60 protein-coding genes and 2 tRNA genes (2 of these 62 only partly in view) are annotated in these 54,879 nt (G+C 55.7%); 24 read left to right on the forward strand and 38 right to left on the reverse strand.

Annotated elements, in window-relative coordinates; all coding sequences use genetic code 11:
- The 3 genes from sufS to QMN93_RS13710 form a co-directional block, all read left to right on the forward strand.
- On the forward strand, positions 1-44 hold the 3' end of the coding sequence (gene sufS / locus QMN93_RS13700; protein ID WP_143347178.1) for a cysteine desulfurase SufS. Its footprint begins 1,177 nt before the window's first position; 44 of the gene's 1,221 nt are visible here — the last part of the coding sequence; its start codon lies beyond the left edge, outside the window; it ends in the stop codon at positions 42-44.
- A 14-nt stretch (positions 45-58) separates the two neighbouring features.
- On the forward strand, positions 59-475 hold the full coding sequence (gene sufE, locus QMN93_RS13705) for a cysteine desulfuration protein SufE (RefSeq protein WP_028012869.1): 417 nt from the start codon (positions 59-61) through the stop codon (positions 473-475).
- Between the two features lie 97 nt (positions 476-572).
- Positions 573-1,586, forward strand: a complete 1,014-nt coding sequence (locus QMN93_RS13710) for a L,D-transpeptidase family protein (RefSeq protein WP_182383398.1) — start codon at positions 573-575, stop codon at positions 1,584-1,586.
- Between the two features lie 60 nt (positions 1,587-1,646).
- On the opposite strand, the gene lpp is transcribed toward QMN93_RS13710, so the two are convergent.
- The 4 genes from lpp to QMN93_RS13730 form a co-directional block, all read right to left on the reverse strand.
- On the reverse strand, positions 1,647-1,883 hold the full coding sequence (gene lpp / locus QMN93_RS13715) for a murein lipoprotein Lpp (protein ID WP_010430241.1): 237 nt from the start codon (positions 1,881-1,883) through the stop codon (positions 1,647-1,649).
- A 309-nt stretch (positions 1,884-2,192) separates the two neighbouring features.
- A complete protein-coding gene (pykF, locus tag QMN93_RS13720) occupies positions 2,193-3,614 on the reverse strand; it encodes a pyruvate kinase PykF (RefSeq protein ID WP_029739779.1) in 1,422 nt (473 codons plus the stop codon).
- 377 nt (positions 3,615-3,991) lie between these two features.
- A complete protein-coding gene (locus tag QMN93_RS13725) occupies positions 3,992-5,137 on the reverse strand; it encodes a PLP-dependent aspartate aminotransferase family protein (RefSeq protein ID WP_069302695.1) in 1,146 nt (381 codons plus the stop codon).
- An 11-nt stretch (positions 5,138-5,148) separates the two neighbouring features.
- Positions 5,149-6,519 (reverse strand): cystathionine beta-synthase, encoded by a 1,371-nt coding sequence (locus QMN93_RS13730; protein WP_032657782.1) that lies wholly within the window; start codon positions 6,517-6,519, stop codon positions 5,149-5,151.
- A gap of 400 nt (positions 6,520-6,919) precedes the next feature.
- Here QMN93_RS13730 and QMN93_RS13735 point away from each other — a divergent pair, with 400 nt between their 5' ends.
- The 4 genes from QMN93_RS13735 to fumD all read left to right on the forward strand — a co-directional run bounded on the left by QMN93_RS13735 (position 6,920) and on the right by fumD (position 9,759).
- Positions 6,920-7,942 (forward strand): methionine ABC transporter ATP-binding protein, encoded by a 1,023-nt coding sequence (locus tag QMN93_RS13735; protein WP_182383399.1) that lies wholly within the window; start codon positions 6,920-6,922, stop codon positions 7,940-7,942.
- On the forward strand, positions 7,935-8,603 hold the full coding sequence (locus QMN93_RS13740; protein ID WP_323619708.1) for a methionine ABC transporter permease: 669 nt from the start codon (positions 7,935-7,937) through the stop codon (positions 8,601-8,603). The genes QMN93_RS13735 and QMN93_RS13740 overlap by 8 nt, the downstream gene beginning before the upstream one ends.
- A gap of 23 nt (positions 8,604-8,626) precedes the next feature.
- Complete coding sequence (locus QMN93_RS13745; RefSeq protein ID WP_008500616.1) at positions 8,627-9,439, forward strand: MetQ/NlpA family ABC transporter substrate-binding protein; 813 nt, start codon at positions 8,627-8,629, stop codon at positions 9,437-9,439.
- A gap of 110 nt (positions 9,440-9,549) precedes the next feature.
- Entirely contained in the window at positions 9,550-9,759 is a 210-nt protein-coding gene (fumD, locus tag QMN93_RS13750) for a fumarate hydratase FumD (protein ID WP_008500615.1), read from the forward strand.
- On the opposite strand, the gene QMN93_RS13755 is transcribed toward fumD, so the two are convergent.
- From QMN93_RS13755 to QMN93_RS13770, 4 genes are read right to left on the reverse strand one after another with little or no spacing between them, the layout of a single operon-like run.
- A complete protein-coding gene (locus QMN93_RS13755; protein ID WP_032657777.1) occupies positions 9,740-10,426 on the reverse strand; it encodes an amino acid ABC transporter permease in 687 nt (228 codons plus the stop codon). The two genes, fumD and QMN93_RS13755, sit on opposite strands and share 20 nt — an antisense overlap.
- On the reverse strand, positions 10,410-11,186 hold the full coding sequence (locus tag QMN93_RS13760) for an amino acid ABC transporter permease (RefSeq protein WP_033145311.1): 777 nt from the start codon (positions 11,184-11,186) through the stop codon (positions 10,410-10,412). The genes QMN93_RS13755 and QMN93_RS13760 overlap by 17 nt, the downstream gene beginning before the upstream one ends.
- Positions 11,186-12,001 (reverse strand): amino acid ABC transporter ATP-binding protein, encoded by an 816-nt coding sequence (locus QMN93_RS13765; protein ID WP_069302696.1) that lies wholly within the window; start codon positions 11,999-12,001, stop codon positions 11,186-11,188. Before QMN93_RS13765 ends, QMN93_RS13760 begins: the two co-directional genes overlap by 1 nt.
- A gap of 2 nt (positions 12,002-12,003) precedes the next feature.
- Positions 12,004-12,834: an ABC transporter substrate-binding protein gene (locus QMN93_RS13770; RefSeq protein WP_120785284.1), complete on the reverse strand. Its 831-nt coding sequence runs from the start codon at positions 12,832-12,834 to the stop codon at positions 12,004-12,006.
- Positions 12,835-13,076: 242 nt separating this feature from the next.
- On the opposite strand from QMN93_RS13770, the gene QMN93_RS13775 reads away from it, so the two are divergent.
- On the forward strand, positions 13,077-13,247 hold the full coding sequence (locus QMN93_RS13775) for a hypothetical protein (protein WP_157843316.1): 171 nt from the start codon (positions 13,077-13,079) through the stop codon (positions 13,245-13,247).
- Positions 13,248-13,339: 92 nt separating this feature from the next.
- Here QMN93_RS13775 and QMN93_RS13780 read toward each other — a convergent pair whose 3' ends face one another.
- Positions 13,340-13,480 carry a hypothetical protein gene (locus QMN93_RS13780; RefSeq protein WP_003857665.1) on the reverse strand — a complete coding sequence of 47 codons (141 nt, stop codon included), beginning with the start codon at positions 13,478-13,480 and terminating at the stop codon, positions 13,340-13,342.
- A gap of 125 nt (positions 13,481-13,605) precedes the next feature.
- Here QMN93_RS13780 and QMN93_RS13785 point away from each other — a divergent pair, with 125 nt between their 5' ends.
- Entirely contained in the window at positions 13,606-14,388 is a 783-nt protein-coding gene (locus QMN93_RS13785; RefSeq protein WP_182383401.1) for an MBL fold metallo-hydrolase, read from the forward strand.
- A gap of 72 nt (positions 14,389-14,460) precedes the next feature.
- A complete protein-coding gene (locus tag QMN93_RS13790; protein WP_023335425.1) occupies positions 14,461-15,096 on the forward strand; it encodes a carbonic anhydrase in 636 nt (211 codons plus the stop codon).
- 28 nt (positions 15,097-15,124) lie between these two features.
- On the opposite strand, the gene QMN93_RS13795 is transcribed toward QMN93_RS13790, so the two are convergent.
- From QMN93_RS13795 to mdtK, 4 genes are all read right to left on the reverse strand, one after another.
- Positions 15,125-16,720 (reverse strand): FAD-NAD(P)-binding protein, encoded by a 1,596-nt coding sequence (locus QMN93_RS13795; protein ID WP_323619709.1) that lies wholly within the window; start codon positions 16,718-16,720, stop codon positions 15,125-15,127.
- 119 nt (positions 16,721-16,839) lie between these two features.
- Positions 16,840-16,916 (reverse strand) — tRNA-Val (locus QMN93_RS13800).
- Between the two features lie 4 nt (positions 16,917-16,920).
- Positions 16,921-16,997: transfer RNA gene (locus tag QMN93_RS13805), tRNA-Val, on the reverse strand.
- 153 nt (positions 16,998-17,150) lie between these two features.
- Positions 17,151-18,524, reverse strand: coding sequence for an MdtK family multidrug efflux MATE transporter (mdtK, locus tag QMN93_RS13810; protein WP_182383403.1), 1,374 nt, complete (start codon positions 18,522-18,524; stop codon positions 17,151-17,153).
- Between the two features lie 225 nt (positions 18,525-18,749).
- Between mdtK and QMN93_RS13815 the strand changes: the two genes are divergently transcribed.
- Positions 18,750-19,394 (forward strand): riboflavin synthase, encoded by a 645-nt coding sequence (locus tag QMN93_RS13815; RefSeq protein WP_023311347.1) that lies wholly within the window; start codon positions 18,750-18,752, stop codon positions 19,392-19,394.
- A 31-nt stretch (positions 19,395-19,425) separates the two neighbouring features.
- On the opposite strand, the gene cfa is transcribed toward QMN93_RS13815, so the two are convergent.
- Together cfa and punC are read right to left on the reverse strand one after the other, a co-directional pair.
- Positions 19,426-20,574 (reverse strand): cyclopropane fatty acyl phospholipid synthase, encoded by a 1,149-nt coding sequence (gene cfa, locus QMN93_RS13820; RefSeq protein ID WP_023335428.1) that lies wholly within the window; start codon positions 20,572-20,574, stop codon positions 19,426-19,428.
- Between the two features lie 298 nt (positions 20,575-20,872).
- A complete protein-coding gene (gene punC, locus QMN93_RS13825; RefSeq protein WP_033145317.1) occupies positions 20,873-22,072 on the reverse strand; it encodes a purine nucleoside transporter PunC in 1,200 nt (399 codons plus the stop codon).
- Between the two features lie 114 nt (positions 22,073-22,186).
- Here punC and punR point away from each other — a divergent pair, with 114 nt between their 5' ends.
- A complete protein-coding gene (gene punR / locus QMN93_RS13830; RefSeq protein WP_167818795.1) occupies positions 22,187-23,098 on the forward strand; it encodes a DNA-binding transcriptional activator PunR in 912 nt (303 codons plus the stop codon).
- A gap of 17 nt (positions 23,099-23,115) precedes the next feature.
- Here the strand turns inward: punR and purR are convergent, their stop codons facing one another.
- A complete protein-coding gene (gene purR, locus QMN93_RS13835; protein WP_023335431.1) occupies positions 23,116-24,141 on the reverse strand; it encodes an HTH-type transcriptional repressor PurR in 1,026 nt (341 codons plus the stop codon).
- 297 nt (positions 24,142-24,438) lie between these two features.
- Here purR and QMN93_RS13840 point away from each other — a divergent pair, with 297 nt between their 5' ends.
- Together QMN93_RS13840 and QMN93_RS13845 are read left to right on the forward strand one after the other, a co-directional pair.
- A complete protein-coding gene (locus tag QMN93_RS13840; RefSeq protein ID WP_014883553.1) occupies positions 24,439-24,528 on the forward strand; it encodes a YnhF family membrane protein in 90 nt (29 codons plus the stop codon).
- 163 nt (positions 24,529-24,691) lie between these two features.
- Positions 24,692-25,858, forward strand: a complete 1,167-nt coding sequence (locus QMN93_RS13845) for an MFS transporter (protein ID WP_109844376.1) — start codon at positions 24,692-24,694, stop codon at positions 25,856-25,858.
- 38 nt (positions 25,859-25,896) lie between these two features.
- On the opposite strand, the gene sodB is transcribed toward QMN93_RS13845, so the two are convergent.
- Together sodB and QMN93_RS13855 are read right to left on the reverse strand one after the other, a co-directional pair.
- Positions 25,897-26,478, reverse strand: a complete 582-nt coding sequence (gene sodB / locus QMN93_RS13850; RefSeq protein WP_193139094.1) for a superoxide dismutase [Fe] — start codon at positions 26,476-26,478, stop codon at positions 25,897-25,899.
- Positions 26,479-26,600: 122 nt separating this feature from the next.
- The gene (locus tag QMN93_RS13855; protein ID WP_023311354.1) at positions 26,601-27,374 is read right to left on the reverse strand and encodes a C40 family peptidase; all 774 of its coding nucleotides are present in this window, start codon (positions 27,372-27,374) and stop codon (positions 26,601-26,603) included.
- A 338-nt stretch (positions 27,375-27,712) separates the two neighbouring features.
- Between QMN93_RS13855 and grxD the strand changes: the two genes are divergently transcribed.
- A complete protein-coding gene (gene grxD, locus QMN93_RS13860) occupies positions 27,713-28,060 on the forward strand; it encodes a monothiol glutaredoxin 4 (RefSeq protein ID WP_003832760.1) in 348 nt (115 codons plus the stop codon).
- Positions 28,061-28,104: 44 nt separating this feature from the next.
- Here the strand turns inward: grxD and rnt are convergent, their stop codons facing one another.
- From rnt to eptA, 5 genes are all read right to left on the reverse strand, one after another.
- Positions 28,105-28,755, reverse strand: a complete 651-nt coding sequence (rnt, locus tag QMN93_RS13865) for a ribonuclease T (RefSeq protein WP_023311355.1) — start codon at positions 28,753-28,755, stop codon at positions 28,105-28,107.
- Between the two features lie 95 nt (positions 28,756-28,850).
- A complete protein-coding gene (gene gloA, locus QMN93_RS13870; protein WP_013096923.1) occupies positions 28,851-29,258 on the reverse strand; it encodes a lactoylglutathione lyase in 408 nt (135 codons plus the stop codon).
- Positions 29,259-29,358: 100 nt separating this feature from the next.
- Complete coding sequence (locus tag QMN93_RS13875; RefSeq protein WP_064672349.1) at positions 29,359-30,456, reverse strand: alkene reductase; 1,098 nt, start codon at positions 30,454-30,456, stop codon at positions 29,359-29,361.
- Positions 30,457-30,509: 53 nt separating this feature from the next.
- Complete coding sequence (locus tag QMN93_RS13880; protein WP_029739798.1) at positions 30,510-31,109, reverse strand: TetR/AcrR family transcriptional regulator; 600 nt, start codon at positions 31,107-31,109, stop codon at positions 30,510-30,512.
- Between the two features lie 41 nt (positions 31,110-31,150).
- Complete coding sequence (gene eptA / locus QMN93_RS13885) at positions 31,151-32,776, reverse strand: phosphoethanolamine transferase EptA (RefSeq protein WP_064672350.1); 1,626 nt, start codon at positions 32,774-32,776, stop codon at positions 31,151-31,153.
- A 148-nt stretch (positions 32,777-32,924) separates the two neighbouring features.
- On the opposite strand from eptA, the gene QMN93_RS13890 reads away from it, so the two are divergent.
- The 3 genes from QMN93_RS13890 to sodC all read left to right on the forward strand — a co-directional run bounded on the left by QMN93_RS13890 (position 32,925) and on the right by sodC (position 34,709).
- Complete coding sequence (locus QMN93_RS13890) at positions 32,925-33,164, forward strand: DUF1289 domain-containing protein (RefSeq protein WP_008500587.1); 240 nt, start codon at positions 32,925-32,927, stop codon at positions 33,162-33,164.
- A 48-nt stretch (positions 33,165-33,212) separates the two neighbouring features.
- The gene (locus tag QMN93_RS13895) at positions 33,213-34,109 is read left to right on the forward strand and encodes an aldo/keto reductase family oxidoreductase (RefSeq protein WP_032638255.1); all 897 of its coding nucleotides are present in this window, start codon (positions 33,213-33,215) and stop codon (positions 34,107-34,109) included.
- 81 nt (positions 34,110-34,190) lie between these two features.
- Positions 34,191-34,709, forward strand: coding sequence for a superoxide dismutase [Cu-Zn] SodC (gene sodC / locus QMN93_RS13900; protein ID WP_047061660.1), 519 nt, complete (start codon positions 34,191-34,193; stop codon positions 34,707-34,709).
- Here sodC and QMN93_RS13905 read toward each other — a convergent pair.
- Genes QMN93_RS13905 through QMN93_RS13915 form a run of 3 tightly spaced genes read right to left on the reverse strand, consistent with a single transcriptional unit; the run spans position 34,688 to position 37,820 of the window.
- Complete coding sequence (locus tag QMN93_RS13905; RefSeq protein ID WP_064672352.1) at positions 34,688-36,721, reverse strand: FUSC family protein; 2,034 nt, start codon at positions 36,719-36,721, stop codon at positions 34,688-34,690. The two genes, sodC and QMN93_RS13905, sit on opposite strands and share 22 nt — an antisense overlap.
- Positions 36,721-37,581, reverse strand: a complete 861-nt coding sequence (locus tag QMN93_RS13910; RefSeq protein WP_064672353.1) for an HlyD family secretion protein — start codon at positions 37,579-37,581, stop codon at positions 36,721-36,723. The genes QMN93_RS13905 and QMN93_RS13910 overlap by 1 nt, the downstream gene beginning before the upstream one ends.
- A gap of 2 nt (positions 37,582-37,583) precedes the next feature.
- Positions 37,584-37,820, reverse strand: a complete 237-nt coding sequence (locus tag QMN93_RS13915) for a DUF1656 domain-containing protein (RefSeq protein ID WP_032657739.1) — start codon at positions 37,818-37,820, stop codon at positions 37,584-37,586.
- A gap of 186 nt (positions 37,821-38,006) precedes the next feature.
- Between QMN93_RS13915 and slyA the strand changes: the two genes are divergently transcribed.
- Positions 38,007-38,447 (forward strand): transcriptional regulator SlyA, encoded by a 441-nt coding sequence (gene slyA, locus QMN93_RS13920; RefSeq protein WP_033145325.1) that lies wholly within the window; start codon positions 38,007-38,009, stop codon positions 38,445-38,447.
- A gap of 35 nt (positions 38,448-38,482) precedes the next feature.
- Here slyA and QMN93_RS13925 read toward each other — a convergent pair whose 3' ends face one another.
- The gene (locus tag QMN93_RS13925; protein WP_193139096.1) at positions 38,483-39,844 is read right to left on the reverse strand and encodes a GGDEF domain-containing protein; all 1,362 of its coding nucleotides are present in this window, start codon (positions 39,842-39,844) and stop codon (positions 38,483-38,485) included.
- 199 nt (positions 39,845-40,043) lie between these two features.
- On the reverse strand, positions 40,044-40,511 hold the full coding sequence (gene slyB / locus QMN93_RS13930; protein WP_023311367.1) for an outer membrane lipoprotein SlyB: 468 nt from the start codon (positions 40,509-40,511) through the stop codon (positions 40,044-40,046).
- Between the two features lie 254 nt (positions 40,512-40,765).
- Between slyB and anmK the strand changes: the two genes are divergently transcribed.
- From anmK to pdxY, 5 genes are all read left to right on the forward strand, one after another.
- Complete coding sequence (anmK, locus tag QMN93_RS13935; protein ID WP_069302706.1) at positions 40,766-41,890, forward strand: anhydro-N-acetylmuramic acid kinase; 1,125 nt, start codon at positions 40,766-40,768, stop codon at positions 41,888-41,890.
- Between the two features lie 93 nt (positions 41,891-41,983).
- Entirely contained in the window at positions 41,984-42,307 is a 324-nt protein-coding gene (mliC, locus tag QMN93_RS13940) for a C-type lysozyme inhibitor (protein WP_058840748.1), read from the forward strand.
- 57 nt (positions 42,308-42,364) lie between these two features.
- Positions 42,365-43,021: a pyridoxamine 5'-phosphate oxidase gene (pdxH, locus tag QMN93_RS13945; RefSeq protein ID WP_024909355.1), complete on the forward strand. Its 657-nt coding sequence runs from the start codon at positions 42,365-42,367 to the stop codon at positions 43,019-43,021.
- 125 nt (positions 43,022-43,146) lie between these two features.
- On the forward strand, positions 43,147-44,421 hold the full coding sequence (tyrS, locus tag QMN93_RS13950; RefSeq protein ID WP_069302707.1) for a tyrosine--tRNA ligase: 1,275 nt from the start codon (positions 43,147-43,149) through the stop codon (positions 44,419-44,421).
- Between the two features lie 66 nt (positions 44,422-44,487).
- Positions 44,488-45,348, forward strand: coding sequence for a pyridoxal kinase PdxY (gene pdxY, locus QMN93_RS13955; RefSeq protein ID WP_033146525.1), 861 nt, complete (start codon positions 44,488-44,490; stop codon positions 45,346-45,348).
- Between the two features lie 60 nt (positions 45,349-45,408).
- Here pdxY and gstA read toward each other — a convergent pair whose 3' ends face one another.
- From gstA to QMN93_RS14005, 10 genes are all read right to left on the reverse strand, one after another.
- The gene (gene gstA, locus QMN93_RS13960; protein ID WP_069302708.1) at positions 45,409-46,014 is read right to left on the reverse strand and encodes a glutathione transferase GstA; all 606 of its coding nucleotides are present in this window, start codon (positions 46,012-46,014) and stop codon (positions 45,409-45,411) included.
- A 105-nt stretch (positions 46,015-46,119) separates the two neighbouring features.
- A complete protein-coding gene (gene dtpA / locus QMN93_RS13965; protein ID WP_033145330.1) occupies positions 46,120-47,628 on the reverse strand; it encodes a dipeptide/tripeptide permease DtpA in 1,509 nt (502 codons plus the stop codon).
- A gap of 591 nt (positions 47,629-48,219) precedes the next feature.
- Complete coding sequence (nth, locus tag QMN93_RS13970; RefSeq protein ID WP_008500570.1) at positions 48,220-48,855, reverse strand: endonuclease III; 636 nt, start codon at positions 48,853-48,855, stop codon at positions 48,220-48,222.
- A complete protein-coding gene (locus QMN93_RS13975) occupies positions 48,852-49,538 on the reverse strand; it encodes an electron transport complex subunit E (RefSeq protein ID WP_193139098.1) in 687 nt (228 codons plus the stop codon). The genes nth and QMN93_RS13975 overlap by 4 nt, the downstream gene beginning before the upstream one ends.
- 2 nt (positions 49,539-49,540) lie before the next feature.
- A complete protein-coding gene (rsxG, locus tag QMN93_RS13980) occupies positions 49,541-50,161 on the reverse strand; it encodes an electron transport complex subunit RsxG (protein ID WP_048977465.1) in 621 nt (206 codons plus the stop codon).
- A 10-nt stretch (positions 50,162-50,171) separates the two neighbouring features.
- Positions 50,172-51,224 (reverse strand): electron transport complex subunit RsxD, encoded by a 1,053-nt coding sequence (gene rsxD, locus QMN93_RS13985; RefSeq protein ID WP_069302709.1) that lies wholly within the window; start codon positions 51,222-51,224, stop codon positions 50,172-50,174.
- Complete coding sequence (gene rsxC, locus QMN93_RS13990; protein WP_193139100.1) at positions 51,225-53,267, reverse strand: electron transport complex subunit RsxC; 2,043 nt, start codon at positions 53,265-53,267, stop codon at positions 51,225-51,227.
- Positions 53,260-53,838, reverse strand: a complete 579-nt coding sequence (gene rsxB, locus QMN93_RS13995; protein ID WP_182383412.1) for an electron transport complex subunit RsxB — start codon at positions 53,836-53,838, stop codon at positions 53,260-53,262. Before rsxB ends, rsxC begins: the two co-directional genes overlap by 8 nt.
- Positions 53,838-54,419, reverse strand: coding sequence for an electron transport complex subunit RsxA (gene rsxA, locus QMN93_RS14000; protein WP_014883581.1), 582 nt, complete (start codon positions 54,417-54,419; stop codon positions 53,838-53,840). Before rsxA ends, rsxB begins: the two co-directional genes overlap by 1 nt.
- Before the next feature lie 76 nt (positions 54,420-54,495).
- A protein-coding gene (locus tag QMN93_RS14005) for a DUF2569 domain-containing protein (protein ID WP_048977467.1) crosses the window boundary here: on the reverse strand, positions 54,496-54,879 show its 3' portion. Its footprint extends 57 nt past the window's final position; the window shows 384 of its 441 coding nt (coding positions 58-441); its start codon lies off the right edge, out of view; its stop codon occupies positions 54,496-54,498.

The following is a 54,879-nucleotide window of genomic DNA, read 5'->3' on the forward strand; positions in this document are numbered from 1 at the left end:
GGCTGGTGGCGGGGCTTAAGCGCATTCACCAATTGCTGGGCTAACGGAGAGGCGAAAGATGGCAGAACTGCCGGACAGAGACAAATTGCTGCGCAACTTTGGGCGTTGCGCAAACTGGGAAGAGAAGTACCTTTATATCATCGAGCTGGGGCAGCGTCTGCCGCCGCTCGGTGAAGAGGCGCATAACCCGGAAAATATTATTCAGGGCTGTCAGAGCCAGGTGTGGATTGTGATGGAACAGTCTGACGACGGCACGATAGCACTGCACGGCGACAGCGATGCGGCCATTGTAAAAGGGCTTATTGCGGTGGTCTTTATTCTTTATCACCGGATGTCGGCGCAGGATATTGTCGCGTTCGATGTCCGTCCGTGGTTTGAAAAAATGGCCCTGACCCAACACCTCACCCCGTCTCGTTCCCAGGGACTGGAAGCGATGATTCGCGCGATTCGCGCCAAAGCTGCAATCCTTAGCTAGACTTACAGAACAGCATTCATTCTGTTTCGCGAGGTGGTTCCCGCCTCGCTGGTTTTTCAGCTTTCTGGCGTCCTGCCAGTGAATAAGGAATCTCAGCATGAAGCGCGCGTCTCTCATAACTCTATTACTCCTCAGTTCGCTCGGCGCACTTAATTCGGCCCGCGCGATGGACTATCCGTTGCCGCCCGCAGGCAGTCGCCTGATTGGGCAAAATCAAACCTACACGATACAGGAAGGGGATAATAAGCTGCAGACCATCGCCCGCCGGTTTAATACCGCGGCGCAGGTGATTCTGGAAACGAACAATACCATTGCGCCGGTCAACCCTGCGCCGGGAACCGTCATTACCATCCCGTCGCAGATGCTGCTGCCGGACACGCCGCGCGAGGGGATTGTGGTGAACCTCGCTGAGCTGCGGCTCTACTACTTCCCGCCGGGAGAAAACATCGTTCAGGTCTTCCCGCTGGGCATCGGACAGCTGGGGCTGGAAACACCGGTCACGACCACGCGCGTAAGTCAGAAAATCCCGAATCCCACCTGGACGCCCACGCCGGGCATCAGAGCACGCTCTCTTGAGCAGGGAATTAAATTACCGCCGGTGGTACCTGCCGGGCCAAATAACCCGCTGGGACGCTTCGCACTGCGTTTAGGCGTGGGCAACGGGGAATATCTCATCCACGGCACCAGCGCGCCGGACAGCGTTGGCCTGCGCGTCAGCTCCGGCTGTATGCGGATGAACGCCCCGGACATTAAAGCCCTGTTTGAACAGGTGCGGGTTGGCACGCGGGTACAGATTATCAATGAACCCGTGAAGTTCTCCGTGGAGCCGGATGGCAAACGCTATATTGAAGTCCATCGCCCGCTGGCGCAGGCTGAGGGAGAAAACCCGCAGGTCTCGCCCCTTACCCACTCCGCCGACTTTGCGACCTTTGTTTCTCAGGCGGGAAGCGATAAGACTCTGATCGAGAAAGCCCTGTCACGCCGCGCCGGGATCCCGGTTATCGTGTCGTCAGGGAGCGGCCCGTCGGTCAGCAATAGCGTATTGTCGGTACAGAACAGTCGGGTGTCCGCTGCGGTAGCGGAAGATGAAGGGGAGAAGGTGACGCAGTAGCCGTTTGACGCAGGCAAAAAAAATGGCGCACAATGTGCGCCATTTTATTAACAGGTACTATTACTTACGGTATTTAGTAGCCTGGTTGTCCAGACGCTGGTTAGCGCGAGCTGCGTCGTCTTTAGCAGCCTGAACGTCGGAACGGATTGCGTTCACGTCGTTGCTCAGCTGGTCAACTTTAGCGTTCAGAGTCTGAACGTCAGAAGACAGCTGATCGATTTTAGCGTTGCTGGAGCAACCAGCCAGCAGAGTAGAACCCAGGATTACCGCGCCCAGTACCAGTTTAGTACGATTCATTATTAATACCCTCTAGATTGAGTTAATCTCCATGTAGCGTTACAAGTATTACACAAAGTTTTTTGGGTTGAGAATATTTTTTTGATGGGAATACACCTATTTTTGATCGTTCGCTCAAAGAAGCATCGAATCGGCCCTTTTTGAGCAAAAATCTATGTAAAAAAAGGCATTTATCATCGGATTCATCTTAGATAATTCGCAATTAAATAGAAAAACCCGATTTGCAATTTGAATGACTTTAGCTAATGCCAGGAATAAAAAAAGCGCCCGGAGGGCGCTTTTTATCAAAATTAATTCGTTCGGGAATTATTACAGCACGTGAACAGATGCGGTATTGGTGGTTCCGCTTGGTACCAGCGCGCCAGAAACCATGACCACAACGTCACCTTTCTGTGCCAGACCACGATCAACCAGCTCCAGAGCGACTTCTTTACCCAGACGGTAGAAATCATCCGTAGACGCGATCTCTTTCACCAGGTGAGGGATCACGCCTTTGCTCAGCACCAGCTGACGAGCCGTGGTTTCGTTGGTGGTCAGCGCCAGGATAGTCGCATCCGGGAAGTATTTACGCACCGCGCGAGCTGATTTACCGCCCTGGGTGGCAACCACGATCAGCGGCGCTTCCAGCTTCTCAGCCGTTTCTACTGCACCGCGGCATACCGCTTCGGTGATGCGCAGCTTGCGGCTGTCGTTGTTGTAGTCCAGACGGCTTTTCATTACGCGGTCGGTACGTTCGCAGATGGTGGCCATGATGGACACCGCTTCCAGCGGATATTTACCTTTTGCGGATTCGCCAGACAGCATAACGGCATCAGTACCGTCGAGGATGGCGTTAGCCACGTCGCCTGCTTCTGCGCGGGTTGGGCGTGGGTTTTTGATCATGGAGTCCAGCATCTGCGTTGCGGTGATAACCACTTTGCGCGCGCGAACGCATTTCTCGATCATCATCTTCTGCGCGAAGATCACTTCTTCAACCGGGATTTCTACGCCCAGGTCGCCACGTGCAACCATGATGCCGTCAGACGCTTCGAGGATTTCGTCGAAGTTGTTCAGGCCTTCCTGGTTTTCAATTTTGGAGATGATCTGGATCTTCTCGCCGCCGTGCGCTTTCAGGTGCTCACGAATTTCAACTACGTCAGAACGCTTACGGATGAAGGAGGCCGCAACAAAGTCAACGCCTTGTTCGCAACCGAAGATCAGGTCCTGTTTGTCTTTTTCAGCCAGTGCTGGCAGTGCGATAGAGACGCCCGGCAGGTTAACGCCTTTGTTTTCGCCCAGGTCGCCGTTGTTCAGCACCTTACAGATAACCTTGTTGCCTTCGATCGCGGTGACTTCCATACCGATCAGACCATCGTCTACCAGCACGGTGTTACCGACGGACAGGTCGTTGGTGAAGCCTTCGTAGGTCACTGCAACGATTTCGCTGTTGCCAACAACGGATTTGTCAGTGGTGAAGGTGAAGGTCTGGCCCGCTTTCAGAGAGACGTCGTTACCGCCTTCCAGTTTGATGGTGCGGATTTCTGGACCTTTGGTATCCAGCAGGATCGCAGCTTTTTTACCGGTCTTGCTCATTACGTTGCGCAAGTTCTGGATACGCTGACCGTGTTCTGCGTAATCACCGTGGGAGAAGTTCAGACGCATCACGTTCATGCCGGCGTCCAGCATTTTGGTCAGCATCTCTTCAGATTCGGTTTTCGGGCCGATAGTACAAACAATTTTCGTCTTTTTCATGACAGTCTTAGTCTTTAAGTTGGGAAGGATATGGAAATCTCGCTCCGGGGGCGCACCGCCGCGGAGTCAAACCTGTGTTGCAAAAGAGTATATGACACGCACTAAGGATAGGAGACATCAAATGAGCGTGCAGAAGAAAGTGTGCCTGAGTGACAGCCCAACGAAGGAGAGGAGAAGTTGTACGTTGTTTTTTGTATTCCAAGCGCTGAAACCATTCACCAGGGATTAGGCGCGCATTATACGCTGATTTTAAGATAAAAGGAAAATGGAAACGGTGTTTCAGAAATAATCTGTGCAGTTTCACATAATATTGTTATCAAGGCGTTAAGCCATGATGACAACTTATGGCGGCAGGTGATTGACCTGCCGCGTTTTGCTTATTTTTGCAGCGCCTGGCTGAGATCGGCAATCAGGTCTTTCGGATCTTCAATCCCGACTGACAGACGGATCAGCTGCGGCACAATGCCGTTTGCCAGGCGTTGCTCCAGCGGAATCGAGGCGTGGGTCATGCTGTAAGGCTGGCTCACCAGACTTTCCACACCGCCGAGGCTTTCCGCGAGGGTGAACAGCTTCAGGTGGCGAATCACCTCGGTGGCGCGTTGCGCATCGCCTTTTACCACCACGGAAATCATCCCGCCGGGCAGGGCCATCTGCGTACGGGCAAGTTGATATTGCGGATGCGATTCCAGGCCGGGATAGAACACCTTTTCGACCAGAGGGTGCTGATCCAGCCATTGCGCAATCGCCAGCGCGTTGGTGCTGTGCTTTTCTACCCTCAAAGCAAGCGTGCGAATACCGCGCAGCGTCAGGAAGCTGCTGAACGGATCCAGTACGCCGCCTACCGCGTTTTGCAGATAGCCCAGCTTATCCGCCAGTTCCCTGTTGTCCCCGACAATCGCCAGCCCGGCCACCACGTCAGAGTGGCCGTTCAGGTATTTGGTGGCGGAGTGCACCACGATATCGAAACCCGACTCCAGCGGACGGTGGATCACCGGTGACGCGAAGGTGTTATCCGCCACGCTGATGACGTTATGACGGCGGGCGATCGCCGCAATGGCCGCCAGATCCGCCAGCTTCAGCAGCGGGTTGGTTGGCGTTTCGACCCACACCATGCGGGTATCCGGGCGAATGGCGGCCTCGAGACCAGCTAAGTCGTCCGGTTTAACCCAGCTGACCTGCAGGCCGGTGCTGCGCTTGCGCACGTTTTCAATCAGGCGATACGTCCCGCCGTAAACGTCATCAATGGCGACAATATGGCTGTCTTTATCCAGCAGTTCGAGCACCGTGGAGATGGCCGCCAGACCGGAGGCGAAGGCGTAGCCGCGCGTGCCGCCTTCCAGTTCGGCGATGGCGGTTTCCAGCGCATGGCGGGTAGGGTTGCCGCTGCGGGAATACTCATAGCCGGTATGCTCGCCGGGTGACGGTTGCGCAAACGTTGAGGTGGCGTATATCGGCGGCATGACGGCGCCGTGCTGGTCGTTGAACTCGCCGCTGTGTACACTGAGGGTGGCCAGATTTTTCATCATCGATTCCTTTATTGCTGAAGACGGTTGCGCCAGGCGGTCAGAACGTCGCTGCGCGTAATCAGACCGAGAAAACGGTCGTTGTCATTAATCACGGCCACCAGACCGCGGTCGAAGATGGCGTTCAGGGCGCTTTCCGGGGCGTGTTTATCAAGAAACTCCACCTGACGCGTCATGGCTGCCGTCACCGGAAGCGCGAAGCGGTCGCCGTCGCCGCCGATGTGCCGCAGGAGATCCCACTCGTCGATAATGCCCACCACCTTGCCGTTCTCCAGCACCGGCAGCTGGGAGATGTCATACAGGCGCATGCGTGCCAGTACGGTGGAAAGCGTGTCGTCCGGGGCGGCGGTAACGGTGGCGCCTTCATCGTGGCGCAGGGCGATATAGTCGGAGAGATCGCCGGCCTGAGGGCGCGTGATGAGCCCTTGCTGACGCATCCAGTCATCGTTGAACATCTTCGAGAGATACTTATTGCCGCTGTCGCAGGCGAAGGTCACCACGCGCTTCGGCGCGGTCTGCGCCTGGCAATACTTCAGCGCGGCCGCCAGCAGCGTGCCGCTGGAGGAGCCCGCCAGAATGCCTTCCGTTTTCAGCAGGTCGCGCGCGGTGGTGAAGGCCTCGCGGTCGGTGATGCGCCAGGCGCGATTCACCCCTTCAATGTGGGCCAGCGGCGGAATAAAGTCTTCGCCAATCCCCTCAACCAGCCAGGAGCCCGCGTCGTGATAGCGTCCGGTTTCCACCTGGTCGGCGAGAACCGATCCGGCCGGATCTGCCAGGACAAACTCCGTGTGCGGAGAGTGCTCGGCGAACCACGCCTGCAGGCCGCCCAGCGTACCGCCTGAGCCGACGCCCACCACGATGGCGTCGATCCGCCCGTCAAGCTGCTCGTACAGTTCCGGTGCCGTGGTGGTGCGGTGCGCCAGCGGGTTGGCCTCATTATTGAACTGGTCGATGTAAAACGCGCCGGGCAGCTCGTTGGCCAGGCGCTGGGCGTAATCCTGGTAATAGGCGGGGTGGCCCTTGTTAACGTCGGAGCGGGTCAGCACCACCTGGGCACCCAGCGCGCGCAGGTGGAAAATCTTCTCGCGGCTCATTTTGTCCGGCACCACCAGGATCAGCGAGTAGCCTTTCTGGGCGGCAATCAGGGCCAGGCCGAGACCGGTATTCCCCGCCGTCGCCTCAATAATCGTGCCGCCCGGCTGCAGCTGGCCGGTACGCTCCGCTTCGTTAATCATCGACAGCGCAACGCGATCCTTAATAGAGCCGCCCGGATTCTGGTTTTCCAGCTTCAGGAACAGCGAGCAGGGTCCGGTATCAAGCTTGTGCAGCTGGATAAGCGGGGTACGGCCAATCAGTTCGGTGACGGAATGGTAAATCGTCATGATGTTTTCCTTTCTGGATGTCATGACGGGATGATAGAGCGGCGAAATTTTCGCAATAAAGAACCATTCACTGCTCTTTAGAACAGAAAAGAATATAAATGCCATTTTTGGATGTCAGGACAGCAAGACGTAAAGTTGTCTGGATGTGAGGATGGCTATATCGGCATGAAATGCTGAAAAAATGACCGTTTCTAGCGGGCATCTACCAGCAGATATGCATCCGGTAGATAATCATTGCTGAAATTGATCTAAATGCTTCCCACACTGTAAATCCGCTGTTTATTTCCGAAAGTTATAACAAATTCTTTTTTGTTCATTTGAAAGCTGATAACGCCTGTTTACTATCGTTTGGACATCCATACTGCTAAACAGCCATGCGCGAAACGGATAAAGAATAAGAATGATCGTACTCAGGAATATTTCGAAGGTTTTTGACAACGGAAAGGTCGCGCTGACTGCCGTTGATGACGTCAATTTGACGATAGAGCAGGGACAGATTTACGGAATTATCGGCTACAGCGGAGCCGGGAAAAGCACGCTGATTCGTCTGCTGAACGGTCTGGAAAAACCCAGCGCCGGAAGCGTGACCATTAACGGGCAGAATATCTCTGCGGCAAAGGGTGAAGCGCTGCGCCAGGCGCGCCTGAAAATCAGCATGGTGTTCCAGCACTTCAACCTGCTGTGGTCGCGCACGGTGAGCGAGAATATCGCTTTCTCGATGCAAATCGCCGGTGTACCAAAAGCCAACATCAAGGCGCGCGTCGCCGAGCTGGTGGAGCTGGTCGGCCTGAAGGGGCGCGAGAATGCGTACCCGTCCCAGCTGAGCGGCGGGCAAAAGCAGCGCGTGGGTATTGCGCGCGCTTTGGCTAACAGCCCTGACGTGCTGCTCTGCGATGAAGCCACCTCCGCGCTCGACCCGCAGACCACCGATCAGATCCTCGATCTGCTGCTGGATATTAACCGCCGCTTCAGGCTGACCATCGTGCTGATCACCCACGAGATGCACGTGGTGCGCAAAATCTGCGACCGCGTGGCGGTGATGGAGAACGGTAAAGTGGTGGAAGAGGGCGACGTGCTGAGCGTCTTTACCCATCCGCAGCAGCCGATTACGCAGCAGTTTGTCCGCCAGGTGAGCCAGTACGCTGAGGAGGAAACCTTCAATACCGAACTGGCAAACGATCTGGAAGGCACGGTCATCAGGCTGACCTTTACCGGGCACAGCACCCATAAGCCGATCGTGGGTGAACTGACCCTGCGCTACGGCCTGCCGTTTAATATCCTGCACGGGAAAATGACGCAAACCGCCCACGGTGTGTTTGGTCAGCTCTGGGTGCATGTCGTGGCATCCGATGAACAACTGAACAATATCCTCGCCGACCTGCAGCACAGCGATATTGAAGGCGAGGTGATTAAACATGGCTGAGAATCTCTTTCCGCATCTCAAGTGGGATCAGCTCTGGGCGGCGACGCTGGAGACGCTGTACATGACCGCGCTGTCCGGCGTGGCGACGTTTGTGCTGGGCATCGTGCTGGGGCTGGCGCTGTTTTTAACCGCGCGCGGCGGGCTGTTCCACAACCGCACGGTCTACAGCGTGATTTCGATTGTGGTGAACGTGTTCCGCTCTATTCCGTTCATCATTTTGATTGTCCTGCTGATCCCGTTCACCAAGAGCGTCGCCGGCACCATTCTCGGCGCCAACGCGGCGCTGCCGGCGCTGATTGTGGGCGCCGCACCGTTCTACGCACGCCTGGTGGAGATCGCCCTGCGTGAAGTGGATAAAGGCGTCATCGAAGCAACGCGCTCGATGGGCGCACGACTGAGCACGTTAGTGTTTCGGGTTTTACTGCCGGAATCATCACCCGCACTGGTATCGGGTATTACGGTGACGCTGATTGCGCTGGTGAGCTACAGCGCAATGGCGGGGGTGATTGGCGCCGGCGGTTTGGGAAATCTGGCTTATCTGGAAGGATTCCAGCGCAACCATGGTGACGTCACGCTGGTGGCAACGGTGACCATTCTGATCATCGTTTTCATTATCCAGTTCTGCGGCGATGTCATTACTTCACTGTTAGATAAACGCTAATAAATACACACAGGAACCACATCATGAAAAAAACACTGACACTGATCGCCGCCGCAACCCTGAGCGCCCTGAGCTTCGCCTCCTGGGCCGACACCCTGACCGTGGGCGCATCCAACACGCCGCATGCCGAAATTCTGGAGCAGGCTAAGCCGATTCTGGCGAAGCAGGGTATCGACCTGGAGATTAAACCGTTCCAGGACTACATTCTGCCGAACACCGCGCTGGCGGGTCATGACATCGACGCGAACTATTTCCAGCACATTCCTTACCTGAACAGCGTGCTTAAGGATCATGCGGGCGACAAAGACTACGATTTCGTCAGTGCGGGCGCGATCCACATTGAGCCAATCGGCATCTACTCCAAAAAATACAAGTCGTTGAAAGACCTGCCGGAAGGTGGCAAGATCATCATGCGTGACGCGGTTTCTGAAGAGGGGCGTATTCTCTCCATCTTCGAGAAAGAGGGCGTGATCAAGCTGAAGCCGGGCATCGATAAAGTGACCGCGCGCATCAGCGACATCGTTGAGAACCCGAAAAAGCTGAAGTTCACCCCGAACGTGGAAGCCTCTCTGCTGCCGCAGATGTACAACAACAACGAAGGCGATGCGGTGGTGATTAACGCCAACTACGCGATTGACGCCGGTCTGGATCCGGTTCACGACCCGATTGCGGTAGAGAGCGGTGAAAACAACCCGTACGCCAACATCATTACCGTGCATCGCGGTGACGAGAAGAAGAAAGATATCGTTGCCCTGGTGAACGTCCTGCACTCGAAAGAGATTCAGGACTGGATCCGCACCAAGTACAAAGGCGCGGTCATCCCAGTAAACAACTAATTTACTGATTTTACAGATGAAGCCCGGCGAGTCTCTCGCCGGGCTTCTTTTTTGTATCCGGCAGGAGAATCATTTAAGCTCAACGTTTAACAGGCAATGGAGTGATGACGATGGGTAACGTGACCAAAGATGAAGCGCTGTATCAGGAGATGTGCCGGGTGGTCGGGAAGGTGGTGCTTGAGATGCGTGATTTAGGGCAGGAGCCAAAGCATATTGTCATTGCCGGAGTCCTGCGTACCGCGCTGGCGAACCAGCGCGTTAAGCGCAGTGAATTGACAACCGAAGCGATGGAAACGGTGGTTAAAGCGCTGGCCGGGTAATGCGCCAGCGCTTCGCAAGCTGTTCGAGCGAGCAGCAGAGCAAGTAGTAGACCACGCCCGTAAAGATAAAAATGGCCGCCGGGTAGATTTGCACCCGGTTGTTGACCTGTCCCGCCACCGTGGTCAGTTCCGGTACGTTCACGATAAACGCCAGCGACGTATCCTTCAGCAGGCTGATAAAAATCCCCACCAGCGACGGCAGAATATTCCTCAGCGCCTGCGGCAGCAGCACGCGCAGGAGGGTTTGCTGCGTGCTGAATCCCTGAGACAGTGCGGCCTCGTATTGTCCTGACGGTAGCGCGTTAAGCCCGGCCAGCACCGAGTGCATCACCGTTGCCGCGGTAAACCAGGCCAGAGCCAGCGTGACGGTCAGCGCTCCCGGCAGATCGCCCCCGGTCATAAGCGGCAGGAGATACCACATCCAGAAAATCACGAAGATGAGCGGGATGCCGCGAATCAGCTCTGCCCACAGAAAGAGGGCCTTTCGCACGAGCCCGGTAAAGCGCCAGGCCAGACACGCGAGCACTATCCCACCGGGCAGGGCGATGACGGCGGCCCCGGCCGCCATCATCAACGACAGCAATACGCCCCCCGGTTCACCCGTCGCCGCGCGTCCCCACAGCAGATAGTCGAGGTTATCGGTGATGACGTTAAGTCCGGCAATCATGTTTTTCACTCCCTGTGGTGGCGACGCCTGGGCGTTTACGTTTCGCGTCAGGCCCGATGCGAACCAGCACCATCCCCATGACCAGGCCGGTCAGCAGATAGAGCGCGGTACCGAGGGTAAACGCCTCCAGCGCGTGCGCGTTATAGCTCTCGATCTGCCTGACCTGATAGGTCAGCTCGGCAAAGCCAATCCCGCTCGCGAGCGAGGAGAGCTTCATCAGATTTAGGTACTGGCCCACGACCGGCTGCCAGGCGTTGGCCAGGCCCTGCGGCAGAAGGATGTAACGAAACAGACGCCACGCGGAGAATCCCTGCGCGAGCGCTGCCTCCCGCTGTCCGGCAGGTACGGAACGTAAGCCCGACTCCACCTCTTCGATTAAAAACGCCGAGGTAAAGACGCCCAACCCCCAGGCAGAACATAAAAATTCGGGCGTAAACCACCAGACGTCGCCGGGCAGAATTGACCAGCTGTGATCCGCGTTCACCGCGTCGCGGAACGCCTGCGGTAGCCCGTTCCAGGCGGCAAAATACCAGAACAGCAGCTGCACCAGCAGCGGCGTATTGCGAAACAGCGACACCCAGCTGCTGACGACCGCGTTCCCGGGGCGTCCGCCGGAAAGGCGCAGGAGCATAAAGAGCAGTGCGAGCAGGCTGGCCAGCAGCATCCCGGCAAGCGTGACCCACAGGGTGGTGAGGAATCCGGAGAGTATCCACTGCAGAGGCTGTCCGGTCAGTACCCCTTGCCAGTCGAGCGCGGGCATTACAGATGCTCCTGATGCAGCGGGTTGAGCACCTTTTGCAGGAACCGCTGCGCGCGCGGATGCGACGGCTGGCTGAAAAACTGTGCCGGCGGCGCGGTTTCCAGAATTTGCCCGCCGTCGATAAAGACAATCCGGTCGGCAATTTCCCGGGCAAACTGCATCTCGTGTGTCACCACGATCATCGTGATCCCGCTGTGGGCGAGGGCTTTCATCACGTACAGCACTTCACCAATCATCTCCGGATCCAGCGCGGAGGTGGGTTCATCGAACAGAATGATTTGCGGTGATGAGGCCAGGGCGCGGGCAATCGCGACGCGCTGCTGCTGTCCACCGGAAAGCTCTGCCGGGAAATGGTGGGCTTTTTCCAGCATCCCGACCTTCTCCAGCAGGGCCAGCGCGCGCTCCCGTGCGGGCTGCGGCTTCCAGCCGTGAACGTGCTCCAGCGCCAGGGTGATGTTCTGGCTGGCGGTGAGGTGGGCGTAAAGATTGAACTGCTGGAACACAAACCCCACGCGGCTGCGCAGCTGGCGCAGCCCGGTACCGGAGAGCTTTGCGGTAGGCTTGTTGTCGACCAGAATCTCTCCGCCGCTTAGGGTTTCAAGCTGGTTGATAAGACGAATCAGGGTGGATTTACCGGAACCCGAAGGGCCGAGGATGGCGACCACTTCACCGGGCGTGATGGTGAGGTTAATGTCGTTTAAAACCTGATGGTCACCGTAGCGTTTGTCCACATGACGAAACTCGACGCTGGCCTGTTCCAGATGTGAAAAATCCGCGGCACCGGCCGCGGAGTGTGAAAATAAACCTGAGAGCATAATTATCTGGCTTCTATTTTAAAGGCGCGAGGCTGTGGGGAAGGCGTGTTTGGGCCAAACCAGACATCGTAGATTTTTGCTGCCTGACCGTTCTTCTCGAGATTAATCAGCTCGTCGTTAACGGCCTTCAGCAGCGCCGTTTCACCTTTCTTCACCCCAACGCCAATCTCTTCTTTGCTGAGCAGATCGGGCAGGATTTTAAAGTTCGCTTTATCCGGCGCCTGCGCCAGCAGACCGGCCAGAATGGTGCTGTCCTGGGTGATGGCCTGTACGTTACCGTTGCGCAGCGCCGTCAGCGCCAGCGGAATATCGTCATACGAGAGCACGCGTGACTGCGGGAAACGCTGGTGCAGCGCCTGCTCGCCCGTCGTTCCTTTGACCGCGCCAATACGCGCCCGGCTGTAGTCATCAAGCTTGTCCGGTGATTTAGCCGGCACCAGGAACTGCTGGCCGGTGACAAAGTAAGGCGTTGAGAAATCAATCACCTGCGCGCGTTCCGGGGTGATGGTGATATCCGCCACGATCAGATCGGCTTTTCCGGACTGCAGCAGCGGAATACGGTTAGCCGGATTGGTGGCAACCAGTTCAAGCTTCACGCCGAGCGATTTTGCCAGCGCTTTGGCGAAGTCCACGTCATAACCCACGATCTCGTGCGTTTTGGCATCAATAGAGCCAAACGGCGGGTTGGCGTCAAACGTGGCCACTTTCACCACCCCTGCGGCCTTAATATCCGCCAGCTGATCGGCCTGTGCCTGCGCTGAAAGTAGGCTCCCCGCCGCCAGTAATCCCAGAACCAGTGTCCGTTTGGTAAACCCTTTCATGTTTGCTGCCATAGTCATTCGCCATCCCGTTGTTTTTGTTTTACCCCGCTACGCTCCCATAAGCGAAAGCTATCGCCAAATAAGAAATCGTTCTTTGCTATGAGCAAAAAAGCATTAGTGAACAACGTGTTAATGGAGAGTGAAAAGAACGGGATGCTATTTGCAGATCCTGCACATCAACAGTGGATTTTGGTATTTCCCCCGCGCGGCATTTGAGTGCTTAACTGAGATCAGACACGGCGAGAGAGGGTAAGATGATGAAAAAATGGATCAGCACGTTACGGCGGTTTTTTGCGACCCGACCAGTGAATGCGGAGAACAGCGCGCAACGTGTTCTTGAGTCAATCCTGCCTGTCGCCAGCCTGTATGGCGTCGACGTTGCCAACATTGACCCGGAGTGGTTCCATGATAAAACGTCACGCTGAACTGCGCCGCACGCGCGAAACGTACTGGAACGAGGTGTGCGTGACGTTTAACGAGTGAAATAAAAAAGCACCGGTTTCCCGGTGCTTTTTTATTAGATCTTGCAGGCGTCGCCGCAGTCGTCGTCGGCGACAATCGCCTGCGCTTTTTTGTCTGCATCATCCAGACGTTCGGCATTACGCTCTTCGGCTTCATCCAGACCGTTAAAGACTAAGTTATCGAGATCAATTTCCATGTGGCACCTGCTCTGTTCAGTTTTTGATACTGGCACAGTATAGGGCAAAAAAAGCCAGCAATGTACCTCGCAGCACATAAGGATAATCCCTGCCATACTCAGTGCTTTATCGCTGAGGAGAGCACATGATTACACTCTGTAAAACCTGCGGAACCGCCTACGATGCCCGCCCGGACAGATGCCCGATTTGCGAGGATGAGCGTCAGTACGTGCCCGCCACGGGCCAGGCGTGGACCGATTTCGACACCGTCACCACCACGCATACCAACAAATGGCAGCAGCTGGAGCCGCGGCTGTTTGGGATCAAAACGGTCCCCGCGTTTGCGATCAACCAGCGGGCGCTGCTCCTGCAAACGGCCCACGGCAATATCCTCTGGGACTGCATCGCCAACCTCGACCCCGCAACCAAAACGCTCATTACCGCCCTCGGCGGCATCAGCGCGATTGCTATTTCACATCCGCACTATTACACCACGATGCAGGAGTGGGCTGCGGCGTTTGATGCGCCGGTTTACCTGCACGCCAGCGACAGAGAGTGGGTCATGCGCGACAGCCCGGCCATTCATTTCTGGGAGGGGGATGCGCTGGAGATTTTCCCGTCGGTCACCTTGCTGCGTCTGGGCGGGCATTTTGCCGGTGGAACGGTGCTGCACTGGCAGGAGGGGGATGGGGTGTTGCTGGTGGGCGATATTCTGCAGGTCACGCCGGGTAAAGACGCCGTCTCGTTTATGTGGAGCTATCCGAATTATCTTCCGCTGCCGGCCCGCACCGTGGCGTCGGTGGTGAGTCATCTCGAAGGGAAAACCTTTGAACGTCTTTACGGCGCGTTCGAAGGGCAGAACATCGAGGCCAGTGCGGACGAGATTGTGCAGCGGTCGGGCCAGAAATATATTGCTTGTCTGAAGTAAACCACGATGGGTAAACTTTACGAGTGTGATCTCGATCATGCCTAAACTAAAACAGATAAAAGAGACATTGCTATGCAACATATCATTGAAGGTTTTCTCAGCTTTCAAAAAGAGATTTTCCCGCAACGTAAAGAACTCTTCCGCAGTTTAGCGTCCAGCCAGAATCCCAAAGCGCTGTTCATCTCATGCTCCGACAGCCGTCTGGTTCCGGAACTGGTCACCCAGCAAGAGCCAGGACAACTCTTTGTCATTCGTAATGCTGGCAACATCGTGCCGCCGTTCGGGCCGGAGCCTGGCGGCGTGTCCGCCACTATCGAATACGCCGTGGTGGCGCTGGGCGTCACGGATATCGTGATTTGCGGTCACTCCAACTGTGGCGCGATGAAGGCGATTGCCGATAACGCGAACCTGGAACCGATGCCTGCTGTGTCACACTGGCTGCGCTATTCTGACGCGGCGAAAGCCGTGGTAGAGAAGAAAACCTGGGACAAGCCGATCGATAAAGTCAATGCGATGGTGCAGGAGAACGTGTTTGCGCAGCTGAGCAACATTAAGACCCACCCGTCCGTCGCGGTGGGCCTGCGTAATAACTCCATCCGACTGCACGGCTGGGTGTACGACATTGAAAGCGGCAAAATTCTTGCCCTGGATAAAGAGACGAAAACCTTCGTTTCGCTGTCTGAAAACCCGGAAGTCTTCTTCGAGTAATCCGCGACAGCAGGGCATGGACGCCCTGTCAGTTCTCAATATACGGTAATCTGCGCCGCGATCCGGTCGCGGGTTTTTCCGCCGCCTTCGCCATTGCTTGTGCAATCTCTGCACACTCCGCCAGCCCCTGAACGAAGGGACGATCGTGCATCAGCCACGGTATCGCGCCGAAGGCAATGCGCCCGCGAACGGTGTCAGGCGCTTTTAAGGTGTAATCCTCGCCGACGTCGGGTATCTCTTCGCCCGTGGCTTCCAGCTGTTTGCGCAGCGTCGGGAAGGGCAGATCTTTCGTTTTGAGCGGCTTTTGCCCGCGCGCATCAATAAAAACGTCGAAGCGGTAAACGGTCTCTTCTGTGGTTATCACCGTTCGATCGCTGCCAACCTCCAGCGCGTAATCGTCGCCGAGCGCAGCCACGCTAATGATGCCGGGTTCGCGAAGCGCGAGCAGCCTTCGGATCGACTGCGGGGGAATGGCCGCATAGTTGTCGATAAATACCCGGGCCAGGCCTTTCTTAAAGCGCTCTCTGTCCCGTTCGTTGAGGTGGGGAACAATCTCCTGAACCACCTCATGCAGCCGAAGGACGGTATAGCGCCAGGCTACGGTGCGCCGCTCGCGTTTGTTCCGCTCCACCTCGTTGAGATTTTCTTCCGCCCAGGTAAAGGGGCCGTGCCGTTTACGGTCCTCAAACCAGGCCTCACGAATGCTGTCCGCATTCTGCTTATGCAGGGATATTTTCTCACACCACGTCGGGTCAGCGAGCTGAAGCTCTTTCACCATCAGGGTAAAAATGCGGTCGAGCAGGCCTTCCGATCCTTTGGCGATCTCGTTTTCAACCACAAATTCGGTTAAGACCGACAGCGGTTCATAAGGAATAGGGCAGTAAAAATCGGCTTCCGGCAGAATACCCGTTCGGGACATCAGGACAATCTTCAACGCGTCGCTACCCTTATCCAGCACGAATTTATCGTCGCGAAACGCACCGTGCTGCATCACTACCGCCATGGCCGCGTCGAGACCGCTTAACGATGTCCCCATAATACCGACGCGGCAGGGAGGGATACTGGCGTCCATCAGACCGGACCACGGGCTTGGGAAGAACGTGCGCGTGGATTCGTCCTCGTCTGGCCAGACGTGGCCGGTGGCGATAACCGCAAGGTCGAAGCGTTCAGGAAAGGCGCTGTCGTTGACGGAAAGCGTGACCCCTTCTTTCGTGGACACGATATCGGTGACCCGGGCGGATTCATGGACATCAACCTGAAACCCCAGCTTTCTGGCCTCTTTCACGATTGAACGAAAGCTGTCGCGAAAATACTCGCCCAGCAGAAGCCGGGGCAGGAACTGCCGATCATGCAGGCGGGTTTTATCGACCTTAAAGCGCGCCAGATGAGCTTCGCTCTGATCCTTCAGCCAGTCGAGGTAGGTCATAAAAATGGGCGGGATTTCAATGCTCGCAATGTTCGCCAGCATCAGCCGGGAATTATCGTCGTCGTTATAGGGCATACCCACGCCAGCGTCTTCGGATTGTTCAAAGATGGAAACTGAGAGCGGCTTACTGTTTTTAAGGAGATGATAAAAAGTATAAATCCCTGTGGGGCCGGAGCCGATAATCGCGATTTTCTTCATCGACGGTCTTCCTGTTTTTTTTTCCATAAGAAAAGCGTAGCAGGAGAACAATGATGAAAATAAGGGATTAGGAAAATTCAGGATATCAGAAGAGGATTTGCACCATTTCAGGACTGAAATGGTGCGTCCGAGTGGACTCGAACCACCGACCCCCACCATGTCAAGGTGGTGCTCTAACCAACTGAGCTACGGACGCAGAATGGTGCGTTCAATTGGACTCGAACCAACGACCCCCACCATGTCAAGGTGGTGCTCTAACCAACTGAGCTATGAACGCAACGTGTTGTCGGTGACAACGGGGACGAATATTAGCGGCACAGCACCGAGGTGGCAAGAGGGAAAATGCATTTTTCTCTCTGATTTCACGCGATTGCTTCATTACCGCGCAAAGTGAAGAGAAAGTAGCCGCCGGGCGGCGGCTACCGCGTCGTTAACGTGCCGCGCGCTGCAAAATGATCGTTGATGGCTGGCGCTGCAGGAAGCGCATTCGCATCATCATCATAATCGCCGCCGACGTCAGGCCGATGATAAAGCCCATCCAGAACCCCGCCGGTCCCATGCGCTCAACCACTAAGTCCGTGAGGGCCAGAATATAGCCACACGGCAGACCCAGCACCCAGTAGGCGATGAAGGTGATAAAGAAGATGGAGCGCGTGTCTTTATATCCGCGCAGCACGCCGCTGCCAATCACCTGGATGGAGTCAGAGATCTGGTAAATCGCGGCCAGCAGCATCAGGTGCGATGCCAGCGTGACCACTTCCGGGTTGTCGTTATAGAGCAGGGCAATCTGCTCGCGTAATGCAACGGTAAAGAGCGCCGTACAGACAGCCATGCAGACGCCGACGCCCAGCCCGGTCCGGGCGGCCGTTTGCGCATCCAGCGTTGAGCCCTGGCCCAGGCGGAAGCCGACGCGAATCGTGACCGCCGCCGCCAGCGACATCGGCAGGACGAACATCAGGGAGCTGAAGTTCAGCGCAATCTGGTGCCCGGCCACGTTCACAATGCCCAGCGGGGAGACCAGCAGGGCGACCACGGCAAATAGGGTCACCTCAAAGAACAGCGCGAGGGCGATCGGCAACCCTAACTGCACCAGACGCGTCATGATGTTCCAGTCCGGCGTGCTAAATCTTTTCTCGTTGCGAATATCGCGCATGGAACGGGCGCGTTTTACAAAGGCGATCATGGAGAAGAACATCACCCAGTAAACGGCTGCCGTCGCCACGCCGCAGCCGACGCCGCCGAGCTCCGGCATCCCGAAATGACCGTAAATAAAGACATAGTTCACCGGAATGTTGACCAGCAAACCGATAAAGCCCATCACCATCCCGGGCTTGGTTTTCGCCAGGCCTTCACACTGGTTACGCGCCACCTGGAAAAAAAGGTAGCCGGGCGCACCCCAGAGCAGGGCGCGCAGATAGCCCACGGCTTTATCAGCCAGTGCCGGGTCAATGTTATGCATAGCGCGAATGATGTGGCCAGCGTTCCAGAGCACGACCATGATCAGCACGGAAACAAACCCTGCCAGCCAGAAACCCTGACGAACCTGATGGGCAATGCGCTCGCGACGACCCGAGCCATTGAGCTGAGCGATAACCGGCGTGAGCGCGAGCAGCAGACCGTGGCCGAAGAGGATGGCCGGAAGCCAGATTGACGTGCCAATAGCAACGGCTGCCATATCGGTGGCGCTATAGCCACCTGCCATTACCGTATCCACAAATCCCATTGCGGTCTGGGCCACTTGCGCGACGATCACTGGTATAGCCAGTGCCAATAGCTGGCGCGCTTCATTCATGTACTTCTGCACGTGAACACCTTTATTTTGTTGTTATTTGAGAGACTAAAAAAGCCGCCGAAACGGGCAGCAAGAAGAAAATGCAGGGGGGTGCCAGCTATTGTAGCGGGCTTTAGCTATTTATCTAGTGAAAAAATCGCCAGAAAATGCGCTCCGCTGGCAACCTCTTTTTCCAACTGTTATTGTGGTGGGATTAAACGGTGTCACCACCGTCCGGAAAAAACAGGAGTTGTAAGCATGTTTACTGGTATTGTGCAGGGCACCGCCAAAGTGGTGTCCATTGATGAAAAACCTAATTTCCGTACTCATGTTGTTGAGCTGCCGGAATATATGCTTGAGGGCATTGAAACAGGCGCGTCGATTGCTCATAACGGCTGCTGCCTGACCGTTACCGAAATTAACGGCAACCAGATTAGCTTTGATTTAATGAAAGAGACGCTGCGCATCACCAACCTGGGCGAGCTGGCGGTAGGAGATACCGTTAACGTTGAGCGGGCGGCGAAGTTCAGCGATGAGATTGGCGGCCACCTGATGTCCGGGCATATCATGACCACCGCTGAAGTGGCAAAAATCGTGACCTCGGAAAATAACCGTCAAATCTGGTTTAAAATGCAGGATCCTTCATTAATGAAATACATCCTCTATAAAGGATTTATTGGCATTGACGGGATTAGCCTGACGGTGGGTGAAGTAACGCCAACGCGTTTTTGCGTGCATTTAATTCCTGAAACGCTGCAGCGCACCACGCTGGGCGCGAAAAAACTGGGGCATCGCGTGAATATTGAAATCGATCCGCAAACCCAGGCGGTGGTGGATACGGTTGAACGCGTGCTGGCAGCAAAAGAAGCGGCAATAATAAAGACCGCCGCAGAAGAAGAATAAAAAAATAACCCCGGGTATCCGGGGTTATTTTTTAGCGTGCGACACGTAATCCGTGTTCAATCCCACGGCTGAATACCACCTGCCAGAGCTGAATATCCCGTGCGCGAAACGCCCCCGCGCAGGCATTCAGATAATAGCTAAACATCCGCCTGAATCGTTCAGAATAGTTGTCCGCAATCTCGGGCCAGGTCTCCTGAAAACGCGCATGCCATGCCATCAACGTGGTGTCGTAATCCGCGCCAAAGTTATGCCAGTCTTCCATCACGAAATGGGGTTCACTGGCGTTGGCAATCTGGCGGACGGAAGGCAAACAGCCATTCGGAAAGATGTATTTGTTGATCCACGGGTCGACGTTATTGTCGGTCCGCTTAGAGCCGATGGTGTGCAGCAGGAAGATACCGTCCGGTTTCAGATTCCGATCCACCACCTCAAAATAGGTAGCGTAGTTTTTCGGCCCGACGTGCTCGAACATGCCGACGGAAACGATCCGGTCAAACTGTTCGTTCAGATCACGGTAATCCTGCAGCCGGATATCCACATCGAGGCCCTGGCAGCGTTCCCGCGCCATTTTTTGCTGTTCCGCTGAAATCGTGACGCCGACGACGCTGACGCCATAGTGCTTCGCCATAAAATACGCCAGCCCACCCCAGCCGCAGCCGATATCCAGCACGCGCATTCCGGGCTGGAGCTGCAGCTTCTCGCTAATCAGACGCAGCTTGGCCTGCTGGGCCTCTTCAAGCGTCGACGCCTCTTTCCAGTAGGCGCAGGAGTACTGCATGAAAGGGTCCAGCATACGGCTGAACAGGTCGTTGCCAAGATCGTAGTGCTCTTTGCCTACGATCCATGCGCGTTTTTTACTTTGCAGATTGAACAGTCGGGCAGAGGCGACGCGCAGGGTGTCTTTCAGATTGCGAGGGAGTTGATTTTCAAGACCGGCACGCAGCACGCTGGCGAAAAAGGTATCCAGACGTTCGCACTCCCACCAGCCGTCCATGTAGCTTTCTCCCAGGCCTAACGATCCCTCTCGCAGCACGCGTTTAAAAAAGTCGGGATGTTTAACCTGAGGATCGGATGGCGATGATCCATTGATAGTGATGCCTGCTCGACCTAACAGTTCACTGACGATCCGGGACCAGTTATCGTCCGGAACGCTGACTTCTTCTATACACGATGAACTCATAGCTTCTCCATCACCCTAATGTGATCAGAACCTTAAAACAGCGTAGACGCTTTTTTTGGTTTGTGAGAAATCTCACGGTAAATACCGCGAGGCTAATATCCGACGTAGAACAGAGGAAGGGAGATAACCCTTGCCGAAATGCCTTCCATGGTAAAACGGGAGCACTCCGGCTCCCGTTAACACTTAATATTTATCGTATTTAATCGAACCAAATTTAGTATAGGCCTCAAAATTTGGTGATTCAATAGAAAATTCTTAGCAACCTAATCACTGAAAATTAACATGATTTCTGGCGCAATCAGGCATGTGACGTTTCAACCTGAGCACTCTTTTCCTGCGCACGCTGCGCGGAGGCCTGCATGCGATAGCCCAACACCGCCAGCGCAACGGTCACCAGCATCACGCTGGTGGTGGTCAGGAGCGGCGTGGCAATCAGCGCCGATACAACCAGGCTTGCCAGGAAGCACAGCCCCAGCTGCAGGGTATTCTGCAGCGCGGCGGCGCGGCCTGTTGCCTGCGGGAAGGGACGCAGCGCCTGGGCTACAACGATAGGGTAAATCGCCCCGTTCGCAACGGCCATCACGCAGAATGGGATCAAAATTTCGGCCAGACCGGCGCCAGGAATAAAGCCAACGGCCCAGGTCCCGATAACGCTCAGCGCATACAGCACCAGCAGCCACGGCAGCATCTGCTGACCTTCCCACTTTTGCAGCGCCGCGCGACAGCCGTACCCGCCTACCAGGAACGCGATGGTCTGCGGAACATAGCTCAGGCCGATGGCTGCCGGGCTGTAACCCATATCGTGCAGAATGAACGGCGAGCCGGTGAGCCACGCGAAGAAGCTTGCCGAGCAGGCGGCATAGATCAGGACATTCCCGCGATACGCTTTGGTGCTGAGCAGAGACGTGAAGGTAATCGGCTTCGCGTCTGCATGCGCTTCTTTTTTATGCGCGGGCTTGAGGGCGAACGCCGGCAGCATCAGTACCAGGGTAATTGCAAACAGCGTGGCGAAAATGGCCTGCCAGTCGAAATGCGCGAGGATCCAGCTGCCCAGCAGGGGAGCGAGGGCCGGTGAGAGACCCACCAGCGGCATAATGGTGGCGAAAATACGGTTTGTGCGGTTAGCCGGGTAATAGTCGGTGACCAGCGCCTGCCATGTCACTGCCGCGGCACAGACGCCCACGGCCTGAATAAAACGCAGCACCAGCAGCCAGGTGGCATCGCGTACCCATAACATTCCCAGGCAGCCCACGGCAAAAATGGCCAGGCCCAGCAACAGCACCGGTTTACGACCAAAGCGATCCGAGAGCGGTCCCCAGAGCAGCTGTGCGAAGGCAAAACCGGCGAGGAATAAGCTCAGGCTGGCGCTGATGGCGGCAGCAGGCGTTTGCAAATCTTCCTGCATGGCGGCAAACGCCGGCAGGTACATATCGGTGGCCAAAAAGCCCAGCACGCTCAAGCCGCCGAGCCAGACTAAAAAACCGTTCCTGGGTTGCATTATTTTATTCTCCTGAGGAGGCAGGTATACATTGGCGCTGAGTGTAGGGAGTGCAAAGCCGCTTGTGAAACGCTAATATTTGGCGGGTGCATTCAAAAAATTTGCAGGCAGAAAATGTGGTCAGATTATTCTCTTGAAGTGGTCGATGCTGTTGCACGTAACGGCAGCTTCAGCGGTGCGGCGCAGGAGCTGCACCGCGTCCCTTCGGCAATAAGCTACACGGTGCGCCAACTGGAGGAGTGGCTGGCGGTTCCGCTGTTTGAACGGCGGCATCGTGATGTGGAATTAACGCCCGCAGGCGCGTGGTTTTTGAAGGAAGGGCGTTCTGTTATCAAAAAAATGCAGATCACCCGCGAACAGTGTCAGCAGATCGCTAACGGCTGGCGGGGGCATCTTTCCATCGCGGTGGATAACATCGTTAAGCCGGAACGCACCCGGCAGATGATCGTCGATTTCTACCGTCATTTCTCTGACGTCGAGCTGCGGGTCTCGCAGGAGGTGTTCAACGGCGTCTGGGATGCGCTGGCGGACGGCAGGGCAGAGATGGCGATTGGGGCTACGCAGGCGATCCCGGTCGGGGGACGTTACGCTTTTCGCGATATGGGGATGCTGAGCTGGAAATGCGTGGTGGCAAGCGATCATCCGCTGGCGTCGATGGAAGGGCCGCTCAGCGATGACACGCTGCGCAACTGGCCGTCGCTGGTGCTGGAGGATACGTCCCGTTCATTGCCCAAGCGTATCACCTGGCTTCTGGACAACCAGCGGCGGGTGGTGGCCCCTGACTGGGAATCGTCGGCGACGTGCCTCAGCGCCGGGCTGTGCATCGCGATGGTGCCCGTTCATTTTGCGCGTCCGCGCATCGATACCGGAGAGTGGGTTGAGCTGACGCTGGAGAATCCGTTCCCGGATGCGGCCTGCTGCCTCACATGGCAGCAAAATGACGTCTCGCCTGCGATGGCCTGGCTGCTGGATTATCTGGGAGACAGCGAAACGCTGAACCGGGAATGGTTACGGGAGCCAGCGTAACTGGCCCCGTAAAGCGATTAACGACGGTAGTCGCGGAACGGACCGTCCGCAACGGAACGGCGTTCGATAAGACGCGGGTGAACTTCAATAGACTGCGACTCTTCGCGCTTGTTGACGATCCTGTCCATCAGCATGTTGAAGGCCGTTTCGCCCAGCGAATCTTTCGGCTGGTGAATGGTGGTCAGCGCCGGGGTGAAGAAACGCGCGTTACGCACGTTGTCATAGCCGATCACGGATATATCCTGCGGTACGCGCAGGCCCAGCTCGTCGGCAGCGCAGAGCGCGCCCATGGCCATGATGTCGCCCCCGCAGAACACGGCGGTCGGACGGTGCGGCTGGGAGACGATCTGCTGCATCGCGCGGTAGCCCGATTCCGGCTCAAAGTCGCCCTGCACAATCCAGTTTTCCGGCACGTTGATCAACGCTTCTTCCATCGCTTTCATAAAACCGGCCAGACGGCCCGCGCCGGTGTTGCGCTCCAGCGGACCGGGGATCACGCCAATCTCGCGGTGGCCGCGTTCGATCAGATAACGACCGGCCATATAGCCGCCTTCAAAGGCGTTATCGATAACGGAATCGGTAAAGTCTGCGCGCGCTTCGCCCCAGTCCATCACCACCATCGGAATATGGCGATACTCTTCCAGCATCGACAGCACGGATTCCGGGTACTCGGAACACATCACCAGCAGGCCATCAACGCGCTTTTGCGCCATCATCGACAGGTAGGCGCGCTGTTTTTCAATGCTGTTCCACGCGTTGCCCAGAATCAGGGTATAGCCTTTCTGGAAGCAGTTCTTTTCGACCGCTTCAATGATCTCGGCAAAATAGGCCGCTTCACTGCTGGTCGCCAGCAATCCAATGGACTTGGTGTGATTAACCTTGAGGCTACGCGCAACCGCACTTGGCGAATAGTGCAGCTCTTTGATCGCTGCCCAGACGGCGTTGCGCGTCTCTTCCGCCACAAAGCGGGTTTTGTTAATTACATGTGATACGGTTGTAGTGGAAACGTTTGCGCGTTTTGCTACGTCTTTAATTGTTGCCATTAAATGTCACTCCAGACCATATCCTAAGCTCCTGAAAAACTTGAAGGTAAACGTTTGCCTTCTCTCACCCTTATCTCGCAATCTTGAATTGCGGCACGCCGGGAAAACGACACGGGACGTCAGGAGGGGGTCAATGGCCGGTACGCTAATAAATTTAGCGTGGAATTTTGTCCTATCTTGATGAAAAGGGGAAGAGGTAAAGTGGTTATCAGTATAAATCCAGGAAGATTTTTGACGTAATCTGTGCAAAAATGAGCAAGCTCACTTTTCGTGTGGGGATTAAAAGGAGAAAAATTGATGAGTTCCGATCTTAAGTTTTCGCTGTTCACCACCATTGTTGTGCTGGCTCTGATTGTTGCGGCCGGTCTGACGGCTGCGCTGCACTGATTTACGCGGAGGGAGAGCCTTCTCCCTCCCGACTCCCCGGATTGTTACTTCTCTGGCAAAAATCTTTTGCCATTTTGTTAACTTCTCATTTTTTGTGATTGATGTCATGCTTTCTGCTTCTTTGTTCTGTGTCACCACATGACACGGCATCCGGAGTTGACGCATGAAAATCAATTTTCCCCTGCTGGCCCTGGCGATTGGCGCTTTTGGGATTGGCACCACTGAATTCTCCCCGATGGGGTTACTGCCTGTTATTGCCCGCGGCGTAGATGTCTCTATCCCTGCGGCAGGGATGTTAATCAGCGCCTACGCTATCGGCGTGATGGTCGGGGCGCCGCTGATGACGCTTCTTCTTTCACACCGCGCGCGCCGCAATGCGCTGATTTTCCTGATGGCGATTTTCACCCTGGGCAACGTGCTTTCGGCCATTTCGCCGGACTACACCACATTGATGCTGTCGCGCATTCTGACCAGCCTTAACCATGGCGCGTTCTTTGGGCTGGGATCGGTTGTGGCTGCCAGCGTGGTGCCAAAACACAAGCAGGCGAGCGCCGTAGCAACCATGTTTATGGGGCTGACGATTGCCAATATCGGCGGGGTGCCTGCGGCAACCTGGCTGGGAGAAGCGATCGGCTGGCGTATGTCTTTCCTGGCGACGGCCGGGCTGGGCGTGGTTGCAATGGTGGCGCTGTTCTTCTCCCTGCCGAAAGGAAGCGCCGGAGAACGTCCGGAAGTGCGTAAAGAGCTGGCGGTGCTGATGCGCCCGCAGGTGCTCTCTGCGCTGCTCACCACCGTGCTGGGGGCAGGGGCGATGTTTACCCTCTACACCTATATTTCACCGGTACTGCACGATATCACCCACGCAACGCCTCTCTTCGTTACCGCGATGCTGGTGCTGATTGGCGTGGGCTTCTCGATTGGCAACTATCTCGGCGGGAAATTTGCCGACCGTTCCGTGAGCGGGACGCTGAAGGGCTTCTTAACCCTGCTGATTGTCATCATGGTTGCCATTCCATGGCTGGCGCGTAATGAGTTCGGGGCCGCGATTGCGATGGTCGTCTGGGGAGCCGCCACTTTCGCCGTGGTGCCGCCGCTGCAGATGCGCGTAATGCGTGTCGCGCACGAGGCGCCGGGACTTTCATCTTCCGTGAATATCGGTGCGTTTAACCTGGGTAATGCCCTGGGCGCGGCGGCCGGTGGGGCCGTGATTTCAGGTGGTCTGGGGTACAGCTTTGTGCCGGTGATGGGGGCGATTATTGCCGCGCTCGGCCTGCTGCTCGTGATGATGTCGGGTCGTAAACAGCCTGAAGCAGCCTGCGCTGCGGAATAAACCAAAAACGCAGAAGGGCGAACCCTTCTGCGTGTCTCTTACGCGGCGAAGTTCTTCGCGACAAAGTCCCAGTTAACCAGTGCCCAGAAGTGCTCCAGGTAGTTCGGGCGCGCGTTGCGGTAGTCAATGTAGTAAGCGTGTTCCCACACGTCCACGGTCATCAGCGGCTTCGCGCTGGTGGTCAGCGGGGTACCCGCATTAGAGGTGGACACGATAGCCAGTTTGCCATCCGCCTCTTTAACCAGCCACGTCCAGCCAGAGCCGAAGTTCTTGATGGCTGCATCGGTAAATTTCGCTTTGAAATCCGCGAAGCTGCCAAATGCGGCCTTGATAGCGGTAGCCAGTTCACCGACAGGTTCACCGCCGGCATTTGGCGCCAGGCAGTGCCAGTAGAAGGTGTGGTTCCACACCTGAGCGGCGTTGTTAAAGACGCCACCCTCTGAGCTGCGGACGATCTCTTCCAGCGTTTTGCCTTCAAAATCGGTGCCCTTGATTAGATTGTTCAGGTTGGTGACGTACGTCTGGTGATGCTTGCCGTAGTGATATTCCAGGGTTTCCGCAGAAATGTGCGGTGCCAGGGCGTCTTTTGCATACGGTAGTGCAGGTAATTCGAACGACATTGCTTCTCTCCTTATTGTATTTTGTGTTGCCAATAACCACACAGACAACATGGACAGGATAGCAAATTGAAAGGGTATGCAAAAGAGGAACTTACCCTGCCACGGATGCGGCAGGGCAGGGATTAGCGAATGGTTTTTGGCGTCATCACGCGACGCGCGCCGACGTAGTGGCGTACCCAGTAGTCTTCACTGAGAGAAGTGATCTGAATATCCTGGCCGCTACGTGGAGACTGGATGAATTTCCCGTTGCCGACATACACGCCGACGTGGTCAGCCGTGCCGCGACCCTGGGTGCGGAAGAACACCAGGTCGCCGTTTTCCAGCTCACCGCGGTCAACCGGTGAGGCATCGCGCAGGTGGTACATCTCATTGGCGGTACGCGGAATGCGGAATTTGACCAGATCTTTATAGGCGTAATAGACGAGGCCGCTGCAGTCAAACCCGGTACGCGGCGAGCTGCCACCCCAGTGATAAGGTTTGCCAATCTGCCCCATCAGTTTGTTCATCGCGGTTTTTTGCGCTTTCTGTACGCGCACTTTATGCACTTCCGCTATTTTCGTGACCTTCGTGCATTTCGCCTTGTGGCCTTTACGCGTGATGCATTTTTCAGTAACGAGGTTAGCGGCGGTTTGCGAAGCTTTACTTTTGGCGGAGTGGGCAGTGCGGGAAGGTTTTGTTTTCGTCTTGCTGGAAGCGGTCTGTTTCGTCTGAGCCGGTGTTTTTTTCTTGTCGTTCTTAGCGGTGGTTTTTTTCTTACGTTCTGTGGCTTTCACCAGATGGTTTTTTTGTACAGCAGAATGCCGCGCCTGCTGAGAGGCGTTTGCCACTGGCGTGAAAGTGAGTGAAGTAAACAGTAAAGCACAGAGCGTGATCGAGATTTTATTTATCCGCGCCACTGGGCAGTCCCCTGATAAATGCAGGTCATCAATAATACCCGCGTGTGATTTACAAAGCCCGTCGATTCTAATCTATAAAAACCCAGAAAGTTAATAGCATTTTTCAATCTACAATCGTGTTTCGTTAGCAAGTGCAAAAAAATTCATCGTTCTGTCGCACATTTGCCCACTCCCTAAGCAAAACCCTGACCGCCGCAGGGGTAAACACCATTTGCAATGCAACTTTTCGTGACTCGGGGTAGAATGTATAAACGTGACAAAAATGTTATTTTCCGATGCCAGTCTGAACCGCTACAATGTCAGACGAATGCCGTAACAGAAGTTAAAGGAAGCAAGACATGAGCACCACTATTGAAAAAATCCAGCGCCAGATCGCTGAAAACCCGATTCTGCTATATATGAAAGGTTCTCCGAAGCTGCCAAGCTGCGGCTTCTCCGCACAAGCGGTTCAGGCGCTGTCAGCCTGTGGTGAGCGTTTTGCTTACGTTGATATCCTGCAGAACCCGGACATCCGCGCTGAGCTGCCTAAGTACGCTAACTGGCCGACTTTCCCACAGCTGTGGGTTGACGGTGAGCTGGTTGGCGGCTGCGATATCCTGATTGAAATGTATCAGCGCGGCGAACTGCAGCAGCTGATCAAAGAGACGGCGGCGAAGTACAAAACCGAAGAGCCGGACGCAGAGTAATTTTCTGCGCAAATAAAAAAGCGACCTGACAAGGTCGCTTTTTTTTATTCTTCGCTGTCGCCCATCGGCAGCGGCCAGCCGCCAAGACGCTTCCAGCGGTTGACGATCTCACAGAACAGCTCTGCGGTGCGCTCCGTGTCGTATAAAGCGGAATGCGCCTGCGTACCGTCAAAAGGTATACCCGCCGTGATGCAGGCTTTAGATAACACCGTTTGTCCCAGAGCCAGGCCGCTCAGCGCGGCGGTGTCGAAGGTCACAAAAGGATGGAAGGGGTTGCGTTTGAGCGCGGCGCGCTCCGCGGCGGCCATGGTAAAGCTGTGATCGAAGGTGGCGTTATGGGCCACCATGATGGCGCGGCTGCAGTTACTCTCTTTCATGCCTTTACGCACCATTTTAAAAATGGCGTGCAGCGCATCATATTCACTGACTGCGCCACGCAGCGGGTTGTGCGGATCGATACCGTTAAATGCCAGCGCTTCCGGCTGTAAGTTTGCCCCTTCGAAAGGTTCAACGTGGAAATGCAGCGTGGTGTCCGGTGTAAGCCAGCCCTGTTCATCCATCTTCAGCGTGATGGCGGCAATTTCGAGCAGCGCATCGGTTTTAGCGTTAAATCCGGCTGTTTCTACATCAATGACAACGGGATAAAAACCACGAAAACGGTCGCACAGACCGCTAAATTGAGCGTTATCGGACATCAGGGTCTCTTACAAGGGGAAAAAGCAGAGCGCATTATGGCAAATTTTGCAGGGTGATGCAGTAAAACTACGGGCGCATGTTGCGCCCTGAGGGATCAGTTGCCCAGACCGCGACCCGCGTCTTTGGCTTCAATCAGTTCGATTTTGTAACCGTCGGGATCTTCCACGAACGCAATCACGGTGGTACCACCTTTTACCGGACCCGCTTCGCGCGTAACGTTACCGCCGTTGCTGCGAATGCGTTCACACGCTTCGGCCGCGTTGTCCACTTCCAGCGCGATGTGGCCATAGGCGGTACCCAGCTCATAGCTGTCTACGCCCCAGTTGTAGGTCAGCTCGATCACCGCTTCATCCGTTTCCGGGCCGTAACCCACGAACGCCAGCGAGTATTTGTATTCCGGGTTTTCGCTGGTGCGCAGCAGCTTCATGCCCAGGACGTTAGTGTAGAAATCAATGGAACGTTGCAGGTCGCCAACGCGCAGCATGGTGTGAAGTAGGCGCATAATTTCCTCATTAACCAATGGAATAGACTGTCTTTTTGAACAGAAACGATGTTTTAGTATAGCGGCGAAGTATCGCCGCTATCAATGAACAACGGCGAGATTACAGAGAAGGGTAGTCGGTGTAGCCTTCCGCGCCGCCGCCGTAGAAGCTTTCCGGGCGCTGCGGATTCAGGACCGCTTTTTTCTGCAGGCGGGCAACCAGATCCGGGTTGGCGATGTAGTCGCGGCCAAACGCGACGGCATCGATCAGCCCTTTGCCGATCAGGTCTTCGGCTTTCTCCGGGGTATAAGCCCCCGCACCGATGATCACCCCGTGGAAACGCTCGCGCACTTTCTGACGGAAAGCGTCCGTGTAAGGTTTACCGCCAGCCCAGTCCGGTTCGGACATATGCAGATAGGCGATGCCACGCTTAGCCAGTTCTTCGATCAGGTACAGGGCATCGGCTTCTTCGTTCGGACCGTTGTCGACGTTCTGGAAAGAACCGATTGGGGAGACGCGGATCCCGATACGATCCGGGCTCCACTCCTGGCATACGGCGTCAACCACTTCCAGCACCAGGCGAGCGCGGTTTTCGACGCTGCCGCCGTACTGGTCGGTGCGGTGGTTGGACGACGGTGACAGGAACTGGTGCAGCAGGTAGCCATGGGCGGAGTGCAGCTCAATCAGGTCAAAACCGGCTTCACGAGCGTTGGCCACGGCCTGGCGGAAGTCGTTCACGATACCCGGAATTTCATCCAGCTCAAGCGCGCGCGGCATAGAGGTATCCACGCGGATCGCATTGCCGTTTTCATCACGCAGGGACGTACGGGTATTTGCGCTCAGGGCCGAAGCGGAGACCGGAGCCTGGCCGCCAGGCTGAATGCTGCTGTGAGAGATACGACCGGTATGCCACAGCTGGACCGCAATGCGACCCTCTTCAGCGTGAACGCCCGCGGTGATTTTCTGCCATGCGGCGATCTGTTCCGGGCTGTGAAGACCCGGCGCACCCGCATAGCCTTTAGCCTGAGCGGAAATCTGCGTGGCTTCCGTGATGATCAGGCCAGAGCTTGCGCGCTGACGATAGTATTCACCCATCAGTGGGGTTGGGATGTCGCCCGGCTCAATGCTGCGCAGACGGGTAAGCGGAGCCATAAACACGCGGTTTGGCGCAGTGACGGCACCTACTTTCAGTGGGGTAAATAATTTTTCAGCGGACATAAAGACTCCTGAGTAGACCAGTCGACTAGTAGTTGGGTAAATAAAAACGCCTGTTAAATGCCAGGCGCAGTAATGCTGTTTTTCACATGTGCCAGCGCGCTTTCCAGCGGCACGGCACTGCGCGAAATTTTTGCCTGCAGGTTAGCGCCTAGCCAGAGCGCATATAACACCTGCGCCTGGGTTAACGGTTCGCCGGAAAAGGCCAGCGTTTTTTCATCGCGGCCTTTCTCCAGCGCCTGGGCCAGCAGGGCGATAACGCCGCGGGCACCTTTATCCATCGCCGTGCGCATATCTTCAGAAAGATCGCACACTTCTGCAGACAGTTTAACGGTCAGGCATCCGCTGATAATGCCCTGCTGACAGAACTGGTTCAGCGTTTCCTGATAGTAGTTCAGAACACGATCCCGGTAGTTACCTTCACCCGACGCAAAGTGGGTCGCCAGACGCTGGTGGTAGCCAGCATAATGACGCTCCAGCATCGCTACGCCAAAAGCCTCCTTGGACCGGAAGTAGTGATAAAACGACCCCTTCGGTACCTCAGCGGTTTTTAATAGCTCGCTCAACCCCATACCGGTAAACCCGCGATGCATGCAAAGTCGCTCGCCGGTTGCCAGTAAATGTTCGCGGGTATCGTGTTCAGTATTTCTGCTCATGGCCGCACTCTAATAGACCGTTCGGTCTAATGCAAGCGAGTTTACTGGCGACATGCGCTCAGTATATCCAGCTGCGGTTGATAAACGGTTGATTTCACGTCCATCATACCCAATACGGTTGAGAATAAATTGTCCTGGGAAACCGCATTTTTTGCTGCATGGTCACGCAAACACTGTTCGTTGATGCCAAAGTTTTTCGCGTAATCCGGTGACAGCCAGAACATAAACGGAATATGCGTTTGCTGCTCCGGTGCCAGCATGTACGGCGTGCCGTGCAGATAAATACCGCTTTCGCCCAGCGATTCACCGTGATCTGAGAGATAAATCAGCGCGGTGTTCATGCTCGACTGGCGCGCTTTCAGCGCATCAATGGTTTTACTGACCATGCTGTCGGTATAGAGGATAGTGTTGTCATAGGTATTGATCAGCGCCTGATGGTCGCAATCCTGAATTTCATTAGTGTCGCAGGTTGGGGTGAATTTACGGAAGTTGTCCGGGTAACGGCGATAGTATGCCGGACCGTGGCTCCCCATCAGGTGGATAACCAGCACCGTATCTTGCTTCACGCCATCCAGCACGTTGTCCAGACGATAAAAGTTCACATCGTCAATACAGGATTTGTCTTTGCAGAACTGATCCAGCTGCCACTGCGTCATGTCGGTATGGGGCACGCGATCGCAGGCACCTTTACAGCCGCCGTCGTTGTCGCGCCACAGCAGGTTGATACCCGCATGCTTAAGCACGTCGAGTAGCCCCTCGCGATGGTGAGCCAGGTCGGCATCGTATTTGCTGCGCGTCATGCCGGAGAACATGCACGGAACGGAAACCGCGGTTTCGGTACCACATGAGGAGGCCTGCGGGAAGTTAATCACGTCCTGCTTTTTCAGCTCCGGGTTGGTTTCGCGTTCGTAACCGTTCAGGGAGTAGTTTGCCGCGCGAGAGGCTTCGCCGACGACAAGCACCAGAACGGTTTTCTTTTGTTGGCCGGTAATCAGTGACCCTTTGTGGGCATCTTCACCAATGCGCACCAGCGTTTGATCGCCGGCAAACCAGCGCATCTTGCTGTACTTCACCACGGCGCTGACATAGTTCGCCGGGGTGACCATTTTGACGATGCTTTTGTTATTGCGGAACAGCGACGCGTAATCTTTATAAAACAGCGCGGCAATCAGGATAATCACCAGCAGAGCGCCGAGCATCGCGGCAACGCGCGTCAGCAGCGCGTACCACCATTTTCCGGTACGAATCCGGGTCAACGCCAGCACCACGGAAGGCACGAGGCCGGCTATGACAATCCACAGAATCATCTGCGGGGTCACCAGGGCGGTCGCTTCCTGAGAGTTGGTTTCGAACACGTTCACAATCATGTTCTGGTCGATCACCGCGCCGTAGGTATACATGAAATAGGTCGCCGCGGCGCATCCGATCGTCAATACAATCAGCAGCGGCTTGCGGAGATACGGGATGTTAAGCAGGCTAAAGACAATCACCCAGCCGCAAAACAGCACCAGCGGGACGGAGGCGGCAAAGAGGAAGTCGTGCAGATGCACTGGGCCGATAATGGCCCAGCTGCGCTGGATAAACAGCCCGTTCAGCAGAGTAAAAAAGAGTGCACAGCCCAGAGTAAATTTAATGTCGTTACATTGTAACTTTCTGATTAACCACATCGATCGGTAAACCTGTTATTGTCATGATGGGCCGAGTATAGAGAGGGAAGATTAGTGAAACCTTAATGCCACAAATCTGTGATACGGCCTTGCACGCGGCGCGATTAACGTCTTCACTGTAGGTGAGAGTAGCTATCGGGAGGTGAGTGTGGCAGAGCAGCTGGAGTTTTTCCCCATCCAGAGCCCGTGCCGGGGTATTTGTCAGGTCGATGAACGCGGATATTGCCGCGGGTGCATGCGTACCCGCGATGAGCGTTTTAACTGGCAAAACTTTAGCGACACGCAAAAGCAGGAGGTGTTACGCCTCTGCCGACAGCGTCTTCTGCGCAAAATACGCGCAAACAAAGCGGGTGAGACCGAAGAACCCCAGCAACCTTCACTTTTTTAACACGGTAATTGCGTATACTCATGACATTACGTCCTTGAGGAAAATGTTATGGTTCAGCGAATTACCCTTGCCCCCCAGGGGCCAGAATTCTCCCGTTTTGTGATGGGCTACTGGCGTCTGATGGACTGGAATATGTCCCCCCTCCAGCTGGCGAGCTTTATTGAAGAGCACCTCGATTTAGGCATCACCACGGTTGATCATGCGGATATTTACGGTGGCTACCAGTGCGAGGCCGCGTTCGGCGAGGCGCTTAAGCTGGTTCCGGCCCTGCGCGACCGCATGGAGATCGTCACGAAGTGTGGGATTGCCACCACGGCAAAACCTGAACATGCCCTCGGTCATTACATCACCGACAGCGCGCATATCATCAAGAGCGCCGAGCAGTCGCTGGTCAATCTGGCGACCGATCGTATCGACCTGCTGTTAATCCACCGCCCCGACCCGCTGATGGATGCCGATGAGGTAGCGGAAGCCTTCCTGAACCTCCATCAGAGTGGAAAAGTGCGTCACTTCGGCGTGTCTAACTTTACCCCGGCACAGTTTGCGCTGCTTCAGTCTCGTCTGCCGTTCACCCTCGCCACCAACCAGGTTGAGATCTCCCCGGTACACCAGCCGCTGCTGCTGGATGGTACCCTCGATCAGCTGCAGCAGCTGCGCATTCGCCCAATGGCCTGGTCGTGTCTGGGGGGCGGTCGTCTGTTTAATGATGATGAATTCCAGCCGCTGCGCAACGAGCTTGAAACCATCGCCCGCGAACTGAACGCGGAGAGCATCGAACAGGTGGTTTACGCATGGATCCTGCGCCTGCCGTCAAAACCGCTGCCCATTATCGGCTCCGGCAAAATAGAACGCGTGCGTTCTGCACTGGCCGCTGAAGAGCTGCAGATGACCCGTCAGCAGTGGTTCCGCATCCGTAAGGCCGCGCTGGGTTACGACGTACCATAAACCGCCTGAAAGTGGCTTTCCGGTGAAATCTTTGCCTCTGGTATACACTTAAGGGGCAAAAAATAACCCGCGGAGGTCACTATGAAGCGTTTTGCTCTGGCACTGGTCACGCTGGTTGTTTGCGCAGGGGCGCAGGCAGCCAGTGACGAAGTGGAAATGAATCTCGTCACCCCACAGGGTGTGGGTCAGTCCATCGGAACGGTGAAAATCACTGAAACCGATAAAGGGCTGGAGTTCGCCCCCAACCTCAAAGCCCTCCCTCCCGGTGAACATGGTTTCCATGTTCATGCCAAAGGCAGCTGTCAGCCCGCTTTAAAAGAAGGTAAACCGTCTGCGGCGGAAGCGGCAGGAGGGCACCTCGATCCGCAGCATTCCGGCAAGCATGAAGGCCCTGAAGGAATGGGGCATTTAGGCGATCTGCCTGTGCTGGTGGTGAATAACGACGGTAAAGCCACCGATCCCGTCGTCGCGCCGCGACTGAAAAAGCTGGATGAGGTGAAAGGCAAGGCGCTGATGATCCATGTCGGCGGCGACAATATGTCCGATCGGCCTAAACCACTTGGCGGCGGCGGAGCACGCTATGCGTGCGGCGTGATCTGATCTCCAATCGTTCCCGGTGGCGGTGCCTGTTCCAGCTGCGACAGCGAGCAGTGCAGGCGCCAGATTATCGAGGCCAAATCACGGGCTGCGGGCAGATGATGCTGTGCAAGCGTATCGCAGATCCGCTGCAGTTCATTCAGCGTGGCTTCCAGCGGCCGCTGCTGGACACCGCTCTCACTCATTACATCGCGCAGCAGGGAGATGCAAACATCACGAACCTGCGACAGCGGATCGGAACGCGTTTCCCACGCGCGCAGCTGCCAGACCACGTGCGAGCAGTTCAACAGCACCACGCCCCAGCGCAGCAGCCAGCGCCGGGACAGCGCGTCCTGGCTGTTATTCAGCTGGCTGACGTGATGATAGACCAGCGACTCATATTCGTTTTCGCTCAGATGCGGTTTACGGCTGAGCTGATCGACAAACCCTCTGCGTAGCTCCCGGATATGCCTGCGGCTCTTGCGTGCATCGGAGCCGGGACGTAACACCGCGAAAGCCAGCCACGCCAGCCCCACGCCCAGGATCTTCGCCAGGTTGTCATTGAGAAAATCGGCGTAATCATAAACAGGTGGATTCGTCACGGAGATAAACGAGCCCATAAAGACAATCAGCTGTCCCCAGAGGCCCGCCAGCTTAGGCATTTGCAGCTTCAGAAGCTGCATGGTGGTCAACAGGGGAAACAGGAACAGCAGGAACTGCCATAGATCGCTTATCTGCACCATCAGGCCAAACTTCACCACGAAGCTGAACAGCGACAGCAGCACCAGCGTGCGCAGCAGCAGCGTAAGCGAGTTGAACGGCGAGGCCGCGACGGAATAAAGCACGCAGCTGATGGCGGCAAGCGTCAGGGCCGCCGTACCGGACTCCCACTGCGTGGTAATGCTCCACGCCCCCACCAGCATCAGCGCACAGAAGGTGCGAAAACCGCTCCACAGCGCTTCCAGATAGTCGGTATGGCGCGCAAGTGCCGGACTACCGGGGACGTTGAACTCCGTCAATGGAGTCGCGTTTTCGACGGCCGTAATCCAGCGGCTGCTGCGCAGGTACAGCCGACAAAAGTAATTCAGGCGCTGCCAGAAGGCGCGATGGCGGTAGTCGTACTCATCAACCGGGGCGAGCGGGGCGATAATCCGCGCTACGGTGTAAATGTCCGCATCCGGGCGCGCAAGGGCCGCGAGCAGCGCTTCAATCACGGCCCGGATATTTTCAGGCGGCGTCGGCCAGTTGAGCAGCATCCGGCGCAGGCTGGAGATGGCGCTGGTCATGCGCAGCTGCTGGTGCAGCAGATAGTTAAGCAGTGTGTTCTGGCGGCGAAAACGGTAGTGGCTCCAGAACGCCTGAATGCGCAACAGATTCATCGTCAGGATCTGCCCGATCACCTTTTCATGCGCGAGACGGATATCGTCGCTGGTATCCGGTTGCCACAGCAGACTCGCGTGTTCCAGCAACCGTGTGTGCATGGTTTTGAGCGCGGTGATGAGCGCGGTGCCGTCGGATGTGCTGGGGAGGATCATCATCATGAAGCCGCCGCTGAGGATCCCGACAATCACTTCACAGACGCGCGCCTGCGCGATATCCCACAGTTCGGTGGTGTCGAGCACGTTAACCACCGGAAAGGCGATAATGGCGGCGGTATAGCCCGCCAGCTGGAACGCGTAGGCGACGTTATTGGTAAAATGGGCGCAGGCCCAGGTACAGCACCCCAGCCATGCGGCCATGCTCAGCAGGAACAGCCACGGATCGTTCAGCGTATGGCCAGCGATAATTAGCGCCGCGGTGGCGCCCAGCAGGCTGCCTGCGATGCGACCAAGGCTTTTACTGATCACCCCGCCTACCGTCGGAAAACTGACCACCGCCGCAGACGTCATCGCCCAGTAGGGCTCATCCAGGTTCAGGTAATAAGCCACAGTCAGCGCAAGACACATGGCAATGCCGTTACGCAGCGCGTAGCGCCACTGGGGACGCGTTGCTTTCATCCACGGCGTGTTTTGCCAGGAGAGACCCTGCAGCTTCATCACCGGTTTCCGATGGAGACAGTGCAGGTAGTGCCGGACACCAGGGTAATGTCCTCCGGCAAGCGGTCAAACTCCACGCGAACCGGAACGCGCTGGGCCAGGCGCACCCAGGGAACGTTCGGCTTTATGTCCGGCACCAGGCCTGAATCCGTTTCAACACTCTGATCGTAAATGGCGCGGCCAATGCTGGACACGTGACCCTGTAACTTTTGAGAGCCGCTGTAAAGCGTTATTGCGGCTGGCGAACCCTCGCGAATATGCCGAAGCTTGGTCTCTTCGAAATAGCCCACGACGTAGAAGGAGTGGCTGTCGACGAGGGCAAATATCGGTTGTCCCGTGGTGGCATAATTCCCCACGCGGGCCGAGAGGTTGGTCACCCATCCATCAACAGGTGCCGTAATCACGGTTTGGGTCAGTTGCCACTGCGCCTGCTTCAGCGTCGCCTCCGCCACGTTAACGTTAGCCTGCATCGCCTTGACGTTGATATTGGCGGTGTCTAAATCTTCCGCTGAGATGTAGTTTTGTGACAGGTGGCGGCGGCGGTTGGCCTCGTTGTTTGCCTTAGCCAGATCCGACTGGGCTTTCGCCAGCTGCGCCTGGGCGTTCAGGATCGCAATGTGGTACGGGGTATCGTCGATGCGGAATAAAATGTCTCCCTTTTTGACGAACTGGTTATCCTTAACCAACAGCGTCGTAATACTTCCCGACACCTGAGGGGTAATGCTGACCTGCTCGGCGCGGACTTTGCCGTCACGCGTCCAGGGCGACTGCATATAAAAATTCCACATCCACCAGCCCGCAACCAGCGCGAGGGCAAGGACTAACAGGGTGGAAAAGTACTTTAGCGTTTTCAGGAACATATTCACCACACAGTCAAAACGGCAAGGCCCAGGCATACGGAAAGGGCAAACAGGGAAAGATCCATCAGCATGGGATGCCAGATTTCGCCGGAGTACATCCAGTCGCGAAGCAGACGATGCGCGATGAGCCAGAGGATAAAGCCCACCAGAACGGCCTTAAACAGGGGAGGAAAGTAGACTGACGCACCGAAGATCAGGTCCTGAAGGGGTAAACCCTCTGAGCGATGAAAAAACGTCACGGGCAGAAATCCTTTGCAGTGAACAGAATGCCGCGTTGGCTTGTCTTAGTATGATGAAGCATCACAATTCAGTGTAAGTCATACTTTTAAGTTCGATGAATGCAGTATTGCATTTGTTTTGGCAATACAAATGCTGCACACTATTCTAAAATCAGTATAATAACTTAGCAAGCTAATTATAAGGAGATGAAATTGGAATCGCCATTAGGTTCTGATCTGGCAAGGTTGGTACGCGTCTGGCGTGCTCTGATTGACCATCGCCTGAAACCTCTGGAACTCACACAGACGCATTGGGTCACGCTGCACAACATTCATCAGCTGCCGCCCGAACAGTCGCAAATTCAACTGGCAAAAGCGATAGGGATTGAGCAACCGTCGCTGGTGCGCACGCTTGACCAGCTGGAAGAGAAGGGGTTGATCTCGCGGCAAACCTGCGCCAGCGATCGTCGCGCCAAGCGGATTAAACTCACCGAGAAAGCGGCGCCTATCATCACGGAAATGGAAGCCGTGATCACCAAGACGCGTGGTGAAATCCTGTCAGGCGTTTCACCGGCGGAGCTGGAAATGCTCATCAGCCTCATTGGGCGCCTTGAGCAAAACATCCATGAGCTACAGTCGCGCGACTGACAAACAACAAGGCCTTGCAGCAGCAAGGCCTTTTTTTACTTAAAGACGACCACGCGGTTACGGCCCGTCTCCTTCGCTTCATACATCGCTTTGTCAGCATTTTCCACGCACGTTTCTGCGGCTATTGCGGGTGACGTTGCCGTATATACCCCCATGCTGATGGTGATTGGCTCCGGTAGTTGACCGCCGCTGCTGGCGTTATCGAAGCTGCTCAGATTTAACCGTATGCGTTCCGCCACCTGATACGCCGCGTCTGATGAGGTGTTGGCCAGCATCAGAACAAACTCCTCACCACCGATACGGGCCGCGATATCCTGGGGGCGCACGGAATCCATCAGCAGATTAGCAACAAACTGCAGGACCTTGTCGCCCTGAAGATGCCCGTAGGTGTCGTTGATGCGCTTGAAGCGATCGAGATCGCTTACGATGACGGAAACCGGGCGGCTGGGTTTGGCAATATCCAGCGCCTGCTTTAATGTTTCATAAAAATAACTGCGGTTATACAGGCGCGTCAGCGGGTCGCGAATGGAGTTCTGGTAAGACTGCTGATATTTAACGTGCGAGTCGCGATACAGCCTGAAAACATCGTAGAGCAGAACAAAAATGATCATCAGCGTGGCGACGGTTTCAAATAAGCGAGCGCGATACCAGGAGACATCTTCAACATGTCCACCCACTAACAGCATTGAGAGCGTGACGATATAGCAGACGCACAGAAAATTACCGCCCACCCAGAATAAGTTGCGTATGCGCGTAATAAACATCAGCGTGGCTAATGTGACCACCCAGAGTGCAATCAATGCAATATTAATAAAGTGGCTCCAGAGAACCATAAACTCACGGGTTTCATTATCAACAAGATCAATGGATAAAATGGAAGAATGACTGGAATACATCCAGGCCAACCCTACAGTAAAAGCGGTAAAGAGAAACTCGCCGCTCACAATAGCAATATGCGCCAGCCGCGAAAGGGGACAATTGCGCGTGGTATAGAGTATTGACGAAACGATTATTAGCACCGCCATTAAGAGATGGCGGAACATATAGAAGATCATCGCATCGTTGTAGTTCACCGCGTTGAACTGATAGAGGTCCAGCCAGGCGGGAAAGCTGCACAGCGTTCCGACCATCAGCGATGCCGACCCGGCAAAGGCAAAAGCAAGCGATACCAGATACAACCGTTTTCGGTCACACCAGTATTTCATTGCCATAAAGCAGGGAATAAACAGGTCAAACACCAGTAAAAAAATGGTGAGCGTAGGGAACAAGTGAGACGAAAAGGTAGGAACCCATTCGGCAATTTTTGAAAACAGGGCGTGTAAGATGCCGATAACAGCAATACAACCTAGACAGAACGAGATATAACGGCCCTTTACAGAACGGCGATTCGCAAACATATATGGTTTTAATGACTTTATAATGAATTAAGGTGAGGGTATTGCGAAGAGTATAATCAATTAGCACGCTAAATACTTTGCGCAGAAACAATATATGACGTGGTTAATAATGGGTGGAGCGAATGTATTTTGTAAATATATTTGTGGGAGTGATAAATAATGTAAATGGATGTGGCCTGATGACCACATCCATTTTTAATTAACGTGGAGAAACGGTCACCTGACTTCCGTTGCTTGCCAGAACAACGCGCTGGCCTGCAGAGAAGCGAGTGCTGCCTTGTTTCTGAACAACCATGATCGTGCTGCCGTCGTCTTTACGAATTTCCAGCTCTACGCCCTGGGTTTTGTTCATCGCACCCTGAACGCCCTGGCCGGCTACGCCACCCGCAACGGCGCCTGCGGCCGTTGCCAGCGAGCGACCTGTACCGCCGCCGACGGTATTACCGAGGAAACCACCCAGCACGGCACCGCCGATTGCGCCCATCACGTTGCTTTCATCACCACCCTGGATCTGTACAGGGCGTGCGTTAACAACGGTACCGTAAGTCACGTTCTGAACCTGTTTCGCTTCAGAAGCGCTGTAAACGTCGCCAGAAAGTGAACTGTCATTCACACAGCCAGCCAGAGTTAAACCAATCAGCGAAACGCCCAGTACACGTAAAATCATTTGAATCTCCTGTTCACCAAAAACGCCCGATTGGGGCATCCGTTATGGCTAAATTATATGGCATAAGGAGCCATAGTTCATATCTTTGCACTAACAATAAGAAAATTGTACTTGAATTTGACTTAACGAGACATAAACAGGATCCGCCCGTGTTACCCGTCTGACATTGTTAAAAAATATTATCGCCGAATGGCAAAGCTGCGCCGTTTATGGTTGAGTGGATATCCTTAGCCCACGCAACGTAAGGAAAGCGCATGAAATCGGGTCGCTACATTGGTGTGATGTCAGGCACCAGTCTGGATGGGGTAGATGTCGTTCTGGCCGCCATTGACGAAAACATGGTGGCGCAGCAGGCAAGCCTGACCTGGCCAATCCCCATTTCACTGAAAGAGGATATTCTGAGTATCTGTCAGGGGCAGCAGCTGACCCTCTCCCAGCTTGGACAGCTTGATGTTCGCCTGGGGGCGCTATTTGCGGATGCAGTGCAGGCTTTGATGCAAAAAGAACATCTTCGCCCGCAGGATGTGGTGGCCATCGGCTGTCACGGACAAACGGTCTGGCATGAGCCCGGCGGAGATGCCCCGCATACCCTGCAAATCGGCGATAACAACCAGATTGTGGCGAAAACGGGCGTGACTGTGGTAGGCGATTTCCGTCGTCGCGATATCGCCCTTGGCGGGCAGGGCGCGCCGCTGGTACCCGCGTTCCATCAGGCGTTACTGGCGCACCCTACAGAACGTCGCATGGTGCTCAATATTGGTGGGATTGCCAACCTGTCGATGCTCATCCCGGGGCAGCCCGTCCGCGGCTACGATACCGGCCCGGGCAATATGTTAATGGATGCCTGGATCTGGCGGCAGTGCGGACAACCGTATGATAAAAACGCGGAGTGGGCGAGCGGGGGGAAAGTGATTATTCCGCTGCTGCAGTCGATGCTGAGCGATCCTTATTTTGCCTTGCCGGCCCCTAAGAGTACGGGGCGTGAATACTTCAATCTGGGCTGGCTTGAGCGTCAGCTGGCGCCATTCCCGGCGCTCGCGCCGCAGGATGTCCAGGCGACGCTTGCCGAGCTGACGGCCGTGTCGATCTCCGAACAGGTTCTGCTCAGCGGCGGATGTGAACGCCTGCTGGTGTGCGGCGGAGGATGCCGAAACCCGCTGGTGATGGCGCGTCTTGCGGGGCTCCTGCCGGGTACCGAAGTGACCACGACCGATGAGGCCGGCATCAGCGGGGATGATATGGAAGCGCTGGCCTTCGCCTGGCTCGCCTGGCGCACCATTGCCGGACTGCCGGGCAACTTGCCGTCGGTAACCGGCGCGCGTGAGGCGAGCGTCCTCGGGGCGATTTTCCCGGCAAATCCTCGTCATAATCAGAGTTAACTGAAATTCAGCGCGGCGCGTCATCGTTAGAATGGAACGAAACAGGAGGGCAGCCATGCCCTTCAGGACCAGGAAAGTCTTCGGAATACGCCCATGAAAAAACTTCTTCTTATTGCCGCGCCTTTATTGCTGTCAGGATGCAGCGTCTATAACCAGCTTCTTGAGCGCATGCAGACCGATACGCTGGAGTATCGCTGCGATGAAAAACCGCTGACCGTCAAGCTGAATAACCCACGCCAGGAAGCCAGTTTTGTTTATGACAATAAATTGCTGACGCTGAAGCAGGGGATGTCAGCCTCCGGCGCACGTTATTCTGACGGTATCTACGTCTTCTGGTCGAAAGGCGACAGCGCCGCGGTCTACAAACGCGACCGCATTGTGCTGAACAATTGTCAGCTCGAAAATCCGAAGCGTTGAGATTTTTACAGGGGCGGCGCACAATAGCGCCACCCACTCTCAATGTCAGCTAACGCCATGTCAGATAACGACGAACTGCAGCAAATTGCGCATCTGCGCCGTGAATACACTAAAGGCGGCCTGCGTCGCCAGGATCTTCCCGCTGAACCCCTCGTGCTTTTTGAACGCTGGCTGAAACAGGCCTGCGAAGCGAAACTCGCCGACCCAACCGCCATGGTTGTCGCGACGGTGGATGAAAACGGCCAACCGTATCAGCGCATCGTATTGCTCAAGCATTATGACGAGAAAGGGCTGGTGTTCTATACCAACCTTGGCAGCCGCAAGGCACACCATTTAGAAAACAATCCGCGTATCAGCCTGCTATTCCCCTGGCACATGCTGGAACGTCAGGTAATGGTAACCGGCAAGGCGGAACGTCTCTCGACGCTGGAAGTGGTGAAGTATTTCCACAGCCGCCCGCGCGACAGCCAGATTGGCGCCTGGGTATCAAAACAGTCCAGCCGAATTTCTGCCCGCGGCGTGCTGGAAAGTAAATTCCTGGAGCTGAAACAGAAGTTCCAGCAGGGTGAAATTCCTCTGCCAAGCTTCTGGGGCGGGTTCCGCATCCCGATTGAGCAGATGGAGTTCTGGCAGGGGGGCGAACATCGCCTGCACGACCGCTTTTTATACCAGCGCGAGAATGGCGGCTGGAAAATCGACAGACTGGCACCGTAATCCCCGAAATTTGTTGATTTAAGCGCTAGCGCACACCGCGCTTGCGCTTTATTCTATTGTCCTTTCGCATCAGGCGAAAAGTCGTGTACCGGCAAAGGTGCAGTCGTTTATACATGGAGAATTTGATGGCAAGCAGTAACTTGATTAAACAATTGCAAGAGCGGGGCCTCGTGGCCCAGGTGACGGACGAGGAAGCGTTAGCAGAGCGACTGGCGCAAGGCCCGATCGCGCTCTATTGCGGCTTCGATCCCACCGCTGACAGCTTGCATTTGGGGCATCTTGTTCCATTGTTATGCCTGAAACGCTTCCAGATGGCGGGCCATAAGCCTGTTGCGCTGGTGGGCGGCGCGACCGGCCTGATTGGTGACCCAAGCTTTAAAGCCGCTGAGCGTAAACTGAACACCGAAAATACCGTGCAGGAGTGGGTGGATAAGATCCGCAAACAGGTTGCACCGTTCCTCGACTTCAACTGTGGTGATAACTCTGCCATTGCCGCGAACAACTACGACTGGTTTGGCAGCATGAACGTGCTGACTTTCCTGCGCGACATCGGAAAGCACTTCTCTGTTAACCAGATGATTAACAAAGAGGCCGTGAAGCAGCGTCTGAACCGTGACGACCAGGGTATCTCCTTTACCGAGTTCTCCTACAACCTGCTGCAGGGTTATGACTTTGCCTGCCTGAACAAGCTGCACGGCGTTTCCCTGCAGATTGGCGGTTCCGATCAGTGGGGTAACATCACCTCCGGTATCGACCTGACCCGTCGTCTGCACCAGAACCAGGTCTTCGGTCTGACCGTTCCGCTGATCACCAAGGCAGACGGCACCAAATTTGGGAAAACCGAAGGCGGCGCGGTATGGCTCGATCCGAAGAAAACCAGCCCGTACAAATTCTACCAGTTCTGGATCAACACGGCGGATGCCGATGTTTACCGCTTCCTGAAGTTCTTCACCTTTATGGACATCGAAGACATCAACGCGCTGGAAGAAGAAGACAAAAACAGCGGTAAAGCACCGCGCGCCCAGTATGTGCTGGCGGACGAAGTGACCAAACTGGTTCACGGTGAAGAAGGTCTGGCCGCGGCAAAACGTATTACCGCAAGCCTGTTCAACGGTACCCTGAGCGATCTGAGCGAAGCGGACTTCGAACAGCTGGCGCAGGACGGCGTGCCAATGGTTGAGATGGAAAAAGGGGCTGACCTGATGCAGGCGCTGGTGGACTCTGAGCTCCAGCCTTCGCGCGGTCAGGCGCGTAAAACTATCGCCTCTAACGCTATCACCATCAACGGCGAGAAACAGGCTGACCCGGAATACACCTTCGTTGACGGTGACCGTCTGTATGGTCGCTACACGCTGCTGCGTCGCGGTAAGAAAAACTACTGCCTTGTCTGCTGGAAATAATTAACAGTCTCCAGGGGCGTGGGAAACCACGCCCCTTTTGTTTTTTCAGGGTTTGGTAAGAAAAAAATGAAGAACATCCTCGCCATTCAGTCCCACGTTGTTTTTGGACACGCAGGCAATAGCGCCGCGGAATTCCCGATGCGTCGCCTCGGCGTCAACGTCTGGCCCCTTAATACCGTGCAGTTCTCTAACCACACGCAATACGGCAAATGGACCGGCTGCGTAATGCCACCTTCGCACCTCACCGAGGTTGTGCAGGGAATTGCCGATATCGACCAGCTCAGACGCTGTGACGCCGTGCTGAGCGGCTACCTCGGCTCAGCGGAGCAGGGGGAGCATATCCTCGGCATCGTACGTCAGGTGAAAGCCGCAAACCCGGCGGCAAAATACTTCTGCGACCCCGTCATGGGCCATCCGGAGAAAGGCTGTATCGTGGCGCCAGGCGTCGCAGAGTTTCACGTCCGCCACGCGCTGCCCGCCAGCGATATCATTGCGCCAAACCTGGTCGAGCTCGAAATTCTCTGCGAGCGTCCGGTTAACAGCGTAGAAGAGGCGGTAAGCGCGTCTCGCGAACTGATCGCTCAGGGGCCTGAGGTGGTGCTGGTAAAACATCTCGCCCGCGCAGGGCTGAGCCAGGACCGTTTTGAGATGCTTCTGGTGACGAAAGATGACGCCTGGCATATCAGCCGTCCGCTGGTGGATTTTGGCCTGCGCCAGCCGGTTGGGGTCGGGGATGTCACCAGCGGTCTGCTGCTGGTGAAATTGCTGCAGGGCGCGACGATGCGCGACGCGCTGGAGCACGTTACCGCGGCGGTGTACGAAATCATGATTGCGACGAAAGAGATGCAGGAATATGAACTGCAGGTGGTTGCGGCACAGGATCGTATCGCGAAGCCGGAGCACTATTTCAGCGCAACCCGGTTATAACCGGCCAAAACGTGTAGGCCGGGTAAGCGTTAGCGCCACCCGGCAACACAGGCCGCTCGGTTAATTCAACCCTTCCGCTTTCAGCGCCGCAGCCACTGCAGGACGCTCTGCCACGCGTTTCATATACAATGCGATATGGTCTAACCCTTCCAGGTTCAGCTTAACCGCGCGCGCCCAGCGCAGCACGGTAAACAGATACGCATCGGCAATCGTGAAGCGCGAACCACAAATCCACTGTTCGTCTTTCAGCGATTCGTTAACGTACTGCAGCTTTTTCTCAAGAAGCGCACGCAGGGTCGGTTTGAACTCCTCTGGCGTATCCGGGCGGAACAACGGCGTAAATCCTTTGTGCAGTTCGGTCGCAATGTAGTTGAGCCATTCCAGCGTCTTATAGCGAGAAATGGTACTGACCGGAGCCAGCAGCTGGCGATCGGGTACGCTATCGGCCAGGAACTGCATAATCGCGACGCCTTCGGTCAGCAGAGTACCGTCATCCAGCAAGAGCGCCGGAACTTGTCCCTTGGGGTTAATGGCAAGAAAATCATCGCCATTTTCCAGACGCTTTTTCATCAGATCAACGCCGTCCAGCGTGAAATCTTTGCCGCTCTCGCGCAGGGTGATATGGGAAGCAAGAGAGCACGCGCCCGGTTTGTAGAACAGTTTCATCGGTAACTCCTTTTTGCTGAGGTTTCAGCTATGTTAGTGCGCCAACGGACAAAAAAAAAGCCGCTAATACACTAGCGGCTTCTGTTCTGTCGTTTCTCAATAATCTTACGCGGTAGCGGTTTTGGTCGCTTCAGCCGTCTTGTCGTCGTCCTGAGTCATACGATTCAGTTTCGGCGCGGTCAGCAGCATCAGAACTGCAATAACCGCAGTCGCGATACCAATCTGCATGAACACGGTACCGTAGACGTTCAGGGAGACCAGTGGGTCAGTGACGTTTTCCGGCACAGCCATCAGGTTCGCAATTTTACCCGCAATGATTGCCGCACCGGCAGTGGTCAGGAACCAGCTACCCATAATGAAGCCCATCAGACGCTGTGGCACCAGCTGTGCAACCATCGCCAGACCCAGACCGGAGATCATCAGTTCACCGATAGACTGCAGCGCGTAGCTCAGGATCAGCCAGTTAACGGACACGATACCCGCGTCGGTGGCAAATTTGGTACCCAGCGGCAGCACCAGGAACGCGCCGGAGCACAGCACCATACCGATAGCAAACTTGTGCGGCATTGGCAGACGGTCGCCCATCTTGTTATAGATAGCGGCCAGAATCGGGCTACCAATCATGATCCAGAACGGGTTCAGCGCCTGATACTGTTCCGGCTCGAACGCGATGCCCAGAATTGAGTGCTCAACGTTACGAATGGCGAAGAAGTTCAGTGAGGTTGGCATCTGGCTGTACAGCACGAAGAAGATAATCGCTTCCAGCATCAGAATGAACGCCACAATCATCTTGCGACGGGCAGCACCCTGCATGGCGAACGCTTCTTTCGCAAAGATAACCACGATACCCAGCGCAACCACGCCCAGAACGGCACGGGCGATACCCTGGTTGTGCAGCAGCCAGGTGGCAATTGCCGCGAGGACAACAACGCCCACGATGGTGGCCAGCAGTTTGCCCATATGCACAGGCTCGAAGTCAGGTTTTGAACCGTAGTCTTTAACCCAGCTGCGGCAGAACAGGAAGTTGACCACGGTGATCAACATGCCCACGAAGCTCAGCGCAAACGCCACGCTCCAGCCGAACTTCGCCGCAAGCCATGGGGTTGCCAGCATCGAGAAGAACGAACCGATGTTGATGGACATGTAGTACATGGTAAATGCACCGTCCAGGCGCGGATCGTCTTTGTTATAGCAGGTAGAAAGCAGGGAGGACGGGTTCGCTTTGAACAGACCGTTACCGACGGCAATCGTCGCCATACCCATATACACGACAGCGGCATCATGCCCTGACCATGCAACCAGACCATAGCCAATCGCCAGGACAATGGCGCCCAGCATGATGACGCGTTTAGTCCCGAGGACTTTATCACCCAGCCAGCCGCCAATAGCGACCAGACCGTACACCAGAGCACTAAAGGAAGAGAACAGCGTGATGGAATCGGCTTCGGACATACCCAGCTGTTTTACCAGGTAAACCGCCATGATCCCTTGCAGGCCGTAATAACCAAAACGCTCCCATAACTCGATAGAGAAGATGAGATAGAACGCTTTAGGCTGTTTAAAAGCGTTAAGACTCACGCTTTCATCTGTTGGTTTATTGTTTGCAGTAGACACATATACCTCTTTTTTTACATCCCATATTAACGGGGGTGTTCATAGCGCGATGGCCGTAGTCCATACGCCTTATAGTTATATTGGGAGGAGAAACGGCGGGTAATGTTCACTATCCTGCCCCATCTGGCAATACGTTTGTAATAATCTGTTACATATATCTGAAGTGGTATAATCGTCGGTTCATATAAATGTTATTCAGCGTTAAATTTCATACGATGAGTAAAGGTAGTTTTTTCGACTGGCGATAACCCACCCTGACCGGCTTTTGGCGATATGTTCTGCTATTTGCCGCTTAATGCAGTGATATGGGCCATATTCTGAAAAATAGCTGGTCTTATCTTCGGTGATGGAAGGAGGGTATCTTGTCAGACAAAGGGTTTAGGCGGATTTTGACAACAAAAATTCAACATGAAGTTATCAGGGTGATCGCGATCACAGATGTATAGAAATTTTTGGCTATGAAAAAAGTATTAACCTGTTTGAGCGTTAAACAACCGAACAAGTGACAGGTCAGGGGGAATGAAAGACGGACAAATAACGGCCAAAAGAAGGGTGCCTGGTAGCCCTTCTTTTGGTAAGGGATTGTGACGATCAGGGATATACTTTTTCTTTGTATTCGCAGAGATCTTCAATAATGCACGAGCCGCATCGAGGCTTACGGGCAATACAGGTATAGCGGCCGTGCAGAATCAGCCAGTGATGGCAGTCAACCTTAAATTCGGCCGGAACCACCTTTAACAGCTTCTCTTCGACCTGCTCAACATTTTTCCCCGGCGCGAAGTTAGTCCTGTTAGAGACGCGGAAAATATGCGTATCCACGGCGATGGTCGGCCAGCCAAACGCGGTGTTGAGCACCACGTTCGCGGTCTTACGCCCCACGCCCGGTAAGGCTTCCAGCGCGGCGCGATCTTCCGGTACTTCGCCTCCGTGCTGTTCCAGCAGGATCCGGCAGGTCTTAATGACGTTCTCGGCTTTGCTGTTAAACAGGCCGATGGTTTTGATATAGGACTTCACGCCTTCCACGCCCAGCTCCAGCATGGCTTTTGGCGTATTGGCGACCGGATAGAGCAGGGCAGTGGCTTTATTGACGCTCACATCGGTCGCCTGTGCAGAGAGCAACACCGCGATCAGCAGTTCAAACGGGGAGGTAAAATTCAGCTCCGTCGTCGGGTGCGGGTTCTCGTCCCGCAGACGGGTCAGGATCGCAATGCGCTTTTCTTTATTCATGAAGCCTTCTCGGGTGTCCCTTCCAGAACGCTACGCTCAGCCGCGCGGCGCTTACGTTTCTCATCAATCAGGTATTTTATCGCCAGCATCATGCCAAGGCCAATAAACGCGCCAGGGGGCAGCATTGCCAGCAGGAATGGCGTATCGGTGTGGAACACTTCAACGCGCAGCGCTTTGGCCCAGCCGCCCAGCAGCGAATCTGCGCCGTCAAACAGCGTACCGTTACCGAGGATCTCGCGCAGCGAGCCCAGCACGAACATGGCGCAGGTGGCGCCCATTCCAATGGAAAAACCATCCAGCGCCGACATGGCGGGGCTGTTTTTCACCGCGAACGCTTCCGCACGGCCAACGACGATACAGTTGGTGACGATAAGGGGAATAAAGATCCCGAGCGACTGGTACAGACCGAACGCGTAGGCGTTAATCAGCATCTGGACGATACTGACCACCGACGCAATGATCATGACGTAAATCGGAATACGAATTTCCGACGGCGTCCAGCGGCGCAGGGCGGAGATGGAGAGGTTGGTCAGCGTCAGCACCAGCGTGGTTGCCAGACCCAGACCGAGCGCGTTGGTGGCGGTGGACGTTACCGCCAGCAGGGGACACATCCCCAGAAGCTGGACCAGCGCGGAGTTGTTCTTCCACAACCCCTGGACAATAACCTCTTTAACCTGGCTCATGATTACTCCTCACAGGCCGGAAGATTGTTGATTTGCGCGGGCAGCGTTTCAGCATACAGCCCGGCTCGTTTTACGGCGTTCACCACGGCGCGCGGCGTGATGGTCGCGCCGGTGAACTGGTCGAACTCGCCGCCATCTTTCTTCACCGCAAACGCGGTATCCCCTTCGCCATGGATAACTTTACCGGCAAAGTGCAAAATCCAGTCGCTCAGACGGGTTTCAATTTTATCCCCCAGGCCCGGCGTTTCATGATGTTCCGTCACGCGAGTACCCAGAATAGTGCCGGAGAAATCGCTGCCGACAAGCAGCTGAATGGCGCCGGAATAGCCGTCGGGCGCCGTCGCTTCCATCACTGCGCCTACCGGTCTATTCCCTTTACGGGCGATAAAGAGGCGGTGCGCGCCTTTCCCAAGCTGCGGCGCGTCTACCACAAAGCAGCTCTTTTGCAGGTCATTATCGTAGAAATCTGACGGGATGACCTGATCGAACAGCGCCTTTTGCTGCTTTGAAGCCTGCTCTTCGATGGTCGTTTTGGTTAACGTGTTAACCAGGGCCGTCAGCCCGGTCAGGACCGCGGCGAAGACAGCCAGCGTGACGCCGTGCTTTTGCATCGTTTTTAACATGGCGAAACCCTTAGCGATGGCCGTACACGCGCGGACGCGTGTAATAGTCGATGAGCGGAACGGTAATGTTGGCAAGCAGGACGGCAAACGCTACGCCGTCCGGGTAACCGCCAAAGCTGCGGATCAACCATACCAGCAGGCCCGCCAGCGCGCCGAAGATCAGGCGGCCGCGGTTAGTCGTTGACGCCGTAACCGGGTCCGTCAGGATAAAGAAGGCACCCAGCATGGTCGCCCCGGAGAGCAGGTGCATCTGCGGGTTGGCCAGTGATTCAGGAGAGAAGACCCAACCCAGCGTGGCGCAAACCGCCAGCGTCACGAGGAAGCTGACCGGAATATGCCAGCGAATGGCTTTCTGCTGCAGCAGGAACAGGCCGCCCAGCAGATACGCCAGGTTGACCCACTGCCAGCCTGCACCCGCCAGCATGCCGCTGTAAATCGCGGATTTCATGATCTGCTCAACGCTTTGCCCGGCGTGCAGGGACGTTTTAAAGGTATCGAGAGGCGTCGCCTGGCTGATGCCGTCCACTCCCATTCGCAGCGCGTTCATATCAGCGCCGAGCGCCGTATGGCCGGTAAAGATAACGTGCAGGGCATCCATAAAGCCCGGAACCGTGGCCGCAATCTCGTGCGGTGGCAGCCAGCTGGTCATCTGCACGGGGAAGGAGATCAGCAGCACCACGTAGCCAATCATCGCCGGGTTAAACGGGTTATGGCCGAGCCCGCCGTACAGCTGTTTGGCAATGATCACGGCAAATACGGTACCGAGTACGACCATCCACCACGGGGCAAACGGCGGAATACTGATGGCGAGCAGCAGGCCGGTCAGCAGCGCGGAGTTGTCAGCCAGAATGCGTGACACCGCCATCTTACGCAGCTTCAGAACGAGTGCTTCCGCCGCGACGGCGCTGGCGCAGCCCAGGGCTATCTGGAACAGGGTTCCCCAGCCGAAAAACCAGCACTGAACGGCAATGCCCGGCAGCGCGGCCAGGCAGACCAGCATCATAATGCGCGATGTCTGACGCTGGTTGTGGGTGTAGGGGGAACTTGCGATTCTGAAAACCATTTAATCCTCGTTTACGGCTTGCTGTGCGGCTTTCTTCGCCTGAACGCGCGCAATGGCGGCGGCGACGGCGGCCTTGCGCGGGTCATCGTTGGCGGCCTGCGACTGCTCTTCCTGCTGCGCAGCCTTACGGGCTTTGGCGCGGGCAATCGCTGCTTCGACGGCGGCTTTACGCGGGTCGACCGGTGGTGCTTCTGCTTCTGACACTGCTTCTGACACTGCCTCTGGCGCCTGCTGCGCAGCCTTACGGGCTTTGGCGCGAGCAATCGCCGCTTCAACGGCGGCTTTGCGTGGGTCGACCGCTTCTTGCTCGACGACTACCTGCTGCTCTCCAGCTTTGCGGGCCTTGGCCCGGGCTATCGCCGCTTCAACGGCCGCTTTACGCGGGTCGATCTCAGTATCTGCCTGAACCGTTTGCGCTTTTTCCGCCTGACGCGCGCGAGCCGCAGCCTTTCGCGCTTCGCGGGCGGCAATCGCTTCGCTGTTATCCGGTTTTTCCCCGGCCTGGATCACCACCGTCTGGGCGGCATCGGCTTTTTTCTCGCGAACGCGCGCCAGCGCGGCGTTGATCGCATCCTGATCTTTCCCGGCAGGCTGAACGGCGGCCTGCTTATGGCGTTCCTGACGGGCGATTTTTTCGCGCTCCAGTCGCGCCTGACGCGCTTCGAAACGTGCCTTGGCTTCCGCGGCGCGTTTTTCTTCCATGGAGATGGCATAAATCTCGGCCTTCTCCTGACGGAAGTATTGCACCAGCGGAATGTTGCTTGGGCAGACCCAGGCGCAGGCGCCGCATTCAATGCAGTCGGCCAGGTTATGGGATTTTGCCTTGTCGTGCAGCTGGCCTTTGCTGTACCAGTAAAGCTGCTGTGGGAGGAGATCCGCCGGGCAGGCATCGGCACAGGCGCTGCAGCGAATGCAACCTTTCTCTTCCTGCTCTTCACCCATTTCGGTGGGGGAAGGGGCGAGCAGACAGTTAGTGATTTTCACTACCGGAACGTCCAGCCACGGCAGCGTAAAGCCCATCAGCGGGCCACCCATGATCACCATCTGGTCGCTGGCCGGGCAAAATTCAGCCTGTTCCAGCAGATGGCGCACCGGCGTACCCAGACGCGCCCAGACGTTGCCAGGACGGGAAACCGACTCGCCGGTCAGCGTCACCACGCGCTCGGTCAACGGCTCGCCGTCAATCACCGCGCGCTTCACCGCATAGGCGGTGCCAACGTTTTGCATCAGCACGCCGATATCCGATGAGCGTCCGCCGTGCGGGACCTGCTTGCCGGTCAGAATTTGCGTCAGCTGTTTTGCGCCGCCAGAAGGGTACTTGGTCGGGATAACGCGCAGGCTAATATCGTGACTGCCCGCCAGCACGGCGCGCAGCATCGAGATGGCCTGCGGTTTATTGTCTTCGATACCAATCAGCACTTCCCGCGGCTTCAGAATGTGCGCCAGGATGCGGATGCCTTCCACCACCTGAGCGGCGCAATCCTGCATCAGGCGATCGTCGGCGGTGATATACGGCTCGCACTCGGCGGCGTTGATAATCAACGTCTGAATGTTATCGCCACCGCCGCGCAGCTTAACGCCGGTCGGGAAGCCCGCGCCGCCCAGCCCGGCGACGCCGAACTGATGAATTCGCTCGATAAGCGCTTCGCGGCTGTGGGAGCGGTAGTCGCTCCAGCCGTCACGATCGATCCAGCGGTCTTCGCCGTCTGCTTCAATGATCACGCTCAGCTCCGACAGCGCGGACGGATGAGCCACCGTATGAGGGGCAATCGCTACCACTTTACCGGAGGTGGGGGCGTGTATCGGCAGCATTCGCCCACGGCCAAAGGTCAGCGGCTGACCGCGAAGAACCGTATCGCCTTCTTTCACGCACAGCTCGCCCTCAGCGCCAATATGCTGTTTGAGCGGCATGACGTAACGCGTCGCCAGCGGAATTTGACGCAGCGGCGTGCCGTTGGACTGGGTTTTCATCTCTGGCGGATGGATACCGCCGTCAAAGTCCCAAATCTTCTCTTTTCTGAAAGCAGAAAATAACTTAAGCATGTTGTTCCACAGGAATGATGCGAACCGGAATGGTTTGAAGATCCCACTTCCAGCTTTCGGTAGTCGTTTCAACCGGGCGCAGCTCGATACATTGCGTCGGGCAGGGGGCCACGCAGAGGTTACAGCCGGTGCACAGATCCGCCACGACGGTGTGCATGGCGCGGGTGGCGCCGACAATGGCGTCAACCGGGCAGGCCTGAATACATTTGGTGCAGCCGATGCAGTTTGCCTCGTCGATCACGGCGAGGGCGCGAACCGGCTCCTGCACCTCCGCATCGCCATCAACGGGCTGCGGATCGACGTTAAGCAGGTCCGCGATTTTCAGCATCACCGCTTCGCCGCCGGGGGCGCAGCGGTTAATTTTTTCACCCTGAATCCCTACCGCTTCGGCATAGGGGCGGCAGCCCGGGTAGCCGCACTGCCCGCACTGGCTTTGCGGCAGCAGCTCATCAATTTTCTCAACAACAGGATCGTCCTCTACCGCGAAACGGCGGGAGGCGTAACCCAGGATAAGGCCAAACACCAACCCCAGGACGCTGATAGAGGCGATGGCAATCCAGATAGCATTCATTACAACTTCACCAGACCACTAAAGCCCATAAAGGCCAGAGACATTAAACCCGCGGTCACCAGCGCAATCGCGTTACCGCGGAAGGGCGCAGGGATATCCGCTGCCGCCAGACGCTCGCGAATCGACGCGAACAGGACCATAACAAATGAGAAACCGACGGCGGCGGAAAAACCGTACAGCGCCGACTGCATAAAGTTATGGCCAAGGTTGATGTTCAGCAGCGCAACGCCGAGAACGGCACAGTTGGTGGTGATCAGCGGCAGGAAGATACCCAGCAGGCGATAGAGGGCCGGGCTGGTTTTACGCACCACCATTTCAGTAAATTGCACAACAACCGCAATGACCAGAATAAAAGCCAGCGTACGAAGATAGATTAACCCCAGCGGGATGAGGATCCAGGTATCAATCAACCACGCGCAGATGGACGCCATCGTCATGACGAAGGTTGTCGCCAGCCCCATGCCCATCGCCGTTTCCAGCTTTTTGGACACGCCCATAAACGGGCACAGGCCAAGGAACTTCACCAGAACGAAGTTGTTAACCAGCACGGTGCCGACAAAGAGCAGTAAGTAATCGGTCATTATTTAGCCTGAAATAAAAAAGCCGCCTATTATCGGACAAACTCACGCAGGCGACAACAGGTTATCTGTAGGGTTATTACGGGTTCACGAAGGTGTTTTTTACCCGCGTCGAACGCTTGAAATAGGGGACCAGCAGCGCGGCCGCCAGTAACGGGAAAAGCAGCTGACGAACGGCCAGAGCGTCTGATACGGGCGAAAAAGCAAACGCTTTAACCGCCAGCAGAACCGAAATCAGCAGCCAGATAATGTAGTGTTTAGGTACACTTTTGCGGCGCTTAAAGAAGGCGATGGTCAACCACAGGGTGTAGTACCACATACCAATCGCGAAAACGAACGACACAAACCACATCGCAATACTCAGCACGCTTTGCGACATCAGGGTCTGGATGGCGTGAGGAGTAATCAGTGCGGTGGTATACAGCAGCAGCGCAAGTGATGCGCTTAATAAGGCAACCAGCAG

Origin of the sequence: Enterobacter sp. R-1.6.2, from assembly GCF_035064085.1 — a bacterium.
Classification (GTDB): Bacteria; Pseudomonadota; Gammaproteobacteria; order Enterobacterales; family Enterobacteriaceae; genus Enterobacter; species Enterobacter asburiae_B.

What these genes read in the sequence shown, in the direction of transcription:
- QMN93_RS13780 (WP_003857665.1), bottom strand. Translation starts at nt 13,480, where the DNA reads ATGGAAATTGATCTCGATAACTTAGTCTTTAACGGTCTGGATGAAGCC.
- gloA (WP_013096923.1), bottom strand. Translation starts at nt 29,258, where the DNA reads ATGCGCCTACTTCACACCATGCTGCGCGTTGGCGACCTGCAACGTTCC.
- QMN93_RS13730 (WP_032657782.1), bottom strand. Translation starts at nt 6,519, where the DNA reads ATGACGATTTACCATTCCGTCACCGAACTGATTGGCCGTACCCCGCTT.
- pdxY (WP_033146525.1), top strand. Translation starts at nt 44,488, where the DNA reads ATGAAGAACATCCTCGCCATTCAGTCCCACGTTGTTTTTGGACACGCA.
- gstA (WP_069302708.1), bottom strand. Translation starts at nt 46,014, where the DNA reads ATGAAACTGTTCTACAAACCGGGCGCGTGCTCTCTTGCTTCCCATATC.
- pykF (WP_029739779.1), bottom strand. Translation starts at nt 3,614, where the DNA reads ATGAAAAAGACGAAAATTGTTTGTACTATCGGCCCGAAAACCGAATCT.
- QMN93_RS13745 (WP_008500616.1), top strand. Translation starts at nt 8,627, where the DNA reads ATGAAAAAAACACTGACACTGATCGCCGCCGCAACCCTGAGCGCCCTG.
- rnt (WP_023311355.1), bottom strand. Translation starts at nt 28,755, where the DNA reads ATGTCCGATAACGCTCAATTTAGCGGTCTGTGCGACCGTTTTCGTGGT.
- QMN93_RS13755 (WP_032657777.1), bottom strand. Translation starts at nt 10,426, where the DNA reads ATGATTGCCGGACTTAACGTCATCACCGATAACCTCGACTATCTGCTG.
- QMN93_RS13880 (WP_029739798.1), bottom strand. Translation starts at nt 31,109, where the DNA reads ATGAGCAGAAATACTGAACACGATACCCGCGAACATTTACTGGCAACC.
- nth (WP_008500570.1), bottom strand. Translation starts at nt 48,855, where the DNA reads ATGAATAAAGAAAAGCGCATTGCGATCCTGACCCGTCTGCGGGACGAG.
- QMN93_RS13895 (WP_032638255.1), top strand. Translation starts at nt 33,213, where the DNA reads ATGGTTCAGCGAATTACCCTTGCCCCCCAGGGGCCAGAATTCTCCCGT.
- anmK (WP_069302706.1), top strand. Translation starts at nt 40,766, where the DNA reads ATGAAATCGGGTCGCTACATTGGTGTGATGTCAGGCACCAGTCTGGAT.
- sufE (WP_028012869.1), top strand. Translation starts at nt 59, where the DNA reads ATGGCAGAACTGCCGGACAGAGACAAATTGCTGCGCAACTTTGGGCGT.
- rsxC (WP_193139100.1), bottom strand. Translation starts at nt 53,267, where the DNA reads ATGCTTAAGTTATTTTCTGCTTTCAGAAAAGAGAAGATTTGGGACTTT.
- fumD (WP_008500615.1), top strand. Translation starts at nt 9,550, where the DNA reads ATGGGTAACGTGACCAAAGATGAAGCGCTGTATCAGGAGATGTGCCGG.
- purR (WP_023335431.1), bottom strand. Translation starts at nt 24,141, where the DNA reads ATGGCAACAATTAAAGACGTAGCAAAACGCGCAAACGTTTCCACTACA.
- QMN93_RS13765 (WP_069302696.1), bottom strand. Translation starts at nt 12,001, where the DNA reads ATGCTCTCAGGTTTATTTTCACACTCCGCGGCCGGTGCCGCGGATTTT.
- pdxH (WP_024909355.1), top strand. Translation starts at nt 42,365, where the DNA reads ATGTCAGATAACGACGAACTGCAGCAAATTGCGCATCTGCGCCGTGAA.
- rsxD (WP_069302709.1), bottom strand. Translation starts at nt 51,224, where the DNA reads ATGGTTTTCAGAATCGCAAGTTCCCCCTACACCCACAACCAGCGTCAG.
- rsxB (WP_182383412.1), bottom strand. Translation starts at nt 53,838, where the DNA reads ATGAATGCTATCTGGATTGCCATCGCCTCTATCAGCGTCCTGGGGTTG.
- QMN93_RS13795 (WP_323619709.1), bottom strand. Translation starts at nt 16,720, where the DNA reads ATGAAGAAAATCGCGATTATCGGCTCCGGCCCCACAGGGATTTATACT.
- rsxA (WP_014883581.1), bottom strand. Translation starts at nt 54,419, where the DNA reads ATGACCGATTACTTACTGCTCTTTGTCGGCACCGTGCTGGTTAACAAC.
- punC (WP_033145317.1), bottom strand. Translation starts at nt 22,072, where the DNA reads ATGCAACCCAGGAACGGTTTTTTAGTCTGGCTCGGCGGCTTGAGCGTG.
- eptA (WP_064672350.1), bottom strand. Translation starts at nt 32,776, where the DNA reads ATGTGGTTAATCAGAAAGTTACAATGTAACGACATTAAATTTACTCTG.
- QMN93_RS13760 (WP_033145311.1), bottom strand. Translation starts at nt 11,186, where the DNA reads ATGCCCGCGCTCGACTGGCAAGGGGTACTGACCGGACAGCCTCTGCAG.
- slyB (WP_023311367.1), bottom strand. Translation starts at nt 40,511, where the DNA reads ATGATTTTACGTGTACTGGGCGTTTCGCTGATTGGTTTAACTCTGGCT.
- QMN93_RS13775 (WP_157843316.1), top strand. Translation starts at nt 13,077, where the DNA reads ATGATGAAAAAATGGATCAGCACGTTACGGCGGTTTTTTGCGACCCGA.
- slyA (WP_033145325.1), top strand. Translation starts at nt 38,007, where the DNA reads ATGAAATTGGAATCGCCATTAGGTTCTGATCTGGCAAGGTTGGTACGC.
- QMN93_RS13785 (WP_182383401.1), top strand. Translation starts at nt 13,606, where the DNA reads ATGATTACACTCTGTAAAACCTGCGGAACCGCCTACGATGCCCGCCCG.
- lpp (WP_010430241.1), bottom strand. Translation starts at nt 1,883, where the DNA reads ATGAATCGTACTAAACTGGTACTGGGCGCGGTAATCCTGGGTTCTACT.
- QMN93_RS13790 (WP_023335425.1), top strand. Translation starts at nt 14,461, where the DNA reads ATGCAACATATCATTGAAGGTTTTCTCAGCTTTCAAAAAGAGATTTTC.
- tyrS (WP_069302707.1), top strand. Translation starts at nt 43,147, where the DNA reads ATGGCAAGCAGTAACTTGATTAAACAATTGCAAGAGCGGGGCCTCGTG.
- sodB (WP_193139094.1), bottom strand. Translation starts at nt 26,478, where the DNA reads ATGTCGTTCGAATTACCTGCACTACCGTATGCAAAAGACGCCCTGGCA.
- QMN93_RS13770 (WP_120785284.1), bottom strand. Translation starts at nt 12,834, where the DNA reads ATGGCAGCAAACATGAAAGGGTTTACCAAACGGACACTGGTTCTGGGA.
- grxD (WP_003832760.1), top strand. Translation starts at nt 27,713, where the DNA reads ATGAGCACCACTATTGAAAAAATCCAGCGCCAGATCGCTGAAAACCCG.
- QMN93_RS13840 (WP_014883553.1), top strand. Translation starts at nt 24,439, where the DNA reads ATGAGTTCCGATCTTAAGTTTTCGCTGTTCACCACCATTGTTGTGCTG.
- cfa (WP_023335428.1), bottom strand. Translation starts at nt 20,574, where the DNA reads ATGAGTTCATCGTGTATAGAAGAAGTCAGCGTTCCGGACGATAACTGG.
- QMN93_RS13875 (WP_064672349.1), bottom strand. Translation starts at nt 30,456, where the DNA reads ATGTCCGCTGAAAAATTATTTACCCCACTGAAAGTAGGTGCCGTCACT.
- QMN93_RS13910 (WP_064672353.1), bottom strand. Translation starts at nt 37,581, where the DNA reads ATGTTCCTGAAAACGCTAAAGTACTTTTCCACCCTGTTAGTCCTTGCC.
- sodC (WP_047061660.1), top strand. Translation starts at nt 34,191, where the DNA reads ATGAAGCGTTTTGCTCTGGCACTGGTCACGCTGGTTGTTTGCGCAGGG.
- rsxG (WP_048977465.1), bottom strand. Translation starts at nt 50,161, where the DNA reads ATGTTAAAAACGATGCAAAAGCACGGCGTCACGCTGGCTGTCTTCGCC.
- QMN93_RS13740 (WP_323619708.1), top strand. Translation starts at nt 7,935, where the DNA reads ATGGCTGAGAATCTCTTTCCGCATCTCAAGTGGGATCAGCTCTGGGCG.
- QMN93_RS13725 (WP_069302695.1), bottom strand. Translation starts at nt 5,137, where the DNA reads ATGAAAAATCTGGCCACCCTCAGTGTACACAGCGGCGAGTTCAACGAC.
- punR (WP_167818795.1), top strand. Translation starts at nt 22,187, where the DNA reads ATGTGGTCAGATTATTCTCTTGAAGTGGTCGATGCTGTTGCACGTAAC.
- QMN93_RS13975 (WP_193139098.1), bottom strand. Translation starts at nt 49,538, where the DNA reads ATGAGCCAGGTTAAAGAGGTTATTGTCCAGGGGTTGTGGAAGAACAAC.
- QMN93_RS13925 (WP_193139096.1), bottom strand. Translation starts at nt 39,844, where the DNA reads ATGTTTGCGAATCGCCGTTCTGTAAAGGGCCGTTATATCTCGTTCTGT.
- QMN93_RS13815 (WP_023311347.1), top strand. Translation starts at nt 18,750, where the DNA reads ATGTTTACTGGTATTGTGCAGGGCACCGCCAAAGTGGTGTCCATTGAT.
- QMN93_RS13710 (WP_182383398.1), top strand. Translation starts at nt 573, where the DNA reads ATGAAGCGCGCGTCTCTCATAACTCTATTACTCCTCAGTTCGCTCGGC.
- QMN93_RS13735 (WP_182383399.1), top strand. Translation starts at nt 6,920, where the DNA reads ATGATCGTACTCAGGAATATTTCGAAGGTTTTTGACAACGGAAAGGTC.
- QMN93_RS13905 (WP_064672352.1), bottom strand. Translation starts at nt 36,721, where the DNA reads ATGAAGCTGCAGGGTCTCTCCTGGCAAAACACGCCGTGGATGAAAGCA.
- QMN93_RS13845 (WP_109844376.1), top strand. Translation starts at nt 24,692, where the DNA reads ATGAAAATCAATTTTCCCCTGCTGGCCCTGGCGATTGGCGCTTTTGGG.
- mliC (WP_058840748.1), top strand. Translation starts at nt 41,984, where the DNA reads ATGAAAAAACTTCTTCTTATTGCCGCGCCTTTATTGCTGTCAGGATGC.